The sequence below is a fragment of the Pseudomonas sp. 203-8 genome (genome assembly GCF_020708595.1).
Lineage (GTDB): Bacteria > Pseudomonadota > Gammaproteobacteria > Pseudomonadales > Pseudomonadaceae > Pseudomonas > Pseudomonas aeruginosa.
The window spans coordinates 280483-336032 of sequence record NZ_JAJFDF010000005.1 but is presented as its reverse complement, the minus strand read 5'-3'; the positions used below and the strand labels follow the sequence as shown (position 1 = coordinate 336032).

At 64.1% G+C, this 55550-nt stretch carries 53 protein-coding genes and 3 tRNA genes (1 of these 56 running past the window's edge); 29 read left to right on the top strand and 27 right to left on the bottom strand.

Annotated elements, in window-relative coordinates; genetic code table 11:
• Positions 1-1535 carry the 5' portion of a DUF4105 domain-containing protein gene (locus LJF27_RS14170; protein ID WP_003094784.1) on the bottom strand. It extends 322 nt beyond the left edge of the window, so only the first 1535 of its 1857 coding nucleotides appear in the window; the start codon lies at positions 1533-1535; its stop codon lies beyond the left edge, outside the window.
• A gap of 58 nt (positions 1536-1593) precedes the next feature.
• Positions 1594-2082 (bottom strand): DUF3015 domain-containing protein, encoded by a 489-nt coding sequence (locus LJF27_RS14165; RefSeq protein ID WP_003094783.1) that lies wholly within the window; start codon positions 2080-2082, stop codon positions 1594-1596.
• Positions 2083-2316: 234 nt separating this feature from the next.
• Between LJF27_RS14165 and LJF27_RS14160 the strand changes: the two genes are divergently transcribed.
• From LJF27_RS14160 to LJF27_RS14135, 6 genes are all read left to right on the top strand, one after another.
• A complete protein-coding gene (locus tag LJF27_RS14160; protein ID WP_003116271.1) occupies positions 2317-2643 on the top strand; it encodes a TraR/DksA family transcriptional regulator in 327 nt (108 codons plus the stop codon).
• A gap of 98 nt (positions 2644-2741) precedes the next feature.
• Positions 2742-5195 carry a Lon protease family protein gene (locus tag LJF27_RS14155; protein WP_003105114.1) on the top strand — a complete coding sequence of 818 codons (2454 nt, stop codon included), beginning with the start codon at positions 2742-2744 and terminating at the stop codon, positions 5193-5195.
• 150 nt (positions 5196-5345) lie between these two features.
• Positions 5346-5687 carry a hypothetical protein gene (locus LJF27_RS14150; protein ID WP_003094775.1) on the top strand — a complete coding sequence of 114 codons (342 nt, stop codon included), beginning with the start codon at positions 5346-5348 and terminating at the stop codon, positions 5685-5687.
• Between the two features lie 173 nt (positions 5688-5860).
• Positions 5861-6349 (top strand): TIGR00645 family protein, encoded by a 489-nt coding sequence (locus LJF27_RS14145; RefSeq protein ID WP_003094773.1) that lies wholly within the window; start codon positions 5861-5863, stop codon positions 6347-6349.
• Positions 6350-6605: 256 nt separating this feature from the next.
• Positions 6606-6911 carry a DUF6482 family protein gene (locus LJF27_RS14140; RefSeq protein ID WP_003105116.1) on the top strand — a complete coding sequence of 102 codons (306 nt, stop codon included), beginning with the start codon at positions 6606-6608 and terminating at the stop codon, positions 6909-6911.
• Positions 6912-6995: 84 nt separating this feature from the next.
• Positions 6996-7613, top strand: a complete 618-nt coding sequence (locus LJF27_RS14135; RefSeq protein ID WP_003094769.1) for an FKBP-type peptidyl-prolyl cis-trans isomerase — start codon at positions 6996-6998, stop codon at positions 7611-7613.
• A 69-nt stretch (positions 7614-7682) separates the two neighbouring features.
• On the opposite strand, the gene LJF27_RS14130 is transcribed toward LJF27_RS14135, so the two are convergent.
• The 3 genes from LJF27_RS14130 to LJF27_RS14120 all read right to left on the bottom strand — a co-directional run bounded on the left by LJF27_RS14130 (position 7683) and on the right by LJF27_RS14120 (position 11383).
• Complete coding sequence (locus LJF27_RS14130) at positions 7683-9710, bottom strand: c-type cytochrome (RefSeq protein ID WP_003116270.1); 2028 nt, start codon at positions 9708-9710, stop codon at positions 7683-7685.
• Between the two features lie 342 nt (positions 9711-10052).
• Positions 10053-10277 carry a hypothetical protein gene (locus tag LJF27_RS14125; RefSeq protein WP_003094765.1) on the bottom strand — a complete coding sequence of 75 codons (225 nt, stop codon included), beginning with the start codon at positions 10275-10277 and terminating at the stop codon, positions 10053-10055.
• A 137-nt stretch (positions 10278-10414) separates the two neighbouring features.
• Positions 10415-11383: a polyprenyl synthetase family protein gene (locus tag LJF27_RS14120; RefSeq protein ID WP_023090849.1), complete on the bottom strand. Its 969-nt coding sequence runs from the start codon at positions 11381-11383 to the stop codon at positions 10415-10417.
• Between the two features lie 240 nt (positions 11384-11623).
• On the opposite strand from LJF27_RS14120, the gene rplU reads away from it, so the two are divergent.
• The 5 genes from rplU (at position 11624) to LJF27_RS14095 (ending at position 15243) form a co-directional block, all read left to right on the top strand.
• Positions 11624-11935: a 50S ribosomal protein L21 gene (rplU, locus tag LJF27_RS14115; protein ID WP_003094761.1), complete on the top strand. Its 312-nt coding sequence runs from the start codon at positions 11624-11626 to the stop codon at positions 11933-11935.
• 23 nt (positions 11936-11958) lie between these two features.
• A complete protein-coding gene (gene rpmA / locus LJF27_RS14110) occupies positions 11959-12216 on the top strand; it encodes a 50S ribosomal protein L27 (RefSeq protein WP_003094760.1) in 258 nt (85 codons plus the stop codon).
• Between the two features lie 141 nt (positions 12217-12357).
• Positions 12358-13578, top strand: coding sequence for an Obg family GTPase CgtA (gene cgtA, locus LJF27_RS14105; protein WP_003094758.1), 1221 nt, complete (start codon positions 12358-12360; stop codon positions 13576-13578).
• A gap of 70 nt (positions 13579-13648) precedes the next feature.
• Positions 13649-14767: a glutamate 5-kinase gene (proB, locus tag LJF27_RS14100; protein WP_003094756.1), complete on the top strand. Its 1119-nt coding sequence runs from the start codon at positions 13649-13651 to the stop codon at positions 14765-14767.
• Positions 14768-14778: 11 nt separating this feature from the next.
• Entirely contained in the window at positions 14779-15243 is a 465-nt protein-coding gene (locus LJF27_RS14095; RefSeq protein ID WP_003094746.1) for a CreA family protein, read from the top strand.
• Positions 15244-15309: 66 nt separating this feature from the next.
• Here LJF27_RS14095 and rpsT read toward each other — a convergent pair whose 3' ends face one another.
• Complete coding sequence (rpsT, locus tag LJF27_RS14090) at positions 15310-15585, bottom strand: 30S ribosomal protein S20 (protein WP_003094744.1); 276 nt, start codon at positions 15583-15585, stop codon at positions 15310-15312.
• Positions 15586-15868: 283 nt separating this feature from the next.
• On the opposite strand from rpsT, the gene murJ reads away from it, so the two are divergent.
• The 6 genes from murJ (at position 15869) to ispH (ending at position 23262) form a co-directional block, all read left to right on the top strand.
• Entirely contained in the window at positions 15869-17407 is a 1539-nt protein-coding gene (murJ, locus tag LJF27_RS14085; RefSeq protein WP_003102622.1) for a murein biosynthesis integral membrane protein MurJ, read from the top strand.
• 96 nt (positions 17408-17503) lie between these two features.
• Positions 17504-18442 (top strand): bifunctional riboflavin kinase/FAD synthetase, encoded by a 939-nt coding sequence (ribF, locus tag LJF27_RS14080; RefSeq protein ID WP_003102619.1) that lies wholly within the window; start codon positions 17504-17506, stop codon positions 18440-18442.
• A 23-nt stretch (positions 18443-18465) separates the two neighbouring features.
• Positions 18466-21297 carry an isoleucine--tRNA ligase gene (gene ileS / locus LJF27_RS14075; RefSeq protein WP_023116757.1) on the top strand — a complete coding sequence of 944 codons (2832 nt, stop codon included), beginning with the start codon at positions 18466-18468 and terminating at the stop codon, positions 21295-21297.
• A complete protein-coding gene (lspA, locus tag LJF27_RS14070; RefSeq protein WP_003102615.1) occupies positions 21290-21799 on the top strand; it encodes a signal peptidase II in 510 nt (169 codons plus the stop codon). Before ileS ends, lspA begins: the two co-directional genes overlap by 8 nt.
• Positions 21792-22232, top strand: a complete 441-nt coding sequence (gene fkpB / locus LJF27_RS14065; RefSeq protein WP_003102613.1) for an FKBP-type peptidyl-prolyl cis-trans isomerase — start codon at positions 21792-21794, stop codon at positions 22230-22232. The genes lspA and fkpB overlap by 8 nt, the downstream gene beginning before the upstream one ends.
• Positions 22233-22317: 85 nt before the next feature.
• On the top strand, positions 22318-23262 hold the full coding sequence (gene ispH / locus LJF27_RS14060; protein ID WP_003094724.1) for a 4-hydroxy-3-methylbut-2-enyl diphosphate reductase: 945 nt from the start codon (positions 22318-22320) through the stop codon (positions 23260-23262).
• A gap of 68 nt (positions 23263-23330) precedes the next feature.
• Here the strand turns inward: ispH and LJF27_RS14055 are convergent, their stop codons facing one another.
• From LJF27_RS14055 to LJF27_RS14020, 8 genes are all read right to left on the bottom strand, one after another.
• A complete protein-coding gene (locus LJF27_RS14055; RefSeq protein WP_003116267.1) occupies positions 23331-23756 on the bottom strand; it encodes a type IV pilin protein in 426 nt (141 codons plus the stop codon).
• A complete protein-coding gene (locus LJF27_RS14050; protein ID WP_003116266.1) occupies positions 23753-24079 on the bottom strand; it encodes a PilY2 family type 4a fimbrial biogenesis protein in 327 nt (108 codons plus the stop codon). Before LJF27_RS14050 ends, LJF27_RS14055 begins: the two co-directional genes overlap by 4 nt.
• A 2-nt stretch (positions 24080-24081) precedes the next feature.
• Positions 24082-27558 carry a pilus assembly protein gene (locus LJF27_RS14045; RefSeq protein ID WP_003116264.1) on the bottom strand — a complete coding sequence of 1159 codons (3477 nt, stop codon included), beginning with the start codon at positions 27556-27558 and terminating at the stop codon, positions 24082-24084.
• Positions 27559-27571: 13 nt separating this feature from the next.
• Complete coding sequence (locus LJF27_RS14040; protein ID WP_003116263.1) at positions 27572-28177, bottom strand: pilus assembly PilX family protein; 606 nt, start codon at positions 28175-28177, stop codon at positions 27572-27574.
• Positions 28174-28989, bottom strand: coding sequence for a PilW family protein (locus tag LJF27_RS14035; protein WP_003116262.1), 816 nt, complete (start codon positions 28987-28989; stop codon positions 28174-28176). Before LJF27_RS14035 ends, LJF27_RS14040 begins: the two co-directional genes overlap by 4 nt.
• Before the next feature lie 8 nt (positions 28990-28997).
• Positions 28998-29522, bottom strand: coding sequence for a type IV pilus modification protein PilV (gene pilV / locus LJF27_RS14030; RefSeq protein WP_003116261.1), 525 nt, complete (start codon positions 29520-29522; stop codon positions 28998-29000).
• 9 nt (positions 29523-29531) lie between these two features.
• Complete coding sequence (locus tag LJF27_RS14025) at positions 29532-30020, bottom strand: GspH/FimT family pseudopilin (protein WP_003141552.1); 489 nt, start codon at positions 30018-30020, stop codon at positions 29532-29534.
• 122 nt (positions 30021-30142) lie between these two features.
• Positions 30143-30643: a GspH/FimT family pseudopilin gene (locus LJF27_RS14020; RefSeq protein WP_003116259.1), complete on the bottom strand. Its 501-nt coding sequence runs from the start codon at positions 30641-30643 to the stop codon at positions 30143-30145.
• A gap of 139 nt (positions 30644-30782) precedes the next feature.
• On the opposite strand from LJF27_RS14020, the gene thiO reads away from it, so the two are divergent.
• Entirely contained in the window at positions 30783-31877 is a 1095-nt protein-coding gene (thiO, locus tag LJF27_RS14015) for a glycine oxidase ThiO (RefSeq protein ID WP_023103512.1), read from the top strand.
• A gap of 45 nt (positions 31878-31922) precedes the next feature.
• Here the strand turns inward: thiO and pilR are convergent, their stop codons facing one another.
• The 4 genes from pilR to LJF27_RS13995 form a co-directional block, all read right to left on the bottom strand.
• On the bottom strand, positions 31923-33260 hold the full coding sequence (pilR, locus tag LJF27_RS14010) for a two-component system response regulator PilR (RefSeq protein WP_003110427.1): 1338 nt from the start codon (positions 33258-33260) through the stop codon (positions 31923-31925).
• 14 nt (positions 33261-33274) lie between these two features.
• On the bottom strand, positions 33275-34867 hold the full coding sequence (gene pilS, locus LJF27_RS14005) for a two-component system sensor histidine kinase PilS (RefSeq protein ID WP_003094692.1): 1593 nt from the start codon (positions 34865-34867) through the stop codon (positions 33275-33277).
• Entirely contained in the window at positions 34857-35102 is a 246-nt protein-coding gene (locus LJF27_RS14000) for a PP0621 family protein (protein ID WP_003102591.1), read from the bottom strand. Before LJF27_RS14000 ends, pilS begins: the two co-directional genes overlap by 11 nt.
• Positions 35103-35258: 156 nt before the next feature.
• On the bottom strand, positions 35259-36284 hold the full coding sequence (locus LJF27_RS13995) for an outer membrane protein assembly factor BamD (RefSeq protein ID WP_003102590.1): 1026 nt from the start codon (positions 36282-36284) through the stop codon (positions 35259-35261).
• 145 nt (positions 36285-36429) lie between these two features.
• Between LJF27_RS13995 and rluD the strand changes: the two genes are divergently transcribed.
• The 6 genes from rluD to LJF27_RS13965 all read left to right on the top strand — a co-directional run bounded on the left by rluD (position 36430) and on the right by LJF27_RS13965 (position 41319).
• Positions 36430-37392: a 23S rRNA pseudouridine(1911/1915/1917) synthase RluD gene (gene rluD, locus LJF27_RS13990; RefSeq protein WP_003094686.1), complete on the top strand. Its 963-nt coding sequence runs from the start codon at positions 36430-36432 to the stop codon at positions 37390-37392.
• Positions 37389-38117 (top strand): peptidoglycan editing factor PgeF, encoded by a 729-nt coding sequence (gene pgeF / locus LJF27_RS13985; protein ID WP_003116257.1) that lies wholly within the window; start codon positions 37389-37391, stop codon positions 38115-38117. Before rluD ends, pgeF begins: the two co-directional genes overlap by 4 nt.
• Positions 38118-38272: 155 nt before the next feature.
• Positions 38273-40837: an ATP-dependent chaperone ClpB gene (clpB, locus tag LJF27_RS13980; RefSeq protein WP_003094682.1), complete on the top strand. Its 2565-nt coding sequence runs from the start codon at positions 38273-38275 to the stop codon at positions 40835-40837.
• A gap of 234 nt (positions 40838-41071) precedes the next feature.
• Positions 41072-41147, top strand: a tRNA-Asn gene (locus tag LJF27_RS13975).
• A 9-nt stretch (positions 41148-41156) separates the two neighbouring features.
• Positions 41157-41233 (top strand) — tRNA-Pro (locus LJF27_RS13970).
• Between the two features lie 10 nt (positions 41234-41243).
• Positions 41244-41319: transfer RNA gene (locus LJF27_RS13965), tRNA-Lys, on the top strand.
• A 229-nt stretch (positions 41320-41548) separates the two neighbouring features.
• On the opposite strand, the gene tpsA4 is transcribed toward LJF27_RS13965, so the two are convergent.
• Positions 41549-45802, bottom strand: a complete 4254-nt coding sequence (tpsA4, locus tag LJF27_RS13960) for a two-partner secretion system exoprotein TpsA4 (protein ID WP_023116756.1) — start codon at positions 45800-45802, stop codon at positions 41549-41551.
• Positions 45803-45850: 48 nt separating this feature from the next.
• Positions 45851-47488, bottom strand: coding sequence for a ShlB/FhaC/HecB family hemolysin secretion/activation protein (locus tag LJF27_RS13955; protein WP_017148555.1), 1638 nt, complete (start codon positions 47486-47488; stop codon positions 45851-45853).
• A 548-nt stretch (positions 47489-48036) separates the two neighbouring features.
• Between LJF27_RS13955 and zapE the strand changes: the two genes are divergently transcribed.
• Positions 48037-49128 carry a cell division protein ZapE gene (gene zapE / locus LJF27_RS13950; RefSeq protein WP_010895676.1) on the top strand — a complete coding sequence of 364 codons (1092 nt, stop codon included), beginning with the start codon at positions 48037-48039 and terminating at the stop codon, positions 49126-49128.
• A gap of 39 nt (positions 49129-49167) precedes the next feature.
• On the opposite strand, the gene LJF27_RS13945 is transcribed toward zapE, so the two are convergent.
• The 4 genes from LJF27_RS13945 to LJF27_RS13930 form a co-directional block, all read right to left on the bottom strand.
• Positions 49168-50475 (bottom strand): NAD(P)/FAD-dependent oxidoreductase, encoded by a 1308-nt coding sequence (locus LJF27_RS13945; RefSeq protein WP_003112837.1) that lies wholly within the window; start codon positions 50473-50475, stop codon positions 49168-49170.
• A gap of 63 nt (positions 50476-50538) precedes the next feature.
• Complete coding sequence (locus LJF27_RS13940) at positions 50539-50709, bottom strand: DUF3094 family protein (RefSeq protein WP_003094672.1); 171 nt, start codon at positions 50707-50709, stop codon at positions 50539-50541.
• Between the two features lie 25 nt (positions 50710-50734).
• The gene (locus LJF27_RS13935) at positions 50735-51184 is read right to left on the bottom strand and encodes an MOSC domain-containing protein (protein ID WP_003161439.1); all 450 of its coding nucleotides are present in this window, start codon (positions 51182-51184) and stop codon (positions 50735-50737) included.
• Positions 51181-51810: a DUF1780 domain-containing protein gene (locus LJF27_RS13930; RefSeq protein WP_003094668.1), complete on the bottom strand. Its 630-nt coding sequence runs from the start codon at positions 51808-51810 to the stop codon at positions 51181-51183. The genes LJF27_RS13935 and LJF27_RS13930 overlap by 4 nt, the downstream gene beginning before the upstream one ends.
• A gap of 132 nt (positions 51811-51942) precedes the next feature.
• On the opposite strand from LJF27_RS13930, the gene LJF27_RS13925 reads away from it, so the two are divergent.
• The 4 genes from LJF27_RS13925 to LJF27_RS13910 all read left to right on the top strand — a co-directional run bounded on the left by LJF27_RS13925 (position 51943) and on the right by LJF27_RS13910 (position 53836).
• A complete protein-coding gene (locus LJF27_RS13925; RefSeq protein WP_016562341.1) occupies positions 51943-52368 on the top strand; it encodes a GNAT family N-acetyltransferase in 426 nt (141 codons plus the stop codon).
• Positions 52365-52835, top strand: coding sequence for a hypothetical protein (locus LJF27_RS13920; RefSeq protein WP_023103507.1), 471 nt, complete (start codon positions 52365-52367; stop codon positions 52833-52835). Before LJF27_RS13925 ends, LJF27_RS13920 begins: the two co-directional genes overlap by 4 nt.
• Positions 52832-53521 carry an energy-coupling factor ABC transporter permease gene (locus LJF27_RS13915; protein WP_003094662.1) on the top strand — a complete coding sequence of 230 codons (690 nt, stop codon included), beginning with the start codon at positions 52832-52834 and terminating at the stop codon, positions 53519-53521. The genes LJF27_RS13920 and LJF27_RS13915 overlap by 4 nt, the downstream gene beginning before the upstream one ends.
• Positions 53522-53626: 105 nt before the next feature.
• The gene (locus LJF27_RS13910) at positions 53627-53836 is read left to right on the top strand and encodes a hypothetical protein (protein WP_003094660.1); all 210 of its coding nucleotides are present in this window, start codon (positions 53627-53629) and stop codon (positions 53834-53836) included.
• A 36-nt stretch (positions 53837-53872) separates the two neighbouring features.
• Here the strand turns inward: LJF27_RS13910 and yacG are convergent, their stop codons facing one another.
• The 3 genes from yacG to pilD are packed head-to-tail and all read right to left on the bottom strand — an operon-like array spanning position 53873 to position 55550.
• A complete protein-coding gene (yacG, locus tag LJF27_RS13905; RefSeq protein ID WP_017148551.1) occupies positions 53873-54073 on the bottom strand; it encodes a DNA gyrase inhibitor YacG in 201 nt (66 codons plus the stop codon).
• On the bottom strand, positions 54070-54681 hold the full coding sequence (gene coaE, locus LJF27_RS13900) for a dephospho-CoA kinase (RefSeq protein WP_003094654.1): 612 nt from the start codon (positions 54679-54681) through the stop codon (positions 54070-54072). The genes yacG and coaE overlap by 4 nt, the downstream gene beginning before the upstream one ends.
• Positions 54678-55550 (bottom strand): type IV prepilin peptidase/methyltransferase PilD, encoded by an 873-nt coding sequence (pilD, locus tag LJF27_RS13895; protein WP_017148550.1) that lies wholly within the window; start codon positions 55548-55550, stop codon positions 54678-54680. The genes coaE and pilD overlap by 4 nt, the downstream gene beginning before the upstream one ends.

Genomic DNA, 55550 nt, shown 5'->3' with positions numbered 1-55550 from the left:
CCGCCGGCGCCGCCGTTGAGGTGGCTGACCAGGTTTTCGTCGCCGTCCTCGCCCGGCACCCGCTCCAGGCCGCCGGCGACCTGCCAGGACAGCGGCTTGAGCAACTGGTTGCGCGGGGTCAGCGAGCGGATGGTGACCAGGTCGAGATTCTGCAACTGCCAGCGGTTGCCTTCGTACTGGCGCAGCTTGAGCTGGCCGATCTCGATCTGCGCGCCGAGGGGGAAGCCATAGGCGTTATCGGCGAGGTCATGGTAGGCCATGCGCAGGCCGTATTCGGCGAAGGCGCGGTCATCGCGGCTGCCGACGCCGAACTGCCAGGTCCGTGACTCGTGGCCGTCCTCCGGCTGGCCGGGGCGCTCGACCTGGAGGTCCGGCGGCGGGTTGCGGTTGATCGCTCGCAACAGGTTGTAGCTGCGCGAGGCGATGCCGCTGTCACGCGCCTGACCGGTGGCGCGGTAGCGCACCAGGCGGAAGGCGGCGTCCTGGATCAGCGCCTGGCGCGGCATCGGCAGGGCCTTGAAGTCGGGAGCGTCGAGCAGGCTGTCGTCGTCCGCCAGGCGCTTGGCCCAGTCGCGCTCGGCATGGTCGAGCGGTTCGGCGCGGGCGAGCAGTTCCTTCTCGCGCGACGGCCGGTAGTCGATGCGCTCGATCAGCCCGGCGTTCTTCACCGCGCGGACGGTGTCGGTGGGGATCGCGGTAAGCGGGAACTGCTCGGTCAGCTCGATGCCCGGGCGGGCGATCTCCATCAGTTCGAGCAGGCGGAACGAACAGTTCTCGTCGAAGAAGTAGTAGTCGAAGCGGACCTGCTTGAGTTCCCAGACGTGTTCGACCATGCGCCCGGTCTCCTCGGGCGTGAGGTTCAGCTTGTATTCCCAGAGGTCGCGGTTCTCCAGGCGGCTGTACTCGGCCAGCTTCTCCCGGTACGGGACCAGCGCGAACAGGCCGGGATAGCCGCCCATCAGGCCTTTCCAGGCATAGAGGATGCTGTTGTCCATGCCTTCGATGTAGGCGCCGAAGTTCAGCGCGTAGCTGAGCAGGGCGGTGTTGTTGCTGGTGACGTCGGCCTGGTCGATGCGCAGCAGGGTGTGGCCGAACATCGACGACGGGCTGTTCAGGTAGGCCGCGGGGAACACCAGCACCGCGCTGTGCGGGTTGATGTCGCGGTACCAGTTGTCGTATTCGCCGCACTGCGGCTGCGGCAGGTCGTCGAGTTGCAGTTGCTGGCGCAGCCAGCGGGTGCGTGCCGGGTAGACGCACTGGGCATGCTTGTCGCCAAGGCTGGGCGAGGCATAGAGCGCCTTTAGCGTGGCCGCCAGTTCGGCGTCCGGGTGGCTCTCGCCGTTGTCGGCGAGGAAGAACCGCTCGTCGTCGACGTAGCTGCGCCAACCGCCGAGCTTGCCGCGTTCGTAGTGGCCGAGGGCGATCCAGTAGGGATCGGCGGCCAGTTGCTGGAGGCGGGCCTCGGGAACCGTGGGCGCAGCCAGAAGGGGGGAGCAGGCGCACAGCGCCATCCAGGGCAACAGGCGTTTCGGCATCGGCAAGGCTTAATGCTTGGGGAAAGGGGCCTGCCCGCGAACGGGCAGGCGGCGAGGCTCAGGCCTGCTCGGCGTACTTGGCCAGGCGGGCGTCCTGTTTCAGGATCGCCTGGGTGTTGGCATAGACGTCGGCGGCGGTGGCGTCGGACTTGTTGAAGATCTCGGAGAAATGCTCATGGGTGACGGCGGCGAAGTGCTCGCGGTCCTGCGGTTGCACGCCCAGCACCACGGCATAGGTGGTCAGCGCTTCGCCATTGCCCTTGGCCATGTCTTCGGACAGCTCGTCCATCATGCTGCCGAGCACCAGCAGGGGCTTGCCGCCATAGGACAGCGCGCCGTTGGTATGGCAGCCGTTGGTGCCGGTGGTCATGCCGAAGGTGTTGTTGCCGGAAGTGCCGTTGGTGGTCGCCGCGACCACGTGGGTGGCCACGCCGCGCTGGCCTTTGAAGAGCATGTTGCCCCAGCCGCAGCCGGCGCCGCCGGGAGCGTCGGCGAAAGCGTTGAAGGAGGCGGCGGCGAACAGGGTACCGAGCAGAATCCGTTTCATCGTTTGTTCTCTCTTGAGGTGGATCGGAGCCATCTGGAGCGGGCCAGCGACGCCGTGAGCTTTTCGGAATGCCACCGGGGTGTCAAGGCACCGAATGGGTGGCAGCGCGCAATGCCGGGCGAAAATTGACCGGCGTCAGCGGCAATCCGCTTGGAACCGTCCAGACTTGGGAAAGTTCTGGTCGGTCTGAGCGAAACCGGCCTTGGTCAGCCGTTCCTCATGCAGGAGGTGGATATGAGCGCTTTCGACCCCGCTACCGCCCTGGAAACCCTGGCGACCGAGTACGCGGCACGCGCCGCGGCGATCCGTCGGGACCTGGCGCGCAGCCATTCGCCGGACTTCGCCGAGCAGGCGGTGCAGCGCCAGAACGACGAAGTGCTCGAAGGCCTGCTCGCCGAGGCGGAGGCGGGGATGCGTCAGGTCGGCCTGGCCCGCCTGCGCCTGGCGGAAGGTCGCTACGGCTACTGCGAGCGCTGCGGCGAGGCCATCGAACCGGCGCGCCTGGCCGCCCTGCCTGCGGCGGAATACTGCCTGCGCTGCGCCGACCTGGTACATCGGTGAGATAGCGCCATCCGCGCCTTGTCAGTGGCGCGAGGCTGGGGGGAGAATGCGGGCGACGACACCCCGCGGCGATCTGCCGCCCGATGCAAGGATTCCCGATGCCCGATTCCGTCGCTGCCGGCCTGCGCCTGGCGCCAGAAGAACTGACCCGCCCGTTCGCTCCCGAGCAATTCGCCTTCGACACCACCGATGACCTGGAGCCCTTCCGCGGCGTGCTGGGCCAGGAGCGTGCGGTCGAGGCGCTGCAGTTCGGTGTGGCGATGCCGCGTCCGGGTTACAACGTATTCGTCATGGGCGAGCCGGGGACCGGACGCTTCTCCTTCGTCAAACGCTATCTGCAAGCCGAGGGCAAGCGCGTCGCCACGCCCTCCGACTGGGTCTACCTGAACAATTTCGACGAGCCGCGCGAACCTCGGGTGATCGAGCTGCCGCCGGGCAGCGCGACCGAATTCAGCGCCGACATCGACCGTCTGATCGACAACCTGATGTCGACCTTCCCGGCGGTCTTCGAGCATCCGGCCTACCAGCAGAAGAAGAACGCCGTCGACCGCGCTTTCAACCAGCGCTACGACCGCGCCCTGGACTCGGTGGAGCGGCGCGCCCTGGAGAAGGACGTGGCGCTGTACCGCGACAGCGCCAACGTCGCCTTCACCCCGATGAAGGACGGCAAGGCCCTCGACGAGGCCGAATTCGCCCAGTTGCCCGAAGCCGAGCGCGAGCGTTTCCACAAGGATATCGCCGCCCTCGAGGAGTACCTCAACGAGGAACTGGCGAGCCTGCCGCAGTGGAAGCGCGAGTCGAGCAACCAGTTGCGCGAGCTCAACGAGGAAACCATCACCCTGGCCCTGCAGCCCCTGCTGGCGCCTCTGGTGGAGAAGTACAACAACAACCCGGGCGTCTGCGCCTACCTGCAGGCGATGCAACTGAACCTGCTGAAGACCGTGGTCGACCAACTGGTCGACGACAGCCGCACCGACGCCCAGCGCAAGCAAGGGCTGATCGAGCAGTACGCGCCGAACCAGGCCATCGTCCACCACGCGACCAGCGGCGCGCCGGTGGTGTTCGAGTCGCACCCGACCTACGACAACCTGTTCGGCCGCATCGAGTACAGCTCGGACCAGGGGGCGCTCTACACCAGCTACCGGCAGTTGCGTCCGGGGGCGCTGCACCGGGCCAACGGCGGCTTCCTGATCCTGGAAGCGGAAAAGATGCTTGGCGAGCCGTTCGTCTGGGACGCGCTCAAGCGTGCCCTGCAGTCGCGCCAGTTGAAGATGGAGTCGCCGCTGGCCGAACTCGGCCGCCTGGCTGCGGTTTCCCTGACCCCCCAGGTGATCCCGCTGCAACTGAAGGTGATCATCATCGGCTCGCGGCAGATCTACTACACCCTGCAGGACCTCGATCCGGACTTCCAGGAGATGTTCCGGGTGCTGGTGGACTTCGACGAGGACATCCCGCTGGGCGAGGACAGCCTCGAACAGTTCGCCCAGTTGCTCAAGACGCGCACCTCGGAAGAGGGCATGGCGCCCCTCAGCGGCGCGGCGGTGGCGCGACTGGCGACCTACAGCGCGCGCCTGGCCGAGCACCAGGGGCGGCTTTCGGCACGGATCGGCGATCTGTTCCAGTTGGTCAGCGAAGCCGATTTCATCCGTCAGCTGGCGAACGAGGAGGTGATCCAGCTCGGCCACATCGAGCGTGCCCTCAAGGCCAAGCAGACCCGCACCGGACGGGTGTCGGCGCGGATCCTCGACGACATGCTGGCGGGGATCATCCTGATCGACACCGCTGGCGCCGCGGTCGGCAAGTGCAACGGACTGACCGTGCTGGAGGTGGGCGACTCGGTGTTCGGCGTGCCGGCGCGGATTTCCGCGACCGTCTATCCGGGCAGCAGCGGCATCGTCGATATCGAGCGCGAAGTCAACCTCGGCCAGCCGATCCACTCCAAGGGCGTGATGATCCTTACCGGCTACCTGGGTAGCCGCTACGCCCAGGAGTTCCCCCTGGAAATCTCCGCCAGCATCGCCCTGGAACAATCCTACGGCTACGTGGACGGCGACAGCGCCTCGCTGGGCGAGGTCTGCACGCTGATCTCGGCGCTGTCGCGGACGCCCTTGAAGCAGTGCTTCGCCATTACCGGCTCGATCAACCAGTTCGGCGAGGTGCAGGCGGTCGGCGGCGTCAACGAGAAGATCGAGGGCTTCTTCCGCCTCTGCGAAGCGCGCGGCCTGACCGGCGAACAGGGTGTGATCATCCCGCGCGCCAACGTCACTACCCTGATGCTCGACGAGCGCGTGTTGCAGGCGGTGCGCGCCGGGCAGTTCCACGTCTACGCGGTGCGCGAGGTGGACGAGGCGCTGGCGCTGCTGGTGGGCAAGCCGGTCGGTGCCCAGGACGAGAAGGGACGCTTCCCGAAAGGCAGCGTGAACGATCTGGTCGTGGCGCGCTTGCAGGAGATATCCGAACTCGGCATGGAAGAGGACGACAAGGAAAAGGACAAGCCGGCGGAGAAAGAGACCGTCGTGGCGAAGGACAAGGCCGCGGCGAAGAAGGACTGAGCCTGGCGCGCTGTCGGAACCTGTCGAGGGCGGGGCTGGAAAGCCCCGCCCTCGTGCGTTTCAGCCCTGTGGACAAGTTCCCGCCGGCGCTATGCGGAACCTGGCGGCAGGTGTAGGCTCAAAACTGGGAACCCCCGTGAGGATGCCGCCATGCCGCGTAACCTCTGCCTCATCCGCCCTTGTCTGGGGCTGACCACGCGAATCGAATGCGTGGTCAGGCCGCTGGCCGGAGAGAACGGACTCTGGACCCTGCTTTGCGCCGCCGGCATGTCCGGCTCCCAGCCTTCGGCGATCAAGGCCCAGGGCCCCTTCCACGGACCGCTGGTGGCCGAAGGGGTGTTGCAGGCGATTGCCGACTGCCTGGCCCAGCAAGGCTATATCGAAGCCGTCGACCCGCCGATCTGGCGCCTGCACCTGCAGGGCGAACTGCGCCGACTCAATGGCGAACGACGGCCGCATGTCGGCGACTACCTGTTTCGCCCGGAATCCTGAGCGGCGCCTGGGCAAAGCCTGAGCAATCCGGCCGAGGCCCCGTGCCATCATCGCTGGCGGGATCCATCCCGGCTCGGTGCACATATTTATCCACAGATTTTCTGGATAAAAACCGCCGGCCGCTGCGTTATACTCGCCGCCCCATTTTCCCCTGCACATACACACAAGAGACCATGGAACGCTTTTTCGAAAACGCCATGTACGCCTCGCGCTGGCTGCTGGCTCCCATCTACATGGGCCTGTCGCTGGCGCTGCTGGCGTTGACCATCAAGTTCTTCCAGGAAATATTCCACGTCATCCCGAACATCTTCGCGATGGCCGAGGCCGACCTGATCCTGGTCCTGCTCTCACTGATCGACATGGCTCTGGTTGGCGGCCTGTTGGTCATGGTGATGATCTCCGGCTACGAGAACTTCGTTTCGCAACTGGACATCGACGAAGGCAAGGAAAAGCTCAGCTGGCTGGGCAAGATGGATTCCGGCTCGCTGAAGAACAAGGTGGCCGCCTCCATCGTGGCGATCTCTTCGATCCACCTGTTGCGCATCTTCATGGACGCGAAGAATGTGCCGGACAACAAGCTGATGTGGTACGTGATCATCCACATGACCTTCGTGCTCTCGGCGTTCGCCATGGGCTACCTGGATAAGCAGACCCGTCACTGACGACCCTCTCCAGTGTTTCGCTCGCGCCGCCCGGCCGTTGTAAAACGGACGGGCGGCGGCGTTTCCGGCTTGCGTTGCCTGCCGCCTGGGCAAGACTTTCCTGTGATATCGGGCGGACGCCGGGAGCGGGCGTCCTTCGCATCGTCGGGGCCTGCCGGCCGGACGATGCCGGGAATCGGGCCGGCGCTGTCGGGACCGATGCGGTTGGCGGAAACCTGTTGGCTTCCGCTGCCTGCGCAACCTCGAGAGGTTCGCGATGAACATGCAGGATCTCGCCGGCCGGGTCCAGGCCGGACATATCGACGCCTTGCACCTGGTGTCGCTGGAGGGCGGCATCTATGTCCTGGAGGCGCAGATGGGCGACCGCGCCTATCCGGTGGAGGACGATCTCGGCCAGCCGGTCAGCCTGCGCTCCGTGGAGCATGCGCGCCAGGTACTGCGCGGGCTGGACAGGGTTCCGGTGGAGTTGGTGTGCGCCGATGTCGATGACGAGATGTGTGGACTCCTGGCCGAGTCGGGTTCGTTTATCGGCGGGCTGCCGCTGTCGATCCGCCAGGGTTGAGCACAAGCGGCTGCGCTGGTAGGGGGGAAGGGCCTTCTGTGCTAGGCTGGCCGCCCTTTTTCGACCCCACAGCGGAGCAGCGCCATGAGCGAACTCAACCTGACCACTGACGAAGCCCGTGTCAGCTACGGCATCGGCCGTCAACTGGGCGACCAACTGCGCGAGAACCCGGTTCCGGGCATGACCCTGGACGCAGTCCTGGCCGGCCTGTCCGATGCGTTCGCAGGTATCGACAGCCGGGTTTCCGGCGAGGCGCTGTCGGCCAGCTTCCAGGTGATCCGCGAGCGCATGCAGGCCGAAGCCCAGGCCAAGGCCGAAGCCGCCGCTGGCGAAGGCCGCGCCTACCTGGCCGAGAACGCCAAGCGCGAAGGCGTGACCGTGCTGCCCTCGGGCCTGCAGTTCGAAGTGCTGAGCACTGGCGAGGGCGCCAAGCCTTCCCGCGAGGATACCGTGCGCACCCACTACCACGGCACCCTGATCGACGGCACCGTATTCGACAGCTCCTACCAGCGCGGCCAGCCGGCCGAGTTCCCGGTGGGCGGCGTGATTGCCGGCTGGGTCGAAGCGCTGCAACTGATGAACGCCGGCTCCAAGTGGCGCCTGCACGTACCGAGCGAACTGGCCTATGGCGGCCAGGCGGTCGGCAGCATTCCCCCGCACAGCGTGCTGGTGTTCGACGTCGAACTGCTGGAAATCCTCTGAGGCGCATCGGCCCCAGGAAGGAGCGAAACGCCCCGTCGACGCATCGACGGGGCGTTTTTCATTGCGGCATCAGTAGCGGGCATCCAGCGGACGCTTGTCCTTCGGCCAGTCCTTGATCTTGTCCGGGAAGTCCGGGCGCGGCTGGTGCGAAAAGTACTCCGCGACGTCCACTGCGTCCTGGTCGCTGAGGCCGCCCTGGCCGAGCGGGAAGCGTTCCTGGAAGCCGATCGGCATGTTGTGCTTGACGAAGGCGGCAGCGGTGAAGGTCCGCGCCATGCCGGCGCCGATATTGAACGACTCGTCGCCCCACAGCGGTGGGAAGAGCATCTCGCCGGCGCTGTTCCTCAGCCCCTCGCCATTCTCGCCATGACACACCGCGCATTGTCGGGCGTAGACCTTGCGGCCGTTCTCCGGGTCGGGCTTCAGCGCCGGGTCGACCTTGCCGACGCCGCGGCCGGCGACCTTGTCCTGCGGCCGGGTGTTGTTCTTCATCCAGTCGAAGTAGGCCACCATCGCCTGCATGTCGGCAGAGTCCGGTGGCAGAGGCTTACCGTTCATCGAGCGCCGGAAGCAGCCGTTGATGCGTTCCTCCAGGCCGATGACCTTGCCCGCCCGGGGCGCGTAGCTGGGGAAGAACGCCGAGACGCCGACGAAGGGCGAGCCGTCGGCTACGGTTCCGGCGTTCAGGTGGCAACTGGTGCAGTTCAACTGGTTGCCGACGTTCGCCGGCAGCAGCTCGCGGGTCTCCAGGTGCAGGCGCATGCCGCGTACCACCTGTTCGGCGTTCGGCGCCGCGAGCATGTCCGCCAGGCGTGGAGAGACGAAGGTCGTGGCCGGGCCGTTGCCGGCCTCGATCCGCTGGCGCAGTTTCTTCACCTGGCCGGCATCGATCGACGAACCCTGGTTGCCCCAACTGCTGCGGACGAAGCTGAGGATCTCGGCGATTTCGCGGTCTTCCAGCTGGGCGAAGCCGGGCATGGTGTAGACCCGCGAGTGGGTTGCGGTCTGCGCGGTTTTCCAACCGGTAAGGGTGATATGCAGTAGCGTGCTCGGGTTGGCCGAAGCGACCGTGGGGTTGCCGGCCAGCGGCGGGAACATGCCCGGGACGCCGCTGCCGTCCTTGCGGTGGCAGTCGGAGCAGAACTGCGCGTAGCCGAGACCGCCCCGCGAGCTGTACAGGTCGACCGGTGCTGCCAGTGGGCGTTCGCTGTCGGGCATGGGCAGGTCGTCCTTGCCGGCCGGCAGGGACTTCAGGTAGCTGGCGATGGCCAGCAGATCGTCGTCGCTGAAGTGCTGGGTGCTGTGGTGGATGACATCGGTCATGCTGCCGGACACCGTGGCGAAGCGGTTCTGCCCGGTCTTCAGCAACTGCACGGTGTCCTCCACCGTCCACAGGTTGCGCAGGCTCAGGGCTTGCCATTGTTCGACGGTTTCTCCGGCGAGGTAGAACTGCCCGGAACGACCGGCTTCGCTCATGGCTTTTTCCTGGAAGGCGATGCCGCGCGGAGTATGGCAGGCGCCGCAGTGACCGAGCCCCTGTACCAGGTAGGCGCCGCGGTTGATCGCCGGGTCCGCGTCGCTGGAGGGGATGAACGGCGCGTCGTCGAGGAACGCCCAGTTCCACAGCGACAGGCCCCAGCGCTGGTTGAACGGCCAGCTCATCGCGCTCGGCGTATTCGCCTGGGTGACGGGTTGCACGCCGTGCATCAGGTAGGCGTACAGCGCACGCATGTCTTCTTCGCTGATCTTGGCGTAGGACGGGTAGGGCATCGCCGGATAGAGATTCACTCCCTCGGCGGTCACCCCCTTGCGCATGGCGCGGTCGAACTCTTCGAAGCTGTAGCGGCCGATGCCGGTCTCCCGGTCGGGAGTGATGTTGGTCGAGTAGATGGTACCCATTGGCGTCTTCAGCTCCAGGCCGCCGGCCATCGGCGCGCCCTGCGGGCCGGTATGGCAGGCGATGCAGTCGCCGAGCTGGGCCACGTAGCGGCCTTTTTCGATGAGCGCAGCGTCCGTGGTCGGTTCGCTGGCATGGAGCAGGGGAACGATGGAGCACAGCGCGCCGAGCAAGCCGAGGCGCGGGAAAGAAGCAGGCATTTCCTCATCCTTAGGCGTAGGCCTGGGGCGGTCCCCTCGGCCACGGTCCATTCTTTTTTTCGTTATGCGGCCGTCGACAGGACGACGGTCACGCCGCTGTTGTAACGGCTTTCAGGCGAGGTCGGCTTGATGTGGATCAGGCAGGAATCCCTGTCGCGGCGAGGAGCTGCCGGCGTGCTCGGGCGAGGCGTTGCGGAAAGACCGGGACATGAGGAAAGTGACTCCGGGAAGGTCGTCCGTGACCTTCCCGGAACCGGCCGGAGGCGCCTTTGCCTCCGTTCGTGCGATCCGCCTCCCGGGCAGCGGCGCACGGATGACGCGTCCTGGCGTCATCGCAAAGGCTCAGCGCAGGGCGCGGGCGTAGCAGAAGAGGAACAGGTTGCGTACCAGCTCCTTGAGGATCAGCGGTTCGCTCGAGTTCAACTCGTGCAGGTCAAGGCCGCCCTGGTCACGCAGTTCGTCCAGCGCGTCTTCTTCCAGGACTGCGCAGATTTCCCCGGTTTCCCGGTGCAGGATCCGCAGGTAGGGGTGTGGCCGATCAAGCCAGGCATCGATCAAATAAGTCATGGCGCTCATCTCCGTGACAAGACTGTGAGATGAGAATAATTCTTATTATCGTAATAGCAAGTCTTGATCGTGCCTTTCGTCGCAAAACGAAAACGCCGCCGTGAAAACGGCGGCGTTCGTCACAAGTCGAGCCCGGTTCAGTGGGTTCGGGCGACAGCGAATTCGCTGAGTTCGACCAGGGCGGAGCGGTATTCGTTGTCCGGCAGCGTATCCAGGCAGGCGATGGCGCGGGCGGCGTAGTCGCGGGCGAGGTTGGCGGTATAGTCCAGGGCGCCGGCTGCCTCGACGGCGGCACAGACGCTCTCCAGGTCCTGGCTGCCACCTTGCTGGATGGCTTTGCGTACCAGCGCGGCCTGTTCCTCGGTGCCGTCGCGCATGGTGACGATCAGCGGCAGGGTGGGCTTGCCTTCGGCGAGGTCGTCGCCGACGTTCTTGCCGAGGGTCGCGGCGTCGCCGCGGTAGTCGAGCAGGTCGTCCACCAGCTGGAAGGCGATTCCCAGGTAGTCGCCGAAGCGGCGCAGTGCCTCGGACTGTTCCTCGCCGACCTGGCACAGCGCGGCGGCGCTGTGGGTCGAGGCCTCGAAAAGCATCGCGGTCTTGCCGCGGATCACTTCCATGTAGGTCTCTTCGGTAGTGCTGGCGTCGCGTACCTTGGACAATTGCAGCACTTCGCCCTCGGCGATCACCCGGGTGGCCTGGGATATGATGCGCATGACCGGCATGGAACCCAGCTCGACCATCATTTCGAAGGAGCGGGCATAAAGGAAGTCGCCTACCAGCACGCTCGGCGCGTTGCCCCACAGGGCATTGGCGGTGGAGCGGCCGCGGCGCAGGCCGGAGGCGTCGACCACGTCGTCGTGCAGCAGAGTGGAGGTGTGCAGGAATTCGATGGTGGCGGCCAGCAGGCAGAGGTCGTCGCCCTTGTAGCCCAGGGTCTTGCCGGCGAGCAGGACCAGCAGCGGGCGCAGGCGCTTGCCGCCGGCGGAGATGATGTAGTCGCCGATCTTTTCCACCAGGGGAACGCGGGAGGTGAGTTGGCGACGGATGATCCCGTCGACGGCGGTGAAATCTTCCGCCACCACGCGGTAGAAGGCCTGGGGTTGCATCAGTGACAATAGCTCCACAAAGATTGCGCGGCATGCTAGGTGGCAGGGGGGGGACTGTCAAGGAAAGGCCCGTGGCACTTGCCTCGGCCTGGACCTTTCCGTACAATCGCGGGCCCTGAACTTCCTTGGCATACCCTGCCTTACGCAATTGCACGGGCGTCCGATCCGACCCCATGCAGCCATGCCGGCCGATTCCTACTTCTATAAAGCGTCGGGTGAGCAGGTTTAACGGAGATACACATGTACGCAGTGATTGTTACCGGTGGCAAGCAGCACAAAGTCACCGAAGGCGAATTCCTCAAGGTCGAGAAACTCGACGTCGCTACCGGCGAAGCGATCGATTTCGACCGCGTCCTGCTGGTTGCCAATGGCGAAGACGTGAAAATCGGCCTGCCGGTCGTCGAAGGTGCGAAGGTTACCGCTGAAGTGGTTTCCCACGGCCGTCACGACAAGGTCCGCATCATCAAGTTCCGCCGTCGTAAGCACCACATGAAGCGTCAGGGCCACCGCCAGTGGTTCACTGAAATCAAGATCACCGGCATTCAGGCCTAATTCCTTTCTGGAGGATATGACTCATGGCACACAAAAAAGCTGGCGGTTCTACCCGCAACGGCCGCGACTCAGAAAGTAAACGCCTTGGCGTGAAACTGTTCGGCGGCCAGGCTGTAAAGGCTGGCAACATCCTGGTTCGTCAGCGCGGCACCAAATTCCACGCCGGTTACGGCGTTGGCCTGGGCAAGGACCACACCCTGTTCGCGAAAGTGGACGGCGTGGTCAAGTTTGAGACCAAAGGCGCCTTTGGTCGCAAATACGTGAGCATCGTTGCTGCCTAAGCAATAGCTCGCTGAAAAAGCCCTGTCTCGCGACGGGGCTTTTTTGTTTCTGCGCCGGCTTCCGGCCATGCCCTGCTTTCGGGGCATCCTGTATCCTATGTTTTTTTCTGTTAACCCGCCCTCGTGGTGGGAGGCATATCCATGAAATTCGTCGATGAAGTATCAATCCACGTGAAAGCCGGTGACGGCGGCAATGGCCTCATGAGCTTTCGTCGCGAGAAGTTCATCGAAAAGGGCGGTCCCAACGGCGGCGACGGTGGCGACGGCGGTTCCATCTACCTGGAAGCCGACGTCAACCTGAACACCCTGGTCGACTATCGCTACACCCGCCGTTTCGATGCCCAGCGCGGCGAGAACGGCGGCAGCAAGGACTGCACCGGGGCCAAGGGCGACGACCTGATCCTGCCGGTGCCGGTCGGTACCACCGTGATCGACGCCAATACCCAGGAAATCATCGGCGACCTGACCGAGCCCGGTCAGCGGCTGATGGTCGCTCAGGGCGGCTGGCACGGCCTCGGTAACACTCGTTTCAAATCCAGTACCAATCGGGCGCCGCGCCAGACCACCCCGGGCAAGCCGGGTGAGGCGCGCGACCTCAAGCTGGAACTGAAGGTGCTGGCCGACGTCGGCCTGCTGGGACTGCCGAATGCCGGCAAGAGCACTTTCATCCGCGCAGTGTCCGCGGCCAAGCCGAAGGTGGCCGACTATCCGTTCACCACCCTGGTGCCGAACCTCGGCGTGGTCAGTGTCGGTCGCTACAAGAGCTTCGTGGTCGCCGACATTCCCGGCCTGATCGAAGGTGCCGCCGAAGGCGCCGGGCTGGGCATCCGCTTCCTCAAGCATCTGGCGCGGACCCGCATCCTCCTGCATCTGGTGGACATGGCGCCGCTGGACGAAAGCGATCCGGCCGATGCCGCCGAGGTCATCGTTCGCGAGCTGGGTCGCTTCAGTCCGGCGCTGACCGAGCGCGAGCGCTGGCTGGTGCTGAACAAGATGGACCAGATCCTCGATCCGGCCGAGCGCGAGGCGCGCAAGCAGGCGGTGATCGAGCGGTTGGGCTGGGAAGGCCCGGTCTATGTGATCTCCGCCCTGGAGCGCGATGGCACCGAGGCGCTCAGCCAGGACATCATGCGCTATCTCGACGAGCGTACCCTGCGCCTGGAAGAAGATCCGCAGTATGCCGAGGAACTGGCCGAACTCGACCGGCGTATCGAGGACGAGGCGCGGGCCCGTCTGCAGGCCCTGGACGATGCGCGCGCGCTGCGGCGTTCGGGTCTGAAGAACGCCGGTGCGGTGGATGACGATGATTTCGATGATGAGGAAGATGACGGCGACGGTCCGGAGATCTTCTACGTTCCCTGATGGCGTGATACCCCGCCGGGCGGGCCGGCGGGGCTGAAGAGTCGAAGCCTGGGCTTCTAAGGTTGAGGGTATGCGGGACAAGGTGACTGGCGCGCGGCGCTGGGTGGTGAAGATCGGTAGCGCCCTGCTGACGGCCGATGGCCGTGGGCTGGATCGCAATGCCATGGCCGTTTGGGTCGAGCAGATGGTGGCGCTGCATTGCGCCGGCATCGAGCTGGTGCTGGTGTCGTCCGGCGCCGTCGCCGCCGGTATGAGCCGCCTGGGCTGGGTGTCCCGACCTAGCGCGATGCACGAACTCCAGGCCGCCGCCTCGGTGGGGCAAATGGGGTTGGTGCAGGCCTGGGAGTCCAGCTTCGCCCTGCATGGCCTGCAGACCGCCCAGGTGTTGCTGACCCATGACGACCTCTCCGACCGCAAGCGCTACCTGAACGCCCGCAGCACCCTGCGGACCCTGGTCGAGCTGGGCGTGGTCCCGGTGATCAACGAGAACGACACGGTGGTCACCGACGAGATCCGCTTCGGCGACAACGACACCCTGGCGGCACTGGTGGCCAACCTGGTCGAGGCCGACCTGCTGGTGATCCTTACCGATCGCGACGGGATGTTCGACGCCGATCCGCGCAACAATCCCGATGCCCAACTGATCTACGAGGCGCGTGCCGATGATCCGCAGCTCGATGCGGTGGCCGGCGGCAGTGCCGGCGCCCTGGGGCGCGGCGGAATGCAGACCAAGCTGCGGGCGGCGCGCCTGGCGGCGCGTTCCGGCGGGCATACGGTGATCGTCGGCGGGCGTATCGAGCGTGTCCTCGACCGCCTGCGCGCCGGCGAACGCCTCGGCACCCTGTTGACCCCTGATCGCAGTCGCAAGGCGGCGCGCAAGCAATGGCTGGCCGGCCACTTGCAGATGCGCGGCACCCTGGTGCTGGACGATGGGGCGGTGAAGGCGGTGAGCCAGGATCACAAGAGCCTGTTGCCGGTTGGGGTCAAGGCGGTCCAGGGCAGCTTCCGTCGCGGCGAGATGGTGGTCTGTGTGGACCAGGGCGGGCGCGAAGTGGCGCGCGGCCTGGTCAACTACAGTGCGCTGGAGGCGCAGAAGATCCTCGGTCAGCCGACGGATGCCATCGAGGCCTTGCTCGGCTACGTGGATGGGCCGGAGCTGGTGCATCGCGACAATCTGGTTCTGGTCTGAGGAGAGGGCGAATGCGCAAGCTCGCGGGGTTGCTGGGTGGTCTGCTGCTGTTGCCGGCGCTTGCCGGGGCGGAGGAGATCGGCGAGGTTTCCACGGTGTTCAAGTGGGTCGGGCCGAACGACAAGATTGTCGTCGAGGCTTTCGACGATCCCAAGGTGCAGGGCGTGACCTGCTATCTGTCGCGCGCCAAGACCGGTGGGGTCAAGGGCGGCCTGGGGCTGGCGGAGGATCGCGCCGAGGCGTCGATCGCCTGTCGCCAGGTGGGGCCGATCCAGTTCAGTGGCGAACTCAAGGATGGCGAAGAGGTGTTCAAGCAGCGCACTTCGCTGGTGTTCAAAAGCATGCAGGTGGTGCGCTTCTTCGATCGCAAGCGCAATGCCTTGGTCTATCTGGTCTACAGCGACCGGGTGATCGAAGGTAGTCCGCAGAACGCGGTGACGGCGATTCCCCTCATGCCATGGCCGACCGCTCGCTGAAGCGAGCGAGTCGCGGGCAATAAAAAACCGGCCATTGGCCGGTTTTTTATTCGAGCAAGGCGTGCCTTAGGCGGCAGCGGTGCTGAGGGCCTTGATGTGGCCGCTCAGACGGCTCTTATGACGAGCAGCCTTGTTCTTGTGGATGATGCCTTTGTCAGCCATGCGGTCGATCACCGGTACAGCGGCGGTGAAGGCGGCCTGGGCTTTTTCCAGGTCCTTGGCGTCGATGGCTTTCACGACGTTCTTGATGTAGGTGCGCACCATGGAGCGCAGGCTGGCGTTGTGGCTGCGACGCTTCTCAGCCTGTTTGGCGCGTTTTTTGGCGGAAGGTGTGTTGGCCACCGTCGAGCTCCTCGAAAAAAACTGGGTAAATAGCGAACAAATTAAGGCCGCGAATAATGCCGTCGCCTCCAGGGGTTGTCAAGGGGCTGCACATGCGGCCGGAAAGATCGGCGACGGATGTCGCCTGCTTTCTTGCGGGTGATTTATTCCGGCGCGCATTCTACACTCGGCGCGCCCTTGCGGACCGCCGTTCGGCGGCGAGGGCGTACTCGCGCGATGAACCGGCCCGGCCGGTCGCGGTCTTGGACAGGATCAATTTCGACATGCCGGCAGCCCGACATCCATGAATCTTCTCAAATCATTGGCGGCGGTGAGTTCCATCACCATGCTGTCGCGGGTCCTCGGCTTCGTCCGCGATACCATCCTGGCGCGGATCTTCGGTGCCGGCCTCGCCACCGACGCCTTTTTCGTCGCCTTCAAGCTGCCCAACCTGTTGCGGCGGATCTTCGCCGAGGGGGCGTTTTCCCAGGCTTTCGTGCCGATCCTGGCAGAGTACAAGAACCAGCAGGGCGAGGAGGCGACGCGGACCTTCATCGCCTACGTTTCCGGCTTGCTCACGCTGGTGCTGGCGCTGGTCACGGCGCTCGGCATCCTCGCCGCGCCCTGGGTTATCTGGGTCACCGCGCCGGGCTTCGCCGATACCCCGGAAAAGTTCGCCCTGACCACCGACCTGCTGCGGGTGACCTTTCCTTATATATTGCTGATCTCGCTGTCGTCCCTGGCCGGCGCGATCCTCAACACCTGGAACCGCTTCTCGGTGCCGGCCTTCGTGCCGACCCTGCTGAACGTCGCAATGATCGGCTTCGCGCTGTTCCTCACGCCTTATTTCGATCCGCCGGTCATGGTGCTGGGCTGGGCGGTGCTGGCCGGCGGCCTGTTGCAGCTCCTCTATCAACTGCCGCACCTGAGGAAGATCGGCATGCTCGTGCTGCCGCGCCTGAACCTCAGGGACAGCGGCGTCTGGCGGGTGATGAAGCTGATGCTGCCGGCGATCCTGGGGGTCTCGGTGAGCCAGATCTCGCTGATCATCAACACCATCTTCGCCTCGTTCCTGGCAGCCGGTTCGGTGTCCTGGATGTACTACGCCGACCGCCTGATGGAGCTGCCTTCCGGCGTATTGGGCGTGGCGCTGGGGACGATCCTCCTGCCGATGCTGGCGAAGACCTATTCGAACAAGGATCGCCATGAGTACTCGCGCCTGCTCGACTGGGGCCTGCGCCTGTGCTTCCTGCTGGTGCTGCCGTGTTCGCTGGCCCTGGCGATCCTCGCCGAACCTCTGACCGTCTCGCTGTTCCAGTACGGCAAGTTCACCACGGTGGACGCGGCGATGACCCAGCGCGCGCTGGTCGCCTACTCCGTCGGCCTGCTCGGCATCATCCTGGTCAAGGTTCTGGCGCCGGGCTTCTATGCCCAGCAGAACATCCGTACGCCAGTGAAGATCGCGCTCTTCACCCTGGTTTCCACCCAACTGATGAACCTGGCCTTCATCGGCCCGCTTCAGCATGCCGGCCTGGCCCTGTCCATCGGCCTGGCCGCCTGCCTGAATGCCGGCCTGCTCTACTGGCAACTGCGCAAGCAGCGTCTGTACCTGCCGCAACCGGGCTGGGCGAAGTTCCTGGTCAAGCTGGTGGTCGCGGTGCTGGCGATGTCGGCGGTGCTGCTGGCCACGATGCACTGGCTGCCGGCCTGGGAGCAGGGCGCCATGCTGGAGCGATTCCTGCGCCTCGGCCTGCTGGTGGTTGCCGGTCTCCTGGCCTATTTCGGTATGCTCGCGCTGCTGGGTTTCCGCCTGCGCGACTTTTCCCGCCGGGCGGTGCTGTGAAGCGCGTCCGGGCTGGCGGCGGGATCATGCCGTTTTGCCTGTTGTCCGGCGCCCGGTACGCGTATAATCGACCACTTTCTGAGCAATAAGCGTGCTATGCAGCTGCTTCGCGGACTACACAACCTGCAGCCCCTGGCCGGGGGCTGCGTCGCCACCATCGGTAACTTCGACGGCGTCCACCTCGGGCACCAGGCTATCCTGGCGCGTCTGCGCGAGCGCTCGCTGGAGCTGGGCGTGCCCAGCTGCGTGGTGATTTTCGAGCCGCAGCCGCGCGAGTTCTTCTCCCCCGATTCGGCGCCGGTGCGCCTGACCCGCCTGCGCGAGAAACTCGAGTTGCTGCGTGGGCAGGGCGTCGATGTGGTGCTCTGCCTGGCCTTCAACCGCCGCTTGCGCGAGCTGTCGGCAGCCGAGTTCGTCCGCCAGGTCCTGGTCGATGGACTGGCGGTGCGGCATCTTGAAGTGGGCGACGATTTCCGTTTCGGCTGCGACCGCTCCGGTGACTTCGCCTTCCTGGTGAACGCCAGTCGCGAGCAGGGGTTCACCGTCGAGGCGGCCACCACCGTCGAACTGGACGGTGTGCGGGTGAGCAGCACGCGGGTCCGCCAGGCCCTGGCCGAGGGCGACCTGCATCTCGCCGAGCGCCTTCTGGGGCGTCCCTTCAGCCTGAGCGGACGGGTCCTGCATGGACAGAAACTCGGCCGGCAACTGGGCTCGCCCACGGCCAACATTCAACTGAAACGGCGCAAGGCGCCGTTGAACGGGGTCTACCTGGTCAGTACGCTGGTCGATGGCCAGCGTTGCCAGGGGGTGGCGAACATCGGCACCCGCCCTTCGGTGAACGGCGACGGCCGTCCCCATCTGGAAGTGCACCTGCTCGATTTCGCCGGCGATCTATACGGCCGGCATCTGCAGGTGACCTTCCACCAGAAGCTGCGCGACGAGCAGCGTTTTGCCTCCCTGGAGGCACTCAAGGCGGCGATTCTCGCGGATATCGCCGCCGCCCGGGCCTACTGGCTGGGCCAACCGCTTGATTGAAGAGATCCTGAACAGGCCCTGAGATGACCGACTACAAAGCGACGCTAAACCTTCCGGAAACCGCCTTCCCAATGAAAGCCGGCCTGCCCCAGCGCGAGCCGGAAACCCTGAAGTTCTGGAACGACATCGGTCTGTACCAGAAGCTGCGGGCCATTGGCGGCGACCGTCCGAAGTTCGTCCTGCACGATGGCCCTCCGTACGCCAACGGCAGCATTCACATCGGTCACGCGGTCAACAAGATTCTCAAGGACATCATTGTCCGCTCCAAGACCCTGGCGGGCTACGACGCGCCCTATGTGCCGGGCTGGGATTGCCACGGCCTGCCCATCGAGCACAAGGTCGAGACCACCCACGGCAAGAATCTTCCGGCGGACAAGACCCGCGAACTGTGCCGCGAATACGCGGCCGAGCAGATCGAAGGGCAGAAGGCCGACTTCATCCGCCTGGGCGTGCTCGGCGAGTGGGACAACCCCTACAAGACCATGAATTTCGCCAACGAGGCGAACGAAATCCGCGCCCTCGCGGAAATGGTCAAGCAGGACTTCGTGTTCAAGGGCCTGAAGCCGGTCAACTGGTGCTTCGACTGTGGTTCGGCGCTGGCCGAGGCCGAGGTCGAGTACGCCGACAAGAAGTCGCCGACCATCGACGTTGGCTTCCCGGTGGCGGATGCCGACAAGCTGGCCGCGGCCTTCGGCCTGGCGGCCCTGGACAAGCCGGCGCAGATCGTCATCTGGACCACCACGCCCTGGACCATCCCGGCCAACCAGGCACTGAACGTGCATCCGGAGATCGACTACGCGCTGGTCGATGCCGGCGATCGCTACCTGGTGCTGGCCGAGGCCCTGGTCGAGTCCTGCCTGGCGCGCTACCAGCGCGAGGGCAAGGTGGTCGCCACCGCCAAGGGCGAGGCGCTGGAGCTGATTAACTTCCGCCATCCGTTCTACGAGCGCCTGTCGCCGGTGTACCTGGCCGACTACGTGGCCCTCGACGCCGGCACCGGTATCGTCCACTCATCGCCGGCCTACGGCGAAGACGACTTCTACACCTGCAAGCGCTACGGGATGAGCAACGACGACATCCTCAGCCCGGTGCAGAGCAACGGCGTCTACGTCGACTCGTTGCCGTTCTTCGGCGGCCAGTTCATCTGGAAGGCCAACCCCAACGTGGTGGCCAAGCTGGAAGAGGTCGGCAGCCTGCTGGCCCACGAAACCATCAATCACAGCTACATGCACTGCTGGCGGCACAAGACGCCGCTGATCTATCGCGCCACCGCGCAGTGGTTCGTCGGCATGGACAAGCAGCCCAGGCAGGGTGCTTCCCTGCGCGAGCGAGCGCTGGAAGCCATCACCCAGACCGAATTCGTCCCGGGCTGGGGCCAGGCGCGTCTGCACGGAATGATCGCCGGGCGTCCCGACTGGTGCATCTCGCGCCAGCGCAACTGGGGCGTACCGATCCCGTTCTTCCTGCACAAGGCCAGTGGCGAACTGCATCCACGCACCGTGGAGCTGATGGAAGAGGTCGCGCAGCGAGTCGAGAAGGAAGGCATCGAAGCCTGGTTCAAGCTCGACGCCGCCGAGCTGCTCGGCGAGGAGGCCGCGCAGTACGAGAAGATCAACGACACCCTGGACGTCTGGTTCGACTCCGGCACCACCCATTGGCACGTGCTGCGTGGTTCCCACCGGATCGGCCATGCCAGCGGCCCGGTCGCCGATCTCTACCTGGAAGGTTCCGACCAGCACCGCGGCTGGTTCCACTCCTCGCTGCTGACCGGCTGCGCGATCGACAACTATGCGCCGTACCGCCAGTTGCTGACCCACGGTTTCACCGTCGACGAGTCCGGCCGCAAGATGTCCAAGTCGCTGGGCAACACCGTGGTGCCGCAAACCGTCATCGATACCCTGGGCGCCGACATCCTGCGCCTGTGGGTGGCTTCGACCGATTACTCGGGCGAGATCGCGGTATCCCAGCAGATTCTCCAGCGTAGCGCCGATGCCTACCGGCGGATCCGCAATACCACGCGCTTCCTGCTGTCCAACCTGAACGGTTTCGATCCGGCCACGGATCTGCTGCCGCCCCAGGAAATGCTGGCCCTGGATCGCTGGGCGGTCGATCGCGCCCTGCTCTTGCAGCGCGAGATCGAAGAGGCGTACCGCGAGTACCGCTTCTGGAACGTCTATTCCAAGGTGCACAACTTCTGCGTACAGGAGCTGGGCGGGTTCTATCTGGACATCATCAAGGACCGCCAGTACACCACCGGCGCCAACAGCGTCGCCCGGCGCTCCTGCCAGACCGCACTGTTCCACATCGCCGAGGCCCTCGTGCGCTGGATCGCCCCGATCCTGGCGTTCACCGCCGAGGAAGTCTGGAAGTTCCTGCCCGGCGAGCGCGCCGAGTCGGTAATGCTCGCCACCTGGTACGACGGCCTCAGCGAACTGCCGGCCGACGTGACGCTGAATCGCCAGTACTGGGAGCAGGTCATGGCGGTGAAGGCCGCGGTCAACAAGGAGCTGGAGAACCAGCGCGCGGCCAAGGCCGTGGGCGGCAACCTGCAGGCCGAGGTCACCCTGTATGCGGAAGACGCGCTGCAGGCCCAATTGGCCAAGCTGGGCAACGAGCTACGCTTCGTCCTGATCACCTCGACCGCGACCCTGGCGCCGCTGTCGGCGGCTCCGGCCGACGCGGTGGACAGCGAAGTCGCCGGCCTCAAGCTGAAAGTGGTCAAGTCGACCCACGCCAAGTGCGGTCGTTGCTGGCACCATCGCGAGGACGTCGGTCAGCACGCTGCGCATCCTGACCTGTGCGGTCGCTGCATCGAGAACATCGAAGGCAGCGGCGAGGTTCGCCACTATGCCTGACGTCGATCGTTTCGGGCGCTTGCCCTGGTTGTGGATCACCGTGCTGGTGTTCGTCCTCGACCAGGTCAGCAAGGCGTTCTTCCAGGCCGAACTGAGCATGTACCAGCAGATCGTGGTGATCCCCGATCTGTTCAGCTGGACCCTGGCCTACAACACCGGAGCCGCCTTCAGCTTCCTGGCCGACAGCTCGGGCTGGCAGCGCTGGCTGTTCGCCCTGATCGCCATCGTCGTCAGCGCGATCCTGGTGGTCTGGCTGAAACGCCTGAAGAAAGGCGAGACCTGGTTGGCCATCGCCCTGGCGCTGGTGCTCGGCGGCGCCCTGGGCAACCTCTACGACCGCATGGTCCTTGGCCACGTGGTGGACTTCATCCTGGTGCACTGGCAGAACCGCTGGTACTTCCCGGCGTTCAATCTGGCCGATAGCGCCATCACCGTCGGCGCCGTCATGCTGGCGCTCGACATGTTCAGATCGAAGAAATCCGGAGAAGCCGCCCATGGCTGAGTCGACCCGCATTGGCCAGGAGAGCCGCGTCACCCTGCATTTCGCCCTCAAGCTGGAGGACGGCAACGTCGTCGACAGCACCTTCGACAAGCAGCCGGCCTCGTTCAAGGTCGGCGACGGCAACCTGCTGCCGGGCTTCGAACAGGCGCTGTTCGGCTTGAAGGCTGGCGACAAGCGGACCCTGAGCATTCTTCCCGAACAGGGCTTCGGCCAGCCGAATCCGCAGAACGTGCAGATCATGCCGCGCGACCAGTTCCAGGACATGGAGCTGGCCGAGGGCCTGCTGGTGATCTTCAACGACGCGGCCAAGACCGAACTGCCGGGCGTGGTCAAGGCGTTCGATGAGCAGCAGGTGACCGTCGACTTCAATCATCCGCTGGCCGGCAAGACCCTGGCCTTCGAAGTCGAGATCATTGACGTCCAGCCGGCCTGAACCGTCGGTCGCTGCGCCCTTCCCAAGCGGGGAGGGCGGTAGCAAGGTTCATTCGTCCAATCACCGCGTCGCCCACGAGACCGCCATGCAAATCAAACTCGCCAATCCCCGCGGCTTCTGCGCCGGCGTGGATCGCGCCATCGAGATCGTCAACCGTGCCCTCGATGTCTTCGGCCCGCCGATCTACGTGCGTCACGAGGTGGTGCACAACAAGTTCGTCGTGGACAACCTGCGCCAGCGCGGCGCCATCTTCGTTGAGGAACTCGATCAGGTGCCGGACAACGTCATCGTCATCTTCAGCGCCCACGGCGTTTCCCAGGCGGTCCGCAAGGAAGCCGAGGGGCGCGGCCTGAAGGTTTTCGACGCGACCTGCCCGCTGGTGACCAAGGTGCACATGGAAGTGGTGCGCTACAGCCGCGACGGCCACGAATGCGTGCTGATCGGGCATGAAGGGCACCCCGAGGTGGAAGGCACCATGGGCCAGTACGATGCCAGCAACGGTGGTGCCATCTACCTGGTGGAGGACGAGGCCGACGTCGCCGCGCTGGAGGTGCGCAAGCCCGAAGCCCTGCACTACGTGACCCAGACGACCCTGTCGATGGACGACACCTCGAAGGTCATCGATGCCCTGCGCGCCAAGTTCCCGCAGATCCAGGGACCGCGCAAGAACGACATCTGCTATGCCACCCAGAACCGCCAGGATGCCGTGAAGGAACTGGCCGACCAGTGCGACATGGTCCTGGTGGTGGGCAGCCCCAACAGTTCCAACTCCAACCGCCTGCGCGAACTCGCCGAGCGGATGGGCACGCCGGCCTACCTGATCGACGGCGCTGAGGACATGCAACGCGGCTGGTTCGACGGTGTGCGTCGCATCGGAATCACCGCAGGCGCTTCCGCGCCGGAAGTGCTGGTGCGCGGCGTGATCGCCCAGCTACGCGAGTGGGGGGCGTCGGAGGAGCAGGAACTGGAGGGGCGGGAGGAGAACATTACCTTCTCGATGCCCAAGGAACTGCGGGTCAAGGCTTTGTAATCGGAATTTTTGCGCACCTGAAAAAGCCCGGCTTATGCCGGGCTTTGCCTTTTTCTTGTCTCGGCGCTTTAGCGCCAGCATTCTGCAACGCTCTTCTTGCTTCCAGTCCGGCCTTTCTCGCCGTTGGCGGTCAAGGTCAGGTTGCCACAATCAAGATCGTTGAATGCCTGGTTGGCGATAAGGCGATAACCTCCGTCGTTGGCTACCGTATCGACGGTAAGGCTGTATTTGCCTGTGGAGGACTTCACTGTGGTGCCCGATGTGTTGCGCATATGCAGCTTGCCGATGTCGGCTTGGGTAGTGATATAAGTATTGTTCTGTGAAAAATAGCGCTCTTGAGTAGCGGCTGCTTCGCTGAGTAATGCCTGTCCTTCGGTGCGATTTCCGCGCTTCACGTATTCGTCGTAGCTGGGGTAGGCGATACCAGCAAGAATAGCGATGATTACTACGACGATCATCAACTCGATGAGAGTGAAGCCTCTGTTCGACTTCATTGTTGCTGCTCCGATCCGAAGGGAACGAGAGGGGCCTGCTTGATAATGTAGAACGACTCGATTTCTGGCAGGTCGCTGGTGAGTTTGCCGGAGAAAGACACTGTCTGTCCCTGACGTACCAAGAATATGACCGGCGAGTCCTGTTGTTGGACACGGTTGGGCAAGCGATATGTCTGCCCATCGACTACTACCAGACCGGTGGCAGGATGAACATCCTCGACCACGCCCACATTCTCGAACGTATTCGTGGCACTCAAGGCAAAGGTTGGGCAAGCCAGAGCTAGAGCTGCAAGAGCTGTGGCGAGAAGACGTAAGGGGTTCATGTTCATTTCTCCTCGACGACCCGCCAGGTTTGTCGTCCGTTACTCTTGTCGCTGGGGTTGAAGATGATGCACTCATCACCAGTGCAAGCCTCGGATTGACGCTGTTCGTTCTGGGTAATGGCCAAGCCACCTAGTCCATCCTGTTGGAAGGCGGATACGACCGAGCCGTTGTAATCCGAGCCAGAGTCCACTATACCCGCACGTTTGAGATCGAAGACGGTGAAACTGGTACGTCCGCCAGTATATGGATTGAGGCCGTAGGTCCAGCTGGTAGAGCCGCTGTCACAAGGGTCGTCGTTCGGTGTCAAGGTCTGCAATAGAAGCACTTGGCCGGCAGCGAACATATCTTCGATCATCATTTCGCCTTTCTTGCTGCTATTGACCTCCAGATTCAGTCGCCAGCCATAGCTAGCCACATCCGAGTTCGCGGTACCGGTTGCTCCGTCTTTGTACCACTTCACCGGGTTTTGGCTAATAAGCCGAATATTCCTGTTCACGCTACCGAATGTGGAGTTCGCCTCTGTTGTCATGGTTTGGGCTGTGAGGGCGTTGCGGTCGATGGTTGGGGTACTGTTTGCGCTTTCGCCCTTGGTCTGGCGATCCCAGATACCATAGAGCGTCATGGCTCGGCTGGTATCGGCCTGAGCGTCATCGTCCTCGAAGTATTTTCCTGTACCTACGATGACGATGTAGCCCTTACGGCTAGGATGGCGTACCAAGGTAGGCGGAGCCGTGATGGGCTGACGAGTATTGTTGTCGGCGCGAGCACGGAAAAGCGGGGCGCCGCTGAACGATACTCTGAAAGCAGAAGGATCTACATCTCCGGGCTTGAAGGGATTGATAGAGGTATTTGTGTCTGGGTCGTCGTTGCGGGTATTGCCGATCAAATCGAAGCGCCAGATATTTCCCTGCAGATCGCCAGCATAGGCGTAGTCAGCAATGCCATCGCTGTTGTTATCAGCCAGGCGAGGCGTCGATAGGCCATTGGCTATTCCGCGCTCGCTTTGGACTTCCAGCTTCTTGATCAGCGTTCCCTTTTTCAAATCAATCAGCAGTAAAGCTGCCTTGTCATTATCGCTTCCATAGCCGTTGCCGGTAACTACTGCCCATTGTCCGCTGTGCAGTCTGGCTACGGTAGGTTTGGAGAAGGTGTAACCAAGGTCCGAGTCGGTACTGCTATCGTATTCCCAAAGCAGCTTGACATCGTCCGGCTTGGTTACATCGAGTGCGAACAGGCCGCGACCTCCAGCACCAAGCGTTCCGATCAGAACAGTGTGCCAAGCTCCATCGAAAAAGGCATCGCTGACGACCGGTGTAGCGTCGACGAAATATTGGTGGGCACCGCCCTGGTAGCTGATGCCGGTAAGCTTGTTAAGCTTTTCGAATACTGCTGTAGGGATGAAAGCGAACTCTTCCACGCCGGTTTTGGTGTGGAAACCATGCAACATGCCATCGTTGGATCCAACATAAACTCGAGGGCTGCGCTGGTCTGCCTCTGTCTTGAATGTGCCGTAGTCGCCGCTGGGTTCGATGGGGTTGGCCAGATAAGTGAGGTATTGGGCCGGTCCGACCACGGCTGGAGACGAGTGCACGATGTCCCCTAACACCGCCTGTCGTTGCCGGAATCCATCCATATTCTGCTGGCCACGGATGAAGTCGACCCGCTGTGCTCCTTTGGTGTCGGCCTGATTGTCCTTGTCCGGGTTGCGGTTCAGCCAAGTGGCTAACTGACTTCCCTCAATATTGCTCCATGTGAAAGGCTTAAGGCGGTTGGTTCCGCTATTGCTGGCGATGTAAATATTACGGGTAGCGGGAGCTCGGTTGTCCAGCAGTGCGCCGGCGCTCCATTCCTGGGTTTTGGTCGAACCGGTGGAAGTCGACTCCACCTTGTAACGTATAAGGTCGCCCGCCCAGTTCTTGTCACTGGCAAAGCTGGACTGGTAGCTGTAGCGGATCAGCTTGTCGCCGGTTCCGTCATCCTGCAGCGCGGAAGTCATTGCTGGTTTGGAGGAGGAGGTGTTGCGCTCGGAAATCCGTGTCAGGATCTTATTGAAAGCCTGAACCAGAGAGTCCGGTGATTCCGCGCTAAAGAAGTCTCCACGAGAGTTGATAGCTGCATGCCAGAGGTCGTAGACGTTACCGGGTGCGGCGTCGTTACCGACGCTGGGCCAAGCCTTGCTTCCAGCCATCAACTCCTCGTAGTTGCCAAAGGTGCTGCCTGTCCAAGTTGGTGCAGAGTTCAATGTGAGCGAATAGGAAAGACCTAGGCCAACAGTAAAGTTGACCATGTGTTGCCAAGTGGCTGGGTTGTTGCGAGGGTCCCAGTAATCCTTGGAATCGTCCCCACTCTTGTAGGCCATGAAAGGCTTCAGGTCATTGTCGATGCTGGGACGTAAGTCTGTGGTCCAGTATTTGAAAGCCAGGTCAGCCAATGAGCTGGCATTGCTGTCGGCATAAGGGGGCTGTGGCCTATAGAGGGTGCTATCAGGAAAGGTCTGGTTCTGGTTGTCGAGATTGCCGGGGGTGACGTTCCGACCGTTCCAGATACCGTCGGTCATCATGATGTGATAGCTGGCCCGGCAGGAATATGTCTTTCCGTCTTCGGTGGTATAAGCTGTGCCGTTGGTTTGCAAGAAGCGTCCGGCTCGGTCAAGAGCCGCATGCAGAGGAGTACCGCCGCTGGCCGGGCTGTTCGCCAGCCAATTGAAGAAATTGATTTTGTGCTGCTTGTTGAATTGGAGCAGGGCATTGTTTTGGCAGCTTCTGCTGTTGGCGCCGATGCTACAGGTGTTCAGGGCCCCCCAAGTGAGACGCACGTTTTCCGGCAGGCTGTAAAAGGCCAGGTTGGCAGCGGTCTTTGTGGCCAGGATGCGGTTGCGATAGTAGGAGTACCATATCGCAAAGTTGCTTTCCTGACTGGTAGGAAGAGCATTGTAGGTATAACAGGAGTTGGAGCTGCTCACCGGCTGTGCAGGGCAGCTAGCGCTTACCTTATAAGTATAGTAATAAGCTCTCCCGGTATTGCAGCTGCTATCGATGCAACCAAGCCAGCCGGTTCCCCATTGAGGGCGATAGTTATTGCTCAGGTTGGTGGTGGAGCCTTGGGCGTAGCCATCCTGCCAGGCTGCTGTGAAGCGTGGCACTGGATAGTCGGAAACGATGATCTGATCGCCTGACAGTGTCAATTTCTTGGGCACTTGGTAAGCATAATCGGGGTTGTAGTACAGTGCGTTGTAATCGCTGGAACGTCCCGCTCTGCCGCTATTCCCGCTAATACCGTCGGGCACGTAAGCCCAGGCCATACTGCCTGAGTCATCTAGAGTGAACAGCAGGTTGGGAGCAACGCCCTGGGTTAGGAACAGGGGTTGCTGGCTGACATTCAGGGCCGTGGCGGCATAACTGTCAGAGGCGAACAGGATGCTCAGGGTGCAACCTGCAGCCAGCAGGCTTTTTCCTGCGCGGGTAATCTGGTGGATCATGCGCTGGCTCCAGTCAGTTGGTATACAGGCGTGCATGAACGGCCTGTAGAACAGTCTCTCCGCCCGCCTTGTTGAGGGCGCGGCTGTTGGTTTCGTAGTAGAACGTGCCGACCCCGCGCATCATGTTGCCGTACTCGGGATTTTCCGCTTCGTTGTTCTGTTCGCCAGCGGGCACCGTGATGGTCTGCCAGGTGACTGCGCGGTCTTTGTCGATCTGCGTAGGGTTATTCAGATCGCTGCCTCGGTAGGGCATCCAGACACGTGAATTGGCGTTATCTGTCTTGCCGTTCAGGGCTGCCACCGGATTGTTGTGCACGTCATCTCGGGGTACGGAGAGGGCACTCAGGTTCAGTATGCAAGGCCGTTTGACATTGCTATCGGCGCATCCGCTGCCGACCTCTGGGGGCTTGATGGTATTGAAAAAGCGTCGTTCACCTTCGCGTAGCCCAGCTTCGCCCGCATTGCGCAGGCGCTTCTGTTCGATGAGATTGCCGGTGATACGGCTTTCCAGTGACACCTCGCGCATGTTGGAAACGGCGAGGAGCGTGATCATCAACAAGATAACCAGCGAGATCAACAACGTGGATCCCTGCTGTCGAGAGGTATGGCGCAGGGTCATGGCATGAGATTCCTGATGGTTTGGTTACCACGCGCTATTTGGTAAATCTGGCCTTTGTCTGCGGCCTCGATGGCGCTTTTGCTCTCGGGATAAAGGACGATCCAGCGATCGCGTGCCTGGCTATCATCTCCTGTGCGCAGGCTTGTATTGTCGCTGCCTGCCAGGATTGAGAAGCGCAATGCTCGGATAGGACGACCGGCGACATCCTGTAGTGCGACGAAGCTGGATACTTTGCGTTCGCTACGATCTGCTGGCCCGACCCCCGCTTCCAAGCGGAAGTCTGTGAGACCACTGACCAATTCTCCCGATTTCGACTGGGCGATATCGGGACGACTGCAACTCAGGGTACCGGCGCTCGGTAGGTAGACCAGGCGAACGACGACAGGGGGAGTATTTGTGAAGGGCTTTTCCGGAACTCCGGTAATTTCATTACCGAGGCAATCATGCTCCCCTTTGTAGGCGGGTTGATAGCGCAAGCAGACACCGTACTCACCCGCCTTGAGGGCAGTTGCCGCAGCGATAGTCTCGCCAGCCACAAATGCACGACAGCCATTGAATGTCGCGGATTTGAAAGCATTCTCCATGTTGTCGTCGTGAAGGCGACGATAGCCTGTCTTATCCAGTTGTTGCTGCAGCAGCATAAGAACGAAGCGGCTATTTTCCTGGTTGCCGGCCTGGCCTTGCTGGAAAAGATAGTTGCGTTTGTTGTCGATGTAGATCTGGCTGATCCCCAGGATCAGGAAGCTGCTTATAGCGAGTGCCACGAGCAGTTCTACCATCGATAGGCCTTTCTGCATTTTGCTGAAGAGCATGCTTGTTCTCACAATTCGGAGCGGACGCTGTAGGTGCACAAGGTGGAGTCAGAGGCGTTGAAACACGCTCCATCCATGGCTCGCCAGGCAACCTGGATTTCGATGGCCGAGCCTTTGGTGTTGTCGCAGGTACCCGGGGTTGGGCTGCGACAAATGTAGAATTGGCTATTCAAGAGTGCGGAGGCTCCCGGCAAGTCTTTCGAGGCCTGTTGGGCCCAGCAGCCGAGACGTTCCTTAGCATCTGCTGGCAATGGCGCGCAGCGCGCTGGGGCTGCGGGAAAGTCGCTGCCCTTGGCCTTGTAGTAGACCGAGTCTTCGCGTAGTTGGGCGCGTAGATTGAGTACGGCATCTGGGTCCGCACGCATTATTTCCATCAGGTCGCTAGCAAGCATTGCTGCGGCATTGCGTTGTACCGACTCCTGCGTGTACTGGATCGTGCGCCCTTGCATGGCAACCATGCCCAGTACGCCAATGCTGATCAGCACCAGAGCAACCAGTACTTCGATCATGCTGAAACCCGTTTCTCGAGACATGGGCTTTCCTCAGTTACAGCTGTCCGGTTGCTTTGAAGATGGGTACAGGATCACGCGTCCACTGGGCTGAACGGTAAGCAGACGTCCTGTACTTTTGTCACCGGCGAAGCAGACCTTTATGTCAATGTTTGCAGCCTGGTTGCTAAGTGTGCCGGTAGCGTTGAAGGTCAGCTCCGCAGTCGCACTGCTGGCGGATAGCGAGACCTGCTGGAAACCTTGGTGCTTTTGCACGGTGGTCGCGCCGCTGATGATTTCCAGGCCTTTTGCCCAGTCATTGTTCTGCGTCGCCCTGATGCTCACATTGGCATGACGGTTTACAGCTTCGCTGCGAGCGTACTGAAGCAGGCTGTAGAGTTCCTCGCTGGCAGTCTGGATTCGGTTGCGCTCGATCAAGGCGTTGAAACTGGGTACGGCAATGCTGGCGAATATGGCGACCAGAACCAACACCATCATCAACTCGATCAGGGAAAAGCCGGCGCTGCGACAAATAGAGCGCATGCAGTACTCCACAAGGAAAAGGGCCAGATAATCTTGCCTAGTGGAGAGCGCATTGTCCCTGTAGCAGAGACAGCCGGAGCGGAGAGTGGGATGACTGGCAAACGGTATGTGAAACAGTTCTCTCACCGCCTGGAGCACAGGTAAGAGAGCTTTTTATTTTCGCTCTTTCCCGCCACCCTGAGGCGGCCTTGCCGATTGAGCACCAATTGCCACTCGATGCGATCGTCCTTACATTCGAAGAAACGCCCGTTACCTGTAGGGCTGGTGCCATTAGGCAGGTAGCGCAGTCGCTTGTCGAAGCCCCGCCAATGAATATCGGTGCGACTCGTATTTTCATGCCGGGCCAGTATCTGTTGGCTCCTGTCGTTACGGCTGAACCAGCCGAGATGCCATTCCTCGCTGCAGGTACTGCCGTCACCGCTACCGCAGACCTCGATGATCACGCCGTTCTGTATGCTGCTAGCCCGCGCAGCCATCAGATGACTAGTCAGGCTGTCACGAGTAGCACGGCTAATGTCCCGCTTCATTCTGTCTTGGAGGGTGGGCAGCGCAATTGTCAGGCCTATCGCAAGGATCAATAGGACTATCGATAGTTCGACCAAGTTGAAGCCGCTCGATTTCATGGGATGAATACCTCTGCGGGTATGATGGGCTTTTCACCGGGACAGATTCGACTGAGTTCGTTGAAGCAGGCAATTCGTCAGCATCTGATCCCTTTGAGTGATATTTCTCTGTTCCTGGCAAATCGGTAGGAGCCCTGTGGTGAGTAGAGATGTAGTAGTGGTAGGCGCTGGCGTCATCGGCCTGTTGACCGCCCGGGAGCTGGCGCTCGCCGGACTGCGGGTGACCCTGGTGGAGCGGGGCGAGAGTGGGCGTGAGGCATCCTGGGCGGGGGGCGGGATCGTCTCGCCGCTCTATCCGTGGCGCTACAGCCCGGCGGTGACCGCCCTGGCGCACTGGTCGCAGGACTTCTACCCGGCCCTGGGGCAGCGTTTGCTCGACGAGACCGGGCTCGATCCCGAGGTCCATACCGTTGGCCTGTACTGGCTGGACCTAGACGACCAGATCGAGGCACTGCAGTGGGCACGCAAGCACACCCGGCCGTTGAAGGAAGTGCCGATCGAGGAGGCCTACGCGGCGGTGCCCGGGCTGGGCGCCGGCTTCCAGCGGGCGGTCTACATGTCGGGCGTGGCCAATGTGCGCAATCCTCGCCTGGCGCGCTCATTGCGGGCATCCCTGCAACAATTCGCCAATATCGAACTGCATGAGCAGACGGAGGTGCGCGGCTGGTTGCGCGACGGCGATCGAGTGCTCGGCGTGGCGACCTCGCGTGGCGAGATCCGTGGCGACAAGGTGCTGCTGGCGGCGGGCGCCTGGAGCGGCGAGTTGTTGAAGCCGCTTGGCCTGGAACTGCCCGTGGTACCGGTGAAAGGGCAGATGATCCTCTACAAGTGCGCGGCGGATTTCCTGCCGCGCATGGTGCTGGCCAAGGGGCGCTACGCGATTCCGCGGCGCGACGGCCACATCCTGATCGGCAGCACCTTGGAACATTCGGGCTTCGACAAGACGCCGACCGACGAGGCGCTGGAAAGCCTCAGGGCGTCTGCGGCAGAACTGTTGCCGGAACTGGCGGACATGCAGCCGGTGGCCCACTGGGCAGGGTTGCGCCCGGGCTCTCCCGAAGGCATCCCCTATATCGGTCCGGTGCCTGGCTTCGACGGGCTCTGGCTGAATACCGGGCACTACCGCAACGGGCTGGTCCTGGCACCGGCGTCGTGCCGTCTGCTGGCGGATCTCATGAGCGGGCGGGAACCGATCATCGACCCGGTCCCCTACGCCCCGGCTGGTCGCCTCTGAGGAGCGAAAACCAAAAGGCCTGTCTTCGGACAGGCCTTTTCACTTTCAGTCGATGCCCAGCTTTTTCAGGCGGTAGCGCATCGAGCGGAACGTCAGGCCCAGGCGCTGGGCCGCGGCGGTGCGGTTCCAGCGGGTCTCCTCGAGCGCCTGCATGATCAGCTTGCGCTCGATATCTTCCAGGTAGTCCTCGAGGTTGTCGATTTCGCTCAGGCTCGCCGCGCCTTCCTGGCTGGCACCCGGCGCATCGGCCAGGCGCAGGTCGTGAGGCTGGATCTGGTCGTCTTCGCACAGGGTATAGGCGCGCTCCAGCATGTTTTCCAGCTCGCGGACGTTGCCCGGGAAGCGGTAGTTCTTCAGCTTCTCCTGTGCGTCGCCGGTCAGCCTGGCGGCCGGCAGGCCGGTGTCGCCGGCCAGGCGCTTGAGGATGCGATCGGCGAGCAGCGGGATGTCCTCGCGGCGTTCGCGCAGCGGCGGTACGCGCAGCTCGATGACGTTGAGGCGGTAGTAGAGGTCCTGGCGGAAGCGCCCGGCGCCGACTTCGGCGGCGAGGTCCTTGTGGGTGGCGCAGAGGATGCGCACGTCGACGGCGACCTCCTGCTGGCCGCCGACCGCGCGCACGGCCTTTTCCTGGATCGCCCGGAGCAGTTTGACCTGCATGGCCATCGGCAGGTCGGCGACTTCGTCGAGGAACAGGGTGCCGCCGCTGGCGGCCTGGAACAGGCCCTGCTTGTCTTCGATAGCGCCAGTGAAGCTGCCTTTCTTGTGGCCGAAGAACTCGCTTTCCATCAGTTCGGAGGGAATCGCGCCGCAGTTCACCGGCACGAACGGCCGCTCGATACGTGGCCCCTGCTCGTGGATCAGGCGCGCCACCAGCTCCTTGCCGCTACCGGACTCGCCACTGATGTAGACCGGCGCCTGGCTGCGCGCCAGCTTGCCGATCTGGTTGCGCAGGGCGCGCATCGGCGGCGACTCGCCGAGCAGGCGGTTGTCCACCGGCGCTTCCTCGGCTTCCGGGTTGCGCAAGCGCAGGGCGGTTGCCACCAGCTCCCGCAAGCGACCGAGGTCGACCGGTTTGGTGAGGAAGTCGAAGGCACCGGCCTTGAGCGCCTGGATCGCGGTGTCCAGGCTGCCGTACGCGGTGATCATGGCCACCGGGGTCTGTGGATGGCGCTGCTGGATGTACTGGACCAGATCGAGGCCGCTGCCGTCCGGCAGGCGCATGTCGGTGAGGCACAGGTCGAACGGCTCGCGGGCCAGCAACTCGCGGGCTTCCTTGACGTTGCGGGCGCTGCGGGTGTCCAGCTTCATGCGGCCGAGAGTGATTTCCAGCAGTTCGCGGATATCCGGTTCATCGTCGACGATCAGGGCTTTTTGTCGGCTCATGCGTGCGGCTTCCGTCAGCTGAGTTTGCGCGGGTGGGCGAAGGTGATGCGGAAGCAGCCGCCGCCTTCCTCGCGATTGCGGTAGTCGATCCGTGCCTGGTTGCTCTCGCAGAGCTCGCGGGAGAGATAGAGGCCCAGGCCGGTGCCTTTGCTTTCTGTAGTAAAGAAGGGTTCGAACAGGTTGTTCAGTTTGTCCGCCGGTACGCCGGGACCGTCGTCGATGACTTCCAGCACCGGCAGGTCGCTCTCCGGGTCGCGCGCGAGGCTCAGCCAGACCTGGCCGCGCCCGTGCGCCTGGGCGCTGTAGCGAAGACCGTTCTGCACCAGGTTGCTCAGCACCTGGTTCAACTGATGTGGGTCCATGCGGGTCTGGATGTCGCCGGCACCGAGCTGCAGGTGCAGTTGGCTGTCGTTGCGCAGCCTGCCGGGGTATTCGTCGACGAACCGCTGAAGCCACTCCTTCAGGTCGAGCTGCTGCGGTTCGGCCTGGCGGCGACGGGAGAGCTGCAGGACGTTCTCGATGACCAGGTTCATCCGCTTCGACTGGTCCTGGATGATCTGCGTCAGGCGTCGGTCCGGGGCATCCAGTTCCTCTGACTCCTGCAGCAGTTGGGCGGCGTGGCTGATCGCGCCCAGCGGGTTGCGGATCTCATGGGCGATGCCGGCGGTCAGGCGGCCGAGACCGGCCAGCTTCATCTGCTGCGCCTGCTGGGCGATCTGCGAAATGTCTTCGAGGAAGATCAGCACGTGCTGGTCGTCTTCGCGGTTGAGGCTGATAAAGCTGGGTTGCACCGTCGGGCCATCCGGCACCACCTTGAGCGTCGGCGGACGGAGGCTGGGATTCAGGCGCCATTGCTTCATGCAGTGCATCAGCATCGGGCTGTGGCGGCCCAGGCTGGCGCCCTGCACGTCGTCCTGCCTGAGCAGGCCGAGGGCGGCCTGGTTGGCGAGGAGGATGGCCTGACGGCTATCGACCACGAGGATGCCGGTGCGCATGCGCTGCAGGATCAATGCGTTGAGTTCCTCCAGGTTGGCGACCGTCTCGGCGCGTTCTTCGGCCAGCGTTTCGGTCTGCTCCTGGCGCCGCACCAGAGCCTGGATCACCAGCGCGGCGGCGAAGCACAGGGTGCCGAGGCCGCCGGCCTGGACGTAGTGGTTGGTGGCGTCCGGACTGCTCAGGCTGAGGAAGAAAGTCAGGTAGAGCAGGCCGAGGCTGGCCGCCGCCGCGATGACCAGGCCGATGCGCCCGCGCAGCAGGATGTTGGCAATGGCCACCGCCACCACCAGCAGGCTGCCGATGCCGCTGGGTACGCCGCCACCTGCGTAGAACAGGCCGCAAAGCATCAGTACGTCGGTGAGCGCGAGGATGAAGATCGGCAGCAATTGCCGTGACGGCGGCAGGAACAGCGCGACCAGGATGTTGAAGACCAGGTAGCACCAACTGCCGACATGGAACAGTTCAGGGTGGACGAGCTTGAGGACCTGATCTTCCAGTTCGCTGGAGATCAGCAGGACCAGTACCAGGCCGATGGTCAGGCGGTACAGGTGGTACAGACGGAGGATGCGTTGCCCCTGCTCCTCGCTCAGCCGTAGCCGTTCAGCGCGCACGGTCGCCCTGGTCCTGGCGCAGGTGCGCCTGGCTGCAATACCAGCGTTGTTCGTGGGCGAGGGCGTTGGCCTGCGGCACGTGGACTCCGCAATGGGCGCAGCGGACCATCGGCGATGCGCTCGGCTCGTCCTGCGGACGTTGCTGCTGGCGCGGAGTGGGACGGGTAAAGCGACGCCAGAGCCAGAACGCGATGGCGATCAGGGCGATCCAGAACAGGAGGCGGAAAAGGCCCATGGTGATCTCGGAGGCTGGAGAAAGCTGCAGTTTAGCCAAGCCGCCGGCTCGATCCCAGCCGGGAAGGTCCAGGCTGTGCGGCGTTTGGCGCTGGGAGAGGCATGGCGGCGGGCAAAAAGAAGGGAGGCCTGCGCCTCCCTTCGGTGTTTCGTGCGATCAGTCGAAGAGACCGAAGGTCATGTAGCTCCACCAGGAGCGGCCGGAGTCTTCGTCGTCATCGCTCTCCGGCTTCTCGTCGTCGGCGCTGTGATCCTGGTTTTCCGGCTTCAGTTCGGCGGGGATCTCCCGCTCGGCATCCTCGTACTGCTTGATCACGTCCTTGGCGGCCTGGGTTTCCATGTGCGGCGGCGGCTCGCCGCCTTCGATCAGGCCCAGGGTGGCCTTGGCCAGCCAGGAGCGGGTGTCGGCCTCGCTTTCGCGGGCGACGAACTCGCCATCCTTGAGGCTGGCGTTATCCGGATAGTTGAGCTTGAGGGTTTCCAGGCTGGTGCTGGCCAGGTCGTCGAGACCCAGGCGACGGTAGGCTTCGACCATGATCGCCAGGCCATCGCCGACGGCCGGGGTTTCCTGGAAGTTCTCTACCACGTAGCGACCGCGGTTGGCGGCGGCGACATAGGCCTGGCGCTTCAGGTAGTAGTGGCCGACGTGCACTTCGTAGGCCGCCAGCAGGTTGCGCAGGTACACCATGCGCGCCTTGGCGTCCGGGGCGTAGCGGCTGTTGGGGAAGCGGCTGGTGAGCTGGGCGAACTCGTTGAAGGAGTCGCGGGCGGCGCCCGGGTCGCGCTTGGTCATGTCCAGCGGCAGGAAGCGCGCCAGCAGGCCGCGGTCCTGGTCGAAGGAGGACAGGCCCTTGAGGTAGTAGGCGTAGTCGACGTTGGGGTGCTGCGGATGCAGGCGGATGAAGCGTTCGGCGGCGGCGCGGGCGGCTTCGGGCTCCATGTTCTTGTAGTTGGCGTAGATCAGCTCGAGCTGGGCCTGCTCGGCGTAGCGGCCGAAGGGATAGCGCGATTCGAGGGCTTTCAGCTTGGTGACGGCGCTGTTGTAGCTCTTGTTGTTGAGGTCGTCCTGCGCCTGCTGGTACAGCTGGCTCTCGCTCAGGTTCTCGTCGACAGTCTCCTTGTTCGAGGAGCAGGCTGCGGTGAGGGCGAGGATGGCGATCAGCAGCAGGTGTTTCACTTGCATGGCGGCTTGCGTCCCTGGGACGGTCGGCTTGGCCTCAACCGTCTGTTATGATTGGCGCCCCAGGCACCCCCTGGGACAAAGACCCCGTATTTAACCACAGCGCGTAGCCGATTCCAAAAGCCGCGCTGAGCATCGTCTCCTACTCATGTCCGATATGATTCAACGCGCGGCCGAGGTGCCGTTCGAGCTGGGTGGCCAGCGTCTCGACCAGATCGCCGCCCAGCTTTTTCCCGAACACTCCCGCTCCCGTCTGGCCGGCTGGATCAAGGACGGACGCCTGACCGTCGACGGCGCCGTGCTGCGCCCGCGCGACATCGTCCACAGCGGCGCGCAACTGGTCCTGGAGGCCGAGCAGGAAGCCCAGGGCGAGTGGCTCGCACAGGACATCGAGCTGGAAATCGTCTACGAGGACGAGCACATCCTGGTGATCGACAAGCCCGCCGGCCTGGTGGTCCATCCGGCTGCCGGCCATCAGGACGGCACCCTGCTGAATGCCTTGCTCTACCATGTCCCGGACATCGCCAATGTGCCGCGCGCCGGGATCGTCCACCGCCTGGACAAGGACACGACCGGCCTGATGGTGGTGGCCAAGACGCTGGAGGCCCACACCAAGCTGGTGGCGCAACTGCAGGCACGGTCGGTCAGCCGCATCTACGAGGCGATCGTGATCGGCGTGATCACCTCCGGCGGCACCATCGATGCGCCGATCGGACGGCATGGCGTGCAGCGGCAGAAGATGGCGGTGGTCGACGCCGGCAAGGTGGCGGTCAGCCATTACCGCGTGCTGGAACGCTTCCGTGCGCACACCCATACCCGGGTCAAGCTGGAGACCGGGCGTACCCACCAGATCCGCGTGCACATGAGCCATATCGGCTATCCCCTGGTCGGCGATCCGGTCTACGGTGGGCGCTTCAGGATTCCCCCGGTGGCCAGCCAGACCCTGGTCCAGACTCTTCGCGAGTTCCCCCGGCAGGCGCTGCACGCGCGCTTCCTCGAACTGGATCACCCGGCCACCGGCGTGCGCATGAAGTGGGAGTCGCCGCTGCCGGAAGACTTCCTCTGGCTGCTCAGCCTGTTGCGCCAGGATCGCGAGGCGTTCGTCGGATGAACGCCTGGCTGACCCCCGACTGGCCGGCGCCGGCCCGTGTGCGGGCCTGCGTGACCACGCGCAGTGGCGGGGTCAGCCAGGCACCCTTCGACAGTCTGAACCTTGGCGCCCACGTCGACGACGATCCGCGCGCCGTGGAAGAAAACCGCCGACGCCTGACCGAGCGTCTGGAATGCCGGCCGAGCTGGTTGGACCAGGTGCACGGAGTGACGGTGGTGGAGGCCGACCCGAGCCGGGTGCTCAGGGCCGACGCCAGCTGGAGCGCGATGCCGGGCGTCGCCTGTACGATCATGACCGCCGACTGCCTGCCGGCGTTGTTCTGCGACCGCTCGGGCACCCGCGTGGCCGCGGCCCATGCCGGCTGGCGCGGGCTGGCGGCGGGCGTGCTGGAGGCGACGGTGGACAGCCTGGGCGTGCCCGGCGACGAACTGCTGGTCTGGCTGGGGCCGGCGATCGGCCCGCTGGCCTTCGAGGTCGGCGGCGAGGTCCGCGATGCATTCGTCGCTGCGCACGCCGAGGCGCGCTCGGCTTTCGTACCTAGCGCCAATCCGGGCCGCTTCATGGCCGACATCTACCGACTCGCGCGGATCCGCCTGGGCGCCCATGGCGTCACCGCCGTGCATGGCGGCGGCTTCTGCACCTTCAGCGATACCGCGCGCTTCTATTCCTACCGCCGCTCGTCGCGTACCGGCCGTTTTGCCAGCCTGGTCTGGCTCCAGGACTAGGCCCGCGCAGGTTATCCGGCGGCAACTGACCGATGTCACGGTCCGGTCGCTTGAACCGCGGAAAATCGCCCTTATCTACTGAGTCATCTCGGCGGGCTTTTCTTCATCAGGGACACCCATCGTTCCGGCCCGCTCTATAGAAGGAAGGACGACCCATGCGAATAGACCGTTTGACCAGCAAGCTGCAACTGGCGCTCTCCGACGCCCAGTCCCTGGCCGTTGGCCATGACCATCCGGCCATCGAGCCGGTGCACCTGCTTTCCGCCCTGCTCGAGCAGCAAGGCGGTTCGATCAAGCCCCTGCTGATGCAGGTCGGCTTCGATATCGCCGCCCTGCGCAGCGGCCTCAACAAAGAACTCGACGCGCTGCCGAAGATCCAGAGCCCGACCGGCGACGTGAACCTGTCCCAGGATCTCGCACGCCTGCTCAACCAGGCTGACCGCCTGGCCCAGCAGAAGGGCGACCAGTTCATCTCCAGCGAGCTGGTATTGCTGGCCGCGATGGACGAGAACACCAGGCTCGGCAAGCTGCTGCTCGGCCAGGGCGTGTCGCGCAAGGCGCTGGAGAATGCCGTGGCCAACCTGCGTGGCGGCGAAGCGGTGAACGACCCGAACGTCGAGGAGTCGCGCCAGGCGCTGGACAAGTACACCGTCGACATGACCAAGCGCGCCGAGGAAGGCAAGCTCGACCCGGTGATCGGTCGCGACGACGAGATCCGCCGGACCATCCAGGTCCTGCAGCGGCGGACCAAGAACAACCCGGTGCTGATCGGCGAACCCGGCGTCGGCAAGACCGCCATCGTCGAGGGCCTGGCCCAGCGCATCATCAACGGCGAAGTGCCGGACGGCCTCAAGGACAAGCGCCTGCTGGCCCTGGACATGGGGGCGCTGATCGCCGGTGCCAAGTTCCGCGGCGAGTTCGAGGAACGCCTGAAGGCGGTCCTCAACGAACTGGGCAAGCAGGAAGGCCGGGTCATCCTGTTCATCGACGAACTGCACACCATGGTCGGCGCCGGCAAGGCGGAAGGCGCCATGGACGCCGGCAACATGCTCAAGCCGGCTCTGGCGCGCGGCGAGCTGCACTGCGTCGGTGCTACTACCCTCGACGAGTATCGCCAGTACATCGAGAAGGATGCCGCGCTGGAGCGCCGCTTCCAGAAGGTGCTGGTGGACGAACCGAGCGAGGAAGACACCATCGCCATCCTCCGTGGCCTCAAGGAACGCTATGAAGTGCACCACGGGGTGAGCATCACCGACGGCGCGATCATCGCCGCGGCCAAGCTGTCGCACCGCTACATCACCGATCGGCAACTGCCGGACAAGGCCATCGACCTGATCGACGAGGCCGCCAGCCGCATCCGCATGGAGATCGACTCCAAGCCGGAGGAACTGGATCGTCTCGACCGTCGCCTGATCCAGCTGAAGATCGAGCGCGAGGCGCTGAAGAAGGAAGACGACGAAGCCACCAGGAAGCGCCTGGCCAAGCTGGAGGAGGATATCGTCAAGCTCGAGCGCGAATACGCCGACCTCGAGGAGATCTGGAAGTCCGAGAAGGCCGAGGTGCAGGGCTCGGCGCAGATCCAGCAGAAGATCGAGCAGGCCAAGCAGGAGATGGAGGCGGCGCGGCGCAAGGGCGACCTCGAGAGCATGGCGCGCATCCAGTACCAGACCATCCCGGACCTGGAACGCAGCCTGCAGATGGTCGACCAGCACGGCAAGACCGAGAACCAGTTGCTGCGCAACAAGGTGACCGACGAGGAAATCGCCGAAGTGGTTTCCAAGTGGACCGGTATCCCGGTGTCGAAGATGCTCGAGGGCGAGCGCGAGAAGCTGCTGCGCATGGAGCAGGAGCTGCATCGGCGAGTGATCGGCCAGGACGAGGCGGTAGTCGCCGTGTCCAACGCCGTGCGCCGTTCGCGCGCCGGCCTCGCCGATCCGAACCGGCCGAGCGGCTCGTTCCTCTTCCTCGGCCCGACCGGGGTGGGCAAGACCGAGTTGTGCAAGGCGCTGGCCGAGTTCCTCTTCGATACCGAGGAGGCGCTGGTGCGGATCGATATGTCCGAGTTCATGGAGAAACACTCGGTGGCCCGCCTGATCGGCGCGCCTCCGGGCTACGTCGGCTTCGAGGAAGGCGGCTACCTGACCGAGGCGATCCGCCGCAAGCCTTACTCGGTGGTGCTGCTGGACGAGGTGGAGAAGGCCCATCCGGATGTATTCAACATTCTCCTCCAGGTGCTCGAGGACGGACGCCTGACCGACAGTCACGGGCGTACGGTGGACTTCCGCAACACCGTGGTGGTGATGACCTCCAACCTCGGTTCGGCACAGATCCAGGAGCTGGCCGGCGACCGCGAGGCGCAACGTGCCGCAGTGATGGACGCGGTCAATGCGCACTTCCGTCCGGAATTCATCAACCGGATCGACGAAGTGGTGGTATTCGAGCCGCTGGCTCGCGAGCAGATCGCCGGCATCGCCGAGATCCAGCTCGGTCGCCTGCGCAAGCGCCTGGCCGAGCGCGAGCTGAGCCTGGAACTGAGCCAGGAGGCGCTGGACAAGCTGATCGCCGTCGGCTTCGACCCGGTCTATGGCGCACGCCCGCTGAAGCGGGCCATCCAGCGCTGGATCGAGAACCCGCTGGCGCAACTGATCCTGGCCGGCAAATTCGCGCCGGGTGCCAGTATCTCGGCGAAGGTGGAAGGCGACGAGATCGTCTTCGCCTGACCTCTTCGTGGACGGACAGGGAAAGCCCCGCTTCGGCGGGGCTTTTTCATGGGCGTCCGGTAGGAGCGAGAGCGCTGCCGCATGCAGTGGAAGGGCCGTTTTGCCGCTCGTGGAAAAAGAAGAAAAACTTTTTGGATCAGAGGGTTGACATGCCCGCGCGCATCCGTAAAATGGCGCGCCTCTGAGACGCGAATCCAGCAACACCGGAAGCGTCCAGGGTTGGAAGAAAGACGTTCCGCGATAGCTCAGTCGGTAGAGCAAATGACTGTTAATCATTGGGTCCCTGGTTCGAGTCCAGGTCGCGGAGCCAACTTCCAATCGGGGTATAGCGCAGTCCGGTAGCGCGCCTGCTTTGGGAGCAGGATGTCGGGAGTTCGAATCTCTCTACCCCGACCACCTCATACTTGGGTCGTTAGCTCAGTCGGTAGAGCAGTTGGCTTTTAACCAATTGGTCGTAGGTTCGAATCCTACACGACCCACCATATTCAAGACGAAAAAGCTCACCTGCGAAGGTGGGCTTTTTCGTTTCTGTACCCTTATTTTCCGAATGCTGGCCTGTGGGAAGGAGGAGGGGCCGCTCTTCCAGCCCTGTTTCTCCGACGCCTGGCCTTCCCGCATGGCATTCATCGAGCGTCTGGAGGCGGCGGGCCCTGAGGCCCGGCCGCTCCATCGAACAGGAAGCCTCCCGGTACGGGTACCGGGAGAATCGATTCACAGGTTGTAGTGGCGACCTATCATTGGAACGGTCGCCGCAGCCCCGTATACCGAGTTCCAGGACTGCCAGCCAAAATTGATGCCGATCAGTCCGCCATGGATCTGGTTGGGGATTTGTGGCTCCAGCCTGCCGCTGGCCGAAGAACCCATGACATTCCCCTGGTTCCAGGCGACCAGGCCGCCCAGCAGACCCGAGCCTCCGACCTTGCCGGAAGCGGAAGCGCCGCTGATGGTGGCGGTGCTGAAGCCCACCAGCCCGCCAATATAGCTATCGTAGCCCGCCGTCACATCGCCGCCGGTCGAGGCCCCCAGGATGAGAGCCTGCCAGCCCTCCAGGGAGCCGACCAGTCCGCCGGCCCTGATCCCGGCGCCTCCGCTCACCGCACCGCTGGCCTTGGCGGAGCGGATCGAGGTGTTTTCACCGCGGCCGACCAACCCTCCCAGGTTGTGGCCGGTCTTGTCGTTCACGATTCCATGACTGCTGGCGAGCATCAGCGAACCTCGCAGGTCACTGCCGATCAACCCGCCGATGGCCCTGGAACCACTGGCGCTGACGTTGCCCGAAGCCGAGACGTTCGTCAGCGAGGCGGCATCGTTATAGCCGACGAGTCCGCCGACGCGACTGCCCTTGCCCCCGGTGACATTGCCGGATGCCGCCAGGGTGCTGTGGTTGCCGCCCCGGTTGTGGCCGATCAGCCCTCCCACGTCACTGTTCGCCCCTGCGTTTACCCACCCGGAGGCCTTCAGGTTGGAATGATTGCCGCCGAGGTTGGACCCTATCAGGCCACCCAGGGTTTTGCCGCTGCCGTCGGTGACTTCGCCACTGGCGGAGCCGTTGATGACGGAGCCGTACAGGTTTTCTCCGAGCAGACCGCCAACCGCTTCTGCTCCGCGGGTAGCGACATTGCCCTTGGCGGAGGCATTGACCAGCGAGGCATTGGCGTTGAGACCGATCAGGCCGCCGGCCTGGAGCAGCGACCCACCACTCAGGTTGCCGCTGGCACTGACGTTGGCCAGATTGCCTGCCTGGTTGTGGCCGATCAGGCCTCCCAGGTAGCGACCGGCTTGCAGGCTGACATCGCCATGGGCGCTGGCGTTGTTGATGGCCGCGTTCAGGTTCCGGCCGATCAGCCCGCCCAGTGCTTCCGCGTCTGTGCCCCGGACCTTGCCGCTGGCCGTGGCGTGGGCGATACCACTGTTTACGTTGAGGCCGATGAGCCCTCCGTACAGGCCGTGCTGTCCGTTGCCTGAGACGTCGACGGAGGCGGATACGTCCGCCAGTCCGCCGGCGGAGCTGTATCCGACCAGTCCTCCCAGGTTCATTCCGTGACCGCTCAGCGAAAGCGTTCCCTGACTGCCGCTGCTGCGGATGAGGCCGCCGCGGTTCCTGCCTACCAGGCCCCCCGCGCCGTAGTGGCTGGCATGGTCCTTCAACTGGCCGGAGATGGCAAAATCGGCCCGGCTGTTGGAGATGCTGGCCACGCCCCTGGCTGTGCTGATGTTTTCGGCTGCGAGTCCGCCCAGAGCATAGGTGTGGCGGTTGCCGACCAGCGTGCCGCTGGCGCTGGCGTTGTCGATACTACCCAGGTTCAGTGCGACCAGCCCGCCGAGGCTGTTCAGCTTCGAGGCCGCGGCGATACGGATGTCGCTGGCGTTCACATTGTCGATGCGACCGAGGTTGACGGCGGCCAGGCTACCGACCTGGACGTTGTAGTGGGTGGCCTGTGCTCCATCGGCGGAAATGCGTTCCAGGTTCAGGTTGCGGAGGATGCCCCGGTTGACGCTGAACAGGCCGGAGTAGGCGCCGGTGCCGTAGACGGCGAGATTATCGATGGTGTTGCCCAGGCCGTCGAAGGTACCGCCGAAGGCGCTGGCGTTGCCTATCGACAGGAAGCTGGAGTTGCCGCCTGCGATTCGATTGCCGAGGACATAGCTGCCGCCCAGGTCCCTATCGATGCCGCGCAACTGCTGCAGGTCCTGGATCACGCTGTAGTCCCGCCCATTGGCGCGGAATCCTGCGTTCTTGCCGGACAGGGTGATCCGGGTGCCTTCGGCCAGGGCATAACCCTTGTCCGAATTGAATTCGACCCGGGCTCCCTGGCCAGTGAGAGAGAGGCTGTCGTCGATACGGAGAGGGCGCTGCCCGGCATTGAGAGTAAGGCTGGCGTTTTCCCCCTGGGCCGTCAGCGCGCCATTGATCCTGAGGTCCCCGCGCTCGGCGGTTAGCGTCAGGCCGTTGCCGCTGTCCCAGGACAGCGGCGCGCCGACATGCGCGTTGCCCCGGGTGGCGACCACTTCGACGTTGCTTGTGGAAAGGTTGCGGGCCAGGGTATCGGCATGCAACGTCGGGCCTTTTCCCGCGCTGCTTGGATTCGCCAGGCCGGAACCGACATTCTCGTTGCTCCGGGCCTGAACGGTACGTGACCTGACGTTGGTGGCGGAGTTGCCGAAGACCTTGTTACCGCCGGTCTGGACCTGCACGACATGCACATTGCCGGCGTCGGCGGCGATATCGGGTAGCGTCTGGACCTGGACGATGCTGGAGCCATTGGCGCCTGGGCTCAGGTTGGGGAGAGTCTGGGTCTGGACGACATCGATTCCGTTGACGCCGGGGCCGATGTTGGCACCGCTCTGGCTCTGCACGATTGTGACGCCATTGACGCCCGAGCCGATGCTGGGGCCGCTCTGGCTCTGCACGACGCTGATGCCACTCGCGCCTGAACCGATATTTGCGCCATTCTGGCTTTGCACAACGGTGATGCCACTTGCGCCAGAACCGATATTGGCACCGTTCTGGCTCTGCACGACAGTCACGCCATTGACGCCCGAGCCGATATTGGGGCTGTTCTGGCTCTGCACGACGCTGATGCCACTCGCGCCGGCGCCGATATTGGCGCCATTCTGGCTTTGCACGACGCTGATGCCATTGGCGCCCGAGCCGATATTGGGGCTGTTCTGGCTTTGCACGACGCTGATGCCACTTGCGCCCGAGCCGATGTTGGCGCCGCTCTGGCTCTGCACTGCGGAGGTACCGTTGGCGCCAGCGGAGAGGTCGACGGCCGGCTGCTGCTGAACGATGGTCACGCCGTTGCTATCGGACGCATTGGCCCCGGCTGGGCCCTGCGCTACATGGACCTGGCCGGAACCATCACCGGCAGCGTTTGCCTGGCCGACAGCGGCTACGCTGACCTCGTGCGAGAGAATCCTCCAGGTGCCGGTTGCGCCCTGGTCGGCATGGGTGTCCACCTGCGCGGTTCGCTGTATCTCGACGTTCGCGCCCTGGTTCAGCACCAGGCCGCCATTGCCTCCGCCGATGGCGCTGGCGTCCTGCTTGCCGGCCACCCGCACGGTACCCTGTTCGCCGCCGTCGAGGACGATGCGTCCTTCCGCGCTGCGTAGCGTCCTGGCCTCGAGAGTGCCCTGGTTGTTGACGACGGTCTTGAGCAGGCTGTCGGCGCTGCGGGCGCTCATCAGCACCTGGCCGCCATCGGCGCGGATGAGGCCGCCGTTGTGTGCGAGAGCGTCGACCGAGCCCTTGTCCACCTGCAGGTTGAGCAGGCCGTCGCCGTCGAAATTGAGGTTGATGCCCTGGCCTGCGCCCAGGGCCACGTCGCCGAGTTGCGCCTGGATCACGCCGTCGTTGCTGACCCGGGCGCCCAGCAGGGCGATGCTGCCGCCTTCGCTGGCTTGCAGGCTGCCGGCATTGCTTACGGTTGCGCCGGAGTCGCCGGAGAACTGGTAGTTGCCGGCGAGGAAGTCCCTGTCGGCCAGGTCCAGGGTGGAAGCCACCAGGCCGCCTACGTTGACCTGGGCGGACTTGCCGAAGACCACGCCGTTGGGATTGACCAGGAAGACCTTGCCGTTGGCATCTATCCGCCCCTGGATATCGCTGCCGTTGCGGCCGATCACCCGGTTCAGGGCGACGGCGTCCTGGCCCGGCTGGTGGAAGCTGACCCGCTCATCGGCACGGACGCTGAACTCGTTCCAATTGGTGATCAGCTTGTGGCTCTGCTGGTCGATGACCATATGCCGGCCATCGGTGGATGTCTGGAATCCGGCATCGCCTGAAACGACCGTGGCGCCGCTGGGCAGGGCGAAGGCGGGGGCCTGGCAGAACAGGCCGAGCAGTGACGCTCCGGCGACTACGAGCGCCTTGCCGCGTCCGCTCTTGCTGCGCCGACGGGTACCTTCGCTTGCGACGTTCCAACAGCCTGTGGCCTGGTTCCAGACCAGCGTATAGCTCTTGTTCATGGCTTTTCCTTTCAGTGGGGCCCGCCGGCATGGCGGGCGGGAGCTTGCTCAGAAGTAGCGGGTCGCTTGCAACCACAGCCGGGGAGTGCGCTCGGGCTCGATGTTGTTTTCCTGGCTCAGGGGCCAGGCGGCGGTCAGGCTGACCTGGTGATCCGTTCCGTACCAGGTTGCGCCGCTGCCGACGGCGGCCATGCGGTTGCGATTGCCTTCCGTGGTGTTGGGGTGCTTGAGGAATTTCACCGCGCCCTGGTCGACGAACGAACTCAGCTGCCAGCCCGGAGCCAGGCTGTAGCGCAGCTCCGCACTGGCTTGCCAGCCTTCGTCGCCGTAGCCCTTGTAGCTGCCCAGGGGGAACGCCCGAACGCCGTAGGGGCCGCCCATGTCGAACTGTTCCGCGCTGTCGAGGTTGCCGCCGCTCCACTGGGCGTTGAGTTGGGCGAACAACTGCAGGCGGTCGCCCAGGTGCTGCAGGCGTACGGCGTTGAGCATGATCTTGTCGAAGCTGCCGGCGGTACCGATGGTGTAGCGGTCCAGCAGCCGCTCTTCGCCGGAGTCGATGGCGAGCTGGCCGCGGGCATAGGCCAGCGAGAAGCCGCTCTGTCCACCGCCGAACAAGCGGTCCTGGGCGTTTCCGCTGATGCTGGCGGTCCACAGGCGGATCTCCTTGCGGCTATGCCTCCCGGTACGCTCCTGGTCATCGCGAAGTCGCTTGTTTTCATATTGCAACTGGGTGGACAGGCTTAAGCTGCGGCTACGCAGCAGGGGCTGGCTGACGAACAGACTGTCGGTAATGGCCCGGCCATGGGCGTCCAGGCGCGAGAAATCGCGTACCAGTCGATAGGTCGTCTCGGCGTGGGCCAGTCCGATGCGCGTGCCTCGGGAACCAAGGGGCAGTTGATAGGCTGCACGGTAGTAGCGTTGGTGCCGGTCGCTGCCCAGCAGGCTCAGTCTCGCCTGGTCGCCCAGTCGCAGCGGGCTGTTGAAGTCGAGGGTGGTTCCCAGGCGATATTCCCCCATGTAGCGGCCGCCATAGTTGTCTGCCTCCAGCCTGCCGCCGACCAGCGGGCCGGGGCGGGCCTCGACGCGCAAGTCCGTGGTTCCCTGCGCCTGGCCCGGCAGCAGGGTGCCTTTGGCCTGGAGGCCGGGAATGTCGCTCAGGAGCAGAAGCGCACGCTCCAGCTCCGAGCCCTGGACCGCGGTATCTCGTTCGAGTGCGCTCAAGGGGCGGAGTAGAACGCGGTCCAGCGTTCGGGACGTGTTGTGCAGTTCGATCCTGCCGTAGCGTCCCTCGAGCACTTCGATGCGTACCGTTCCATCCTGGATTTCCTGTGCCGGGAGGAAGGCGCGCGCCAGCACATATCCCTTTTCCTGATAGAAATCGCCGATGCGGGCGGCGGCGGCGTGCAATTGGCTCAGATTGAGTTCCTGGCCCGGCAGGTCGTGCAGGAGCGCCAGCAGGCGTCGATCGTCGAACTGCCTGTTGCCGCTGAGTTGGAAGCGCTTGACCAGCACCGTCGGGCCGCCCTCTTCGGCAGCCCGTGATACGCCGTCCTCGGGGCTGGGGCGCTCGGCGTCCAGTTCCACCGGCGCGGGCAGGTTCAGGCGTCGGCTTTCCACGTCACGCAGCGCCTGCCCCGCATCCGGGGCGGCATTGGCAAGGCAGGACGACAACATGGCCATTCCCATGAGGCCCGTACGGAGCAGCGGTCCGGCCCTGAGGGATGGAACGATCGAAGTGGAACTGCCGGAAGGTTTTGGAGAGGGAGGTGGGAAAGAAAGGCTAGCCTGGTTACGCGGAAAAGCTGGATGCATGGTCAATCGGCCCGGAGCGCGGTTCTTGCAGGGAAAAGAAGCCGATATCCGCAGGCATGTGCAGAACGATCGGTTTCAAGGCGGAGAATCGAGTGGGCGATAGCCTGAGGCGAGGCTGAAACGGCGACAATCGTAGTTTTCTGGCGTTGGCCGGTAGAACTTCTTGGTTTTCGTAGGGGACTGGGAGGACTGCTGTAGGAAAAAACTCCGGTGATAATGGGCTCGGCAGCGGAAGCGGCGGAAACAGTGGGGCGGAAGTAGCGGCTGAGCGCGATTCCGTATCGCGACCGTGGCGGTCATGATCAAAGGGCCTGTCCGACTATCGCCCGCCGTTCGGTCTGGCGGCTGGAGCATGGGCAGGACGCAGCGCTAGAATGCCGTTCTCGGTTTAAGGGCCCTCTCAGGCTGAGCATCAACGGAGTGTGTCTTTCGGTTCTTTTTCGTGGCGTTCACCCATGACCGGCACCAAGCCCACAACGCCCGTAGCCCGCTATTTCCACCAAGAGGCGCAACGGCGCGGCTATGTGCTGGACGCAGCCCAGGGCAATGCCATTCTTCATCTCGATCGATTGGCGGAGCGCTTGCGTCGAGGTCCGTCGCTATTCCGGCAAGCGCCGCGCAGCCTCTACCTGTGGGGGCCGGTCGGGCGCGGCAAGAGCTGGCTGATGGATGGCTTCTTTCGTAGCGCCGATTTGCAGGGCCTGCGCCGGACGCATTTCCATGCGTTCTTTCGCCGGCTTCATGACGGTATGTTCCGCCGCCAGGGGCGGCCCGATGCCCTGGGCGGTGCGCTCGATGAACTGCTAGGAGATTGCCGGCTGCTTTGCTTCGACGAATTCCATGTCCACGACATTGGCGACGCGATGCTGATAACACGCCTGTTCAGGGAGCTGTTCGGCAGGAAGATCACCCTGGTCTGCACCTCCAACTACGCGCCGCGGCAACTGCTGCCCAATCCGCTCTACCACGAACGCTTCCTGCCGGCGATCCGGTTGATCGAGACGCGCATGGAAGTGCTGGAAGTAGCCGGCGCCCGGGACTACCGGACGATTTCGCCGCGGCAGGAGATCGCTTCCGGTTATGCCAGCGGCGGGTATTGCTGGCCAGCCTCATGCGCTTGCCTGGACGAGCTGGGCTTGTCCGCGCCCGAACCCTCGCAACGCGTGACCCTGCAAAGCGGCGCGAGGACGTTGCAGGCGCGCGCGGTGTGCGGCGACCTGGTGTGGTTCGCCTTCGCCGACCTTTGCGAGGCGCCAACCGCGGTGATGGACTACCTTGCCCTCGGCGAACGCTTCTCTACCTGGGTGCTGGAGGGCGTACCGCCGATGGCGCGCTGTTCGGTCGCCGCCCAGCAGCGCTTCATCAATCTCGTCGACGTCCTTTACGACAATGACCGGCGTTTTTTCCTGAGTGCCGAAAAGGCGCTGCCGGACCTGGTCGAGGGCAGCGACCTGCCTGCGGACATGCAGCGTACCGCCAGTCGGCTGGCGCAGTTGCGCCAGCTTCGCTGTTGAAGGAACGCCCAGCGCCGACGGCAAACGGGGCGTAATGGCTCAGTGCAGCTTGAGGCGTGGCTCGGTGCTGCGCAGGCGGCCGCTAAGCATCAGCATCGCGGTGCGCAGCGGACCGTACAACGCCATCTGGTGCATGCGGTATAGCGATACGTAGAACATCCGCGCCAGCCAGCCTTCGAGCATGACGCTACCCATCAGATTGCCCATCAGGTTGCCGACCGCGCTGAAGCGCGACAGCGAGATCAGCGAACCGTAGTCGCGGTAGTGATATTCGCCCAGCGGCTTGCCTTCGAGACGGGCACGCAGCGATTTCACCAGCAGCGAGGCCTGCTGGTGCGCGGCCTGGGCGCGTGGCGGCACGTTGCGCGGTTGCTCTCCCGGTTGCGCCGGCTGGGGACAGGCGGCGCAGTCGCCGAAGGCGAAGATGTCGTCGTCGCGGGTGGTCTGCAGGGTCGGGCGGACCACCAGTTGGTTGATACGGTTGCTTTCCAGGCCGTCGAGTTCCTTGAGGAAGGCCGGAGCCCGGATGCCCGCCGCCCACACCTTGAGCGTCGCCGGGACGAATTCGCCGTCGCCGGTCCAGAGGCCGTCCGCATCTACCTTGCTCACCGCGGAGCCGGTCATCACCCGTACGCCGAGCTTGCTCAGGGTCTGGTGTACCGGCTGGCTGATACGTTCGGGCAGCGCCGGCAGCACCCGCGGGCCGGCTTCGACCAGGCTGATGTGCAGGTCTTCCGGGCGGATCCGGTCGAGCCCGTAGGCGGCCAGCATCTGCGCGGCGTGGTGCAGTTCCGCAGCCAATTCGACGCCGGTGGCGCCGGCGCCGATGATGGCGATACTCACTGCGTTGTTGTTCGCGTCGTGCCCGGTATGCGCACGCAGGTACTGGCCGAGCAGTTGTCGGTGGAAGCGTTCGGCCTGGGCGCGGGTATCGAGGAAAATGCAGTGTTCCGCAGCGCCCTCGGTGCCGAAGTCGTTGGTGGTGCTGCCGACGGCGATCACCAGGGTGTCGTAGGCGATGTCGCGCTCGGGAACCAGTTCAACGCCATTCTCGTCCACCAGTGCGGCCAGGCGGACCCGCTTGCCGGCGCGATCCAGGCCCTGCATGCGGCCGAGCTGGAATTCGAAGTGGTTCCACTTCGCCTGGGCGACGTAGTTCAGCTCGTCCTCGGAGGAGTTGAGCGAGCCGGCAGCGACTTCGTGCAGCAGGGGTTTCCAGATGTGGGTGAGGTTGGCGTCGACCAGGGTGACCTGGGCCTTGCCGCGTTTACCCAGGGTGCGGCCGAGACGGGTGGCGAGCTCCAGCCCGCCGGCGCCGCCGCCGACGATCACGATGCGATGGGACATGTGGATATCTCATAGTGGGAATTCCGTGAGGCGGTCGTCGGGAGCGTGGCTCGACCGGACGACTCAGGCCAGGTAGCTGAGGAGGCGGCTGAGCAGGCCCAGGCCGATGACCACGGCGAGCAGGACGAACATCAGGAACCACGGGCGGAACGGCGCACGCTCGACCTGGTGCAGCGGCGAGGCGAGGTACTGCTCGACCTTCTGCTGGTCTTCGGGGCTCAGTCGGCTGGACATGGCAGGCCTCCGTTTTCGATGTCGGTCATTCTAGACAGACAGGGGGCTCGATCACCAGCGGATCGTCGAGGCGGATCACTCCGCTGCCGATCACCTGCGCGGTGATGCCGCCCTGTTCGCGCACGCTCTTCAGTGTGCGGTGGTCGATGTGCTTTTCCAGGCGTCCGCAGGGTTGGTACCAGCCAGTGGTTTCCAGCAGCGCGCCGCCGAGGCGGAAGCGACGGTCCTTCAGGCTGAGCAGGTTGATGCCGGCGACGGCGATGTTGCGGCGCATCTCGTTGGGCAACAGCGGCCTGCCCAGCAGGGTACCGAGGGCCTCGATATGTTCCCATTGCACCAGGGTGACCTGGCGCGGCGGGTGCGGGTGGTCGCCCGTCAGTCCCAGGCCGCGCCGTGCCTCCACCGCCTCCAGTTCCTGGATCGGCGCGCGGCTGCCGGAGCGCACGCCGATCCACTTCACCCGCCCTTCGCTCACAGGCCTACCCCGGCGTCGAACAGGATGCTGCGGCCGAGGTTGGCGCGCAGGAATTCGGGGGCGCCGGAGTGAGCGAAGAGCACCCGGGCAAAGGTCGGACCGACCATCGACAGCGAGCGCCAGCCTTGGCGCAGGTATTCGGTGGGCGGCGGGAAGGGCGTATTGAAATCGGGCACCGCGCGCTTCAGGTTGACGAAGGCCAGCAGGTCCAGTTCGCCGTGGTCGATGCCGCGCTCGCTATAGTTGTGCGCCTTCTTGCGCAGGGTTGGCGCCAGCCGTGCCTGCAGTTCGGCGGCGGCGATCCGTTGTGGCCGCTCTTCGCGGCGGATCAGTTGGCGCAGGCTGACGGCCTGGCGGCGACGGGTCAGTTCCTCGCGCCACTCCTCGTTCAGCCGGCGACCTTCATCGAGGACGAAGAACACCTCGAAGCCGGCACCCTTGAACAGGACGTCCGGCGGCTGTTCCCCGGGGGCGGCGAAATCCTCCTGGCGATAGGGCACGTTGAGGGCCTCGAGGAAGCGCTGGCAGACCCAGCGCTCGCGGTCCCATTTACGTGCGTTGGAGAGGAAGTCGTTGGCTTGTTCGGCCTGACGGGTGAGCAGGCGCAGATAATCCGCTTCGTTCATGGGCTCAGCTTAGTCTGCCGGCGGGCCCGCTTTCCAGCCCACAGGCGCTCCGGCCGCGACAATCCGTCCCGGAGCGCGCCAGCGGCGAGGCTCGGTGTACACTGCCGTTCCCCTTGGGCCGGAGCCGTTCCGATGCAACTTCGCAGCGTCATCGCCGCCGATCACCCGGCACTCTTCGCGCTATGGTCGCGAACGCCAGGTATCCGCCTCCGTGCGGAGGACGCCTATCCCTTCTTCCTCGCCTACCTTCAACGCAACCCCGGGCTGAGCCTGCTGGTCGAAACCGAAGGGGAGGTGATCGCCTGCCTGATGGCCGGGCATGACGGTCGCCGTGGTTACCTCCAGCACCTGGTGGTCGATCCCGGTTATCGAGGGCTGGGGCTGGCGCGGCAGATGCTCGACGAGGTGTTGGCGCGTCTGGCGAGGGAGGGGATCGGCAAATCCCATGTCTTCGTCCTGGATGCCGCCGAGGAGGCCCAGGCATTCTGGCGAGCCCAGTCGGACTGGGAGCGGCGCAAGGACATCCAGGTATTTTCCACTCGGGAGGGACACGCGTGAAACGATTGCATTGGGTTCTGCTGGGCATGCTGCTGCCCGGCCTGGCGCTGGCCGTGGAGAAGGGCTCCACCCTGGAGCCCTGGACGTTGCAGGACCAGTTCGAAAAGGCGCACTCGCTGGACGACTCCACCCGGGTCCTGCTGGTGGCGCGGGACATGGACGGCTCGAAGCTGGTCAAGGCGGCGCTGGCGGAACGCCCAAAGGGCTACCTGGAGGCGCGCCACGCGCTGTTCCTGGCGGACATCAGCCGCATGCCGGCGCTGATTTCCCGGCTTTTCGCGGTGCCGGCCATGCGTGACTACAGTTATCCGGTGCTGCTCGATCGCGACGCGGCCATCGCTTCTCGCTATGCCTCGGACGAGGGCAAGGTGCTCTGGGTCAGGCTGGAGCAGCGCCGCGTGTTGGAAATCCGCCAGTTGGATTCGCCGGTGGCCCTGCGCATCGCCCTGGAACAACTGCAGCCGTGATCGCGGCCGAGTTGCTGTCGGCGGAAAGCCTGGAACTGGGCTGGGCCATCTATGCGCCGCTGCTGCTGCTCGCCGCCTGGCGCGCGCCCTGGGTCGAGCTGGTCAGCGATACCCGCCGCCAGCACCTGGTGTTCGGCACCATGCTCGGGCTGTTCCTGCTCTGGCTGGTGCGCCGGGACTTCGAGTCGGGACTGTCCTTCCATTTCATCGGCATGACCGCCGTCACCTTGCTGCTCGACTGGCCGCTGGCGATCGTGGTGGGGCTGGTGGCGCAACTGGGCTTGTGCCTGCTCGGCCGCCAGGATTGGCTGGCGATCGGCGTCAACGGCGTGCTGCTGGTGGCGATCCCCGCGCTGATCGCGGAGCTGGCGGCGTTGTTCGTGGAAAAGCGCCAGCCGCGCAACCTGTTCGTCTACATCTTCTGCTGCGGTTTCTTCCCGGCGGCCCTCACCGCGGTGGTGGTCCTGCTGCTCGGCCTTGGCGTGGTCTGGATCGACGGCCTTTTCCCGATGCCGCCCTGGCTGGAGGACTTCGCTGGTTACCTGTGGCTGATTATGTTCCCCGAGGCCTTCATCAACGGCACGGTGATCACCGGCCTGGTGGTCTACTACCCGGAGTGGCTGGAAACCTTCAATCGCACGCGCTACCTGCAGGCGCCCTGGAAGGACGAAGAGCGCAAGCCCTGATGACCAGTCATTCGCCGGGTCCATGGCGGGCGGCGGCTGACTTGCGTCAGTGTTTCGGACGAAGCTGGCCGCGATCCTGCCGTTTTCCCAGGTGAGGAGCGGAACATGGGTGTCCATGAATGGGCCCGAGAGGGCCTGCGAGAGTTGCTGTCGAAGAGCGACGAGGCGGACCGGGCAATGCGCCTGCGCGCGTTGCTCAGCGCAATCGTCGAACTGAACCGGGCGGAGCGCGATGCTGGCGACCTGGCCAGCGAACTGCAATTTCTTGCGGAGAATCTCGACGACCAGCGCGACTACGCTTTCATGCGTCCCTGAAGGAACGGGCCAGCCGGATTGGCTGGCCCGTTGCGTTCAATGCTCGCGAGGCGGCAGGTCGGCGGAGAAGATGTCGTCTTCCAGGGTGTCGCCGGGGATCGCATGTTCCTCGGCGGCCCAGGCGCCGAGATCGATCAGCTTGCAGCGGTCGGAGCAGAAGGGGCGGTACTTGTTGTCGCTTTTCCATTCGACGGGCGCGCCGCAGGTCGGGCACTCCACGGTCAGGGGCTGGTTCATGCTCGGCCTCCTCGCAAGGTCAGGTAGAAGGCGTGCAGTCGTTCGACTTCACGCTGCAGGTGGGACAGGTCGCCGTCGTTGACCAGCACGTCGTCGGCGTGCTTCAAGCGCTCGTCGCGCCGGGCCTGGGCCTGGAGGATCGAGCGCACCTGCTCCTCGGAGACCTTGTCGCGAAGCATGGTGCGCTGTAGTTGCAGATGTTCCGGGGTATCCACCACCAGCACGCGCTGGGTCATCTGGCGCTGGCCGGACTCCACCAGCAGCGGCGAGACCAGGATGGCGTAGGGCGATTCGGCCCTGGCCAGGTACTGGACGATCTCCGCGCCGATCAGCGGGTGCAGCAATTGCTCCAGCCAGCGCCGTTCCTCCGGCGCCTGGAAGATCCGCTCGCGCAAGGCGGCGCGGTCGAGCTGGCCATCGGGCAGGAGGATGCCGTCGCCGAAGCGTTCGACGATCTTCGCCAGGGCCGGACGCCCCGGCTCCACCACCCAGCGGGCGGCATGGTCGGCGTCCACCAGGTGGACGCCGAGGGAAATGAAATGCTCGGCGGCTGCGCTCTTGCCGCTGCCGATACCGCCCGTGAGGCCTAGTATCCAGGGTTGGGTCATTTGAATCCGGCGAATTGCAGATAGGTCCGGGTTATTTGATCACCCCAGAGCAAAGCAATCCACCCGGCAATAGCCAGATAGGGACCGAAGGGGATCGGCGTGCCGCTTTCGGCGTTGCGCAGGCGCAGCATGATCACCCCGAGGATCGCCCCGACCAGCGACGACAGCAGGATGGTCAGCGGCAGGATCTGCCAGCCGCCCCAGGCACCGAGCATGGCCAGCAGCTTGAAGTCGCCGTAGCCCATGCCCTCCTTGCCGGTCACCAGCTTGAACAGCCAGAACACCGACCACAGGCTCAGGTAGCCGAACACCGCGCCGAACAGCGCATCGTCGAGGCTGGCGAAGAGGCCGAAATGGTTGGCGATCAGGCCCAGCCAGAGCAGCGGCAGCACCAGCACGTCCGGCAGCAGTTGGTGATCGGCATCGATCAGGCTCATCGCCAGCAGACCCCAGGTCAGCAGGAGCATCGCGCCCGCCTGCCAGGTGAAGCCGAAATGCCAGGCGACGTAGCCGGAAAGCAGCGCGGTGGCCAGTTCCACCAGGGGGTAGCGTTTGCCGATGGCGGCCTTGCAGGACGAGCACTTGCCGCCCAGCGCCAGGTAGCTGACCAGCGGGATGTTTTCCCAGGGGCGGATCTCGTGGCCGCAGCGCGGGCACGCCGAATTCGGCAGCACCAGGTTGTAGGTCGCCTGCTTGGGTTCCGGCTCCAGCCCGAGCGCTTCGCGGGCCTCGGCCTTCCAGTTGCGCTCCATCATCTTCGGCAGGCGATGCACGACGACGTTGAGGAAGCTGCCGACCAGCAGGCCGAGGAGGATGGTGCACAAGACAAAGGCCAGCGGATGGCTGGCCAGGTAGTCTGTGAGTTGCAT

Bases quoted from the DNA above. Each gene is read 5' to 3' on its own strand.
- LJF27_RS14045 (WP_003116264.1), bottom strand. From the start codon at position 27,558: ATGATCCACCAGATTACCCGCGCAGGAAAAAGCCTGCTGGCTGCAGGT.
- LJF27_RS14000 (WP_003102591.1), bottom strand. From the start codon at position 35,102: ATGGGCCTTTTCCGCCTCCTGTTCTGGATCGCCCTGATCGCCATCGCG.
- LJF27_RS14120 (WP_023090849.1), bottom strand. From the start codon at position 11,383: ATGCAACCCCAGGCCTTCTACCGCGTGGTGGCGGAAGATTTCACCGCC.
- LJF27_RS13940 (WP_003094672.1), bottom strand. From the start codon at position 50,709: ATGTCCAGCCGACTGAGCCCCGAAGACCAGCAGAAGGTCGAGCAGTAC.
- rpmA (WP_003094760.1), top strand. From the start codon at position 11,959: ATGGCACACAAAAAAGCTGGCGGTTCTACCCGCAACGGCCGCGACTCA.
- ispH (WP_003094724.1), top strand. From the start codon at position 22,318: ATGCAAATCAAACTCGCCAATCCCCGCGGCTTCTGCGCCGGCGTGGAT.
- LJF27_RS14020 (WP_003116259.1), bottom strand. From the start codon at position 30,643: ATGAAATCGAGCGGCTTCAACTTGGTCGAACTATCGATAGTCCTATTG.
- yacG (WP_017148551.1), bottom strand. From the start codon at position 54,073: ATGAACCAGCCCCTGACCGTGGAGTGCCCGACCTGCGGCGCGCCCGTC.
- cgtA (WP_003094758.1), top strand. From the start codon at position 12,358: ATGAAATTCGTCGATGAAGTATCAATCCACGTGAAAGCCGGTGACGGC.
- LJF27_RS13930 (WP_003094668.1), bottom strand. From the start codon at position 51,810: ATGAACGAAGCGGATTATCTGCGCCTGCTCACCCGTCAGGCCGAACAA.
- LJF27_RS13945 (WP_003112837.1), bottom strand. From the start codon at position 50,475: ATGTCCCATCGCATCGTGATCGTCGGCGGCGGCGCCGGCGGGCTGGAG.
- pilD (WP_017148550.1), bottom strand. From the start codon at position 55,550: ATGCAACTCACAGACTACCTGGCCAGCCATCCGCTGGCCTTTGTCTTG.
- LJF27_RS14035 (WP_003116262.1), bottom strand. From the start codon at position 28,989: ATGCTCTTCAGCAAAATGCAGAAAGGCCTATCGATGGTAGAACTGCTC.
- LJF27_RS14040 (WP_003116263.1), bottom strand. From the start codon at position 28,177: ATGACCCTGCGCCATACCTCTCGACAGCAGGGATCCACGTTGTTGATC.
- LJF27_RS14135 (WP_003094769.1), top strand. From the start codon at position 6,996: ATGAGCGAACTCAACCTGACCACTGACGAAGCCCGTGTCAGCTACGGC.
- coaE (WP_003094654.1), bottom strand. From the start codon at position 54,681: ATGACCCAACCCTGGATACTAGGCCTCACGGGCGGTATCGGCAGCGGC.
- fkpB (WP_003102613.1), top strand. From the start codon at position 21,792: ATGGCTGAGTCGACCCGCATTGGCCAGGAGAGCCGCGTCACCCTGCAT.
- LJF27_RS14140 (WP_003105116.1), top strand. From the start codon at position 6,606: ATGAACATGCAGGATCTCGCCGGCCGGGTCCAGGCCGGACATATCGAC.
- tpsA4 (WP_023116756.1), bottom strand. From the start codon at position 45,802: ATGAACAAGAGCTATACGCTGGTCTGGAACCAGGCCACAGGCTGTTGG.
- ribF (WP_003102619.1), top strand. From the start codon at position 17,504: ATGCAGCTGCTTCGCGGACTACACAACCTGCAGCCCCTGGCCGGGGGC.
- LJF27_RS14150 (WP_003094775.1), top strand. From the start codon at position 5,346: ATGCCGCGTAACCTCTGCCTCATCCGCCCTTGTCTGGGGCTGACCACG.
- rplU (WP_003094761.1), top strand. From the start codon at position 11,624: ATGTACGCAGTGATTGTTACCGGTGGCAAGCAGCACAAAGTCACCGAA.
- LJF27_RS14130 (WP_003116270.1), bottom strand. From the start codon at position 9,710: ATGCCTGCTTCTTTCCCGCGCCTCGGCTTGCTCGGCGCGCTGTGCTCC.
- LJF27_RS13910 (WP_003094660.1), top strand. From the start codon at position 53,627: ATGGGTGTCCATGAATGGGCCCGAGAGGGCCTGCGAGAGTTGCTGTCG.
- lspA (WP_003102615.1), top strand. From the start codon at position 21,290: ATGCCTGACGTCGATCGTTTCGGGCGCTTGCCCTGGTTGTGGATCACC.
- rluD (WP_003094686.1), top strand. From the start codon at position 36,430: ATGTCCGATATGATTCAACGCGCGGCCGAGGTGCCGTTCGAGCTGGGT.
- proB (WP_003094756.1), top strand. From the start codon at position 13,649: ATGCGGGACAAGGTGACTGGCGCGCGGCGCTGGGTGGTGAAGATCGGT.
- LJF27_RS14050 (WP_003116266.1), bottom strand. From the start codon at position 24,079: ATGAACCCCTTACGTCTTCTCGCCACAGCTCTTGCAGCTCTAGCTCTG.
- clpB (WP_003094682.1), top strand. From the start codon at position 38,273: ATGCGAATAGACCGTTTGACCAGCAAGCTGCAACTGGCGCTCTCCGAC.
- LJF27_RS13955 (WP_017148555.1), bottom strand. From the start codon at position 47,488: ATGGGAATGGCCATGTTGTCGTCCTGCCTTGCCAATGCCGCCCCGGAT.
- LJF27_RS14125 (WP_003094765.1), bottom strand. From the start codon at position 10,277: ATGACTTATTTGATCGATGCCTGGCTTGATCGGCCACACCCCTACCTG.
- pgeF (WP_003116257.1), top strand. From the start codon at position 37,389: ATGAACGCCTGGCTGACCCCCGACTGGCCGGCGCCGGCCCGTGTGCGG.
- LJF27_RS14165 (WP_003094783.1), bottom strand. From the start codon at position 2,082: ATGAAACGGATTCTGCTCGGTACCCTGTTCGCCGCCGCCTCCTTCAAC.
- LJF27_RS14025 (WP_003141552.1), bottom strand. From the start codon at position 30,020: ATGCGCTCTATTTGTCGCAGCGCCGGCTTTTCCCTGATCGAGTTGATG.
- LJF27_RS14160 (WP_003116271.1), top strand. From the start codon at position 2,317: ATGAGCGCTTTCGACCCCGCTACCGCCCTGGAAACCCTGGCGACCGAG.
- LJF27_RS13995 (WP_003102590.1), bottom strand. From the start codon at position 36,284: ATGCAAGTGAAACACCTGCTGCTGATCGCCATCCTCGCCCTCACCGCA.
- pilV (WP_003116261.1), bottom strand. From the start codon at position 29,522: ATGTCTCGAGAAACGGGTTTCAGCATGATCGAAGTACTGGTTGCTCTG.
- murJ (WP_003102622.1), top strand. From the start codon at position 15,869: ATGAATCTTCTCAAATCATTGGCGGCGGTGAGTTCCATCACCATGCTG.
- pilR (WP_003110427.1), bottom strand. From the start codon at position 33,260: ATGAGCCGACAAAAAGCCCTGATCGTCGACGATGAACCGGATATCCGC.
- LJF27_RS14095 (WP_003094746.1), top strand. From the start codon at position 14,779: ATGCGCAAGCTCGCGGGGTTGCTGGGTGGTCTGCTGCTGTTGCCGGCG.
- LJF27_RS14055 (WP_003116267.1), bottom strand. From the start codon at position 23,756: ATGAAGTCGAACAGAGGCTTCACTCTCATCGAGTTGATGATCGTCGTA.
- LJF27_RS13925 (WP_016562341.1), top strand. From the start codon at position 51,943: ATGCAACTTCGCAGCGTCATCGCCGCCGATCACCCGGCACTCTTCGCG.
- LJF27_RS14155 (WP_003105114.1), top strand. From the start codon at position 2,742: ATGCCCGATTCCGTCGCTGCCGGCCTGCGCCTGGCGCCAGAAGAACTG.
- ileS (WP_023116757.1), top strand. From the start codon at position 18,466: ATGACCGACTACAAAGCGACGCTAAACCTTCCGGAAACCGCCTTCCCA.
- LJF27_RS14145 (WP_003094773.1), top strand. From the start codon at position 5,861: ATGGAACGCTTTTTCGAAAACGCCATGTACGCCTCGCGCTGGCTGCTG.